This is a genomic window from Zoogloea sp. (assembly GCF_023150065.1).
Classification (GTDB): Bacteria; Pseudomonadota; Gammaproteobacteria; order Burkholderiales; family Rhodocyclaceae; genus Zoogloea.
Genome location: NZ_JAKLLN010000001.1, coordinates 274,734 through 316,534 on the forward strand (window position 1 = coordinate 274,734; position 41,801 = coordinate 316,534).

General features: G+C 64.5%; 41 protein-coding genes (1 of these 41 only partly in view). 17 read left to right on the top strand and 24 right to left on the bottom strand.

Features of this window, described 5'->3' with window-relative positions; all coding sequences use genetic code 11:
• Positions 1-368, top strand: the 3' portion of a protein-coding gene (locus tag L6Q67_RS01385; RefSeq protein ID WP_296564091.1) for a M48 family metallopeptidase. It extends 1,072 nt beyond the left edge of the window; the window shows 368 of its 1,440 coding nt (coding positions 1,073-1,440); its start codon lies off the left edge, out of view; the stop codon is at positions 366-368.
• 18 nt (positions 369-386) lie between these two features.
• Here the strand turns inward: L6Q67_RS01385 and L6Q67_RS01390 are convergent, their stop codons facing one another.
• The 7 genes from L6Q67_RS01390 to L6Q67_RS01420 are packed head-to-tail and all read right to left on the bottom strand — an operon-like array spanning position 387 to position 4,782.
• Positions 387-1,019, bottom strand: a complete 633-nt coding sequence (locus L6Q67_RS01390; protein WP_296564095.1) for a hypothetical protein — start codon at positions 1,017-1,019, stop codon at positions 387-389.
• Entirely contained in the window at positions 1,012-1,572 is a 561-nt protein-coding gene (locus L6Q67_RS01395; RefSeq protein WP_296564098.1) for an ATP/GTP-binding protein, read from the bottom strand. The genes L6Q67_RS01390 and L6Q67_RS01395 overlap by 8 nt, the downstream gene beginning before the upstream one ends.
• On the bottom strand, positions 1,562-2,731 hold the full coding sequence (locus L6Q67_RS01400) for a hypothetical protein (RefSeq protein WP_296564100.1): 1,170 nt from the start codon (positions 2,729-2,731) through the stop codon (positions 1,562-1,564). Before L6Q67_RS01400 ends, L6Q67_RS01395 begins: the two co-directional genes overlap by 11 nt.
• Positions 2,728-3,201, bottom strand: a complete 474-nt coding sequence (locus L6Q67_RS01405; protein ID WP_296564103.1) for a hypothetical protein — start codon at positions 3,199-3,201, stop codon at positions 2,728-2,730. The genes L6Q67_RS01400 and L6Q67_RS01405 overlap by 4 nt, the downstream gene beginning before the upstream one ends.
• Positions 3,198-3,944 (bottom strand): phosphate/phosphite/phosphonate ABC transporter substrate-binding protein, encoded by a 747-nt coding sequence (locus L6Q67_RS01410; protein ID WP_296564107.1) that lies wholly within the window; start codon positions 3,942-3,944, stop codon positions 3,198-3,200. The genes L6Q67_RS01405 and L6Q67_RS01410 overlap by 4 nt, the downstream gene beginning before the upstream one ends.
• A 2-nt stretch (positions 3,945-3,946) precedes the next feature.
• Positions 3,947-4,411, bottom strand: a complete 465-nt coding sequence (locus tag L6Q67_RS01415; RefSeq protein WP_296564110.1) for a PAS domain-containing protein — start codon at positions 4,409-4,411, stop codon at positions 3,947-3,949.
• 17 nt (positions 4,412-4,428) lie between these two features.
• Positions 4,429-4,782, bottom strand: coding sequence for a roadblock/LC7 domain-containing protein (locus L6Q67_RS01420; RefSeq protein WP_296564112.1), 354 nt, complete (start codon positions 4,780-4,782; stop codon positions 4,429-4,431).
• Positions 4,783-5,000: 218 nt separating this feature from the next.
• Here L6Q67_RS01420 and L6Q67_RS01425 point away from each other — a divergent pair, with 218 nt between their 5' ends.
• Positions 5,001-5,231, top strand: coding sequence for a sulfurtransferase TusA family protein (locus L6Q67_RS01425; protein WP_296403850.1), 231 nt, complete (start codon positions 5,001-5,003; stop codon positions 5,229-5,231).
• Between the two features lie 66 nt (positions 5,232-5,297).
• On the opposite strand, the gene L6Q67_RS01430 is transcribed toward L6Q67_RS01425, so the two are convergent.
• The 4 genes from L6Q67_RS01430 to L6Q67_RS01445 all read right to left on the bottom strand — a co-directional run bounded on the left by L6Q67_RS01430 (position 5,298) and on the right by L6Q67_RS01445 (position 10,648).
• Positions 5,298-8,174: a valine--tRNA ligase gene (locus L6Q67_RS01430; protein ID WP_296564114.1), complete on the bottom strand. Its 2,877-nt coding sequence runs from the start codon at positions 8,172-8,174 to the stop codon at positions 5,298-5,300.
• A 95-nt stretch (positions 8,175-8,269) separates the two neighbouring features.
• Complete coding sequence (locus tag L6Q67_RS01435) at positions 8,270-8,719, bottom strand: hypothetical protein (RefSeq protein ID WP_296564116.1); 450 nt, start codon at positions 8,717-8,719, stop codon at positions 8,270-8,272.
• Complete coding sequence (locus L6Q67_RS01440) at positions 8,716-9,150, bottom strand: DNA polymerase III subunit chi (protein WP_296564118.1); 435 nt, start codon at positions 9,148-9,150, stop codon at positions 8,716-8,718. The genes L6Q67_RS01435 and L6Q67_RS01440 overlap by 4 nt, the downstream gene beginning before the upstream one ends.
• 10 nt (positions 9,151-9,160) lie before the next feature.
• Complete coding sequence (locus tag L6Q67_RS01445) at positions 9,161-10,648, bottom strand: leucyl aminopeptidase (protein WP_296564119.1); 1,488 nt, start codon at positions 10,646-10,648, stop codon at positions 9,161-9,163.
• A gap of 107 nt (positions 10,649-10,755) precedes the next feature.
• Between L6Q67_RS01445 and lptF the strand changes: the two genes are divergently transcribed.
• Positions 10,756-11,832 (top strand): LPS export ABC transporter permease LptF, encoded by a 1,077-nt coding sequence (gene lptF / locus L6Q67_RS01450; RefSeq protein ID WP_296564121.1) that lies wholly within the window; start codon positions 10,756-10,758, stop codon positions 11,830-11,832.
• On the top strand, positions 11,832-12,908 hold the full coding sequence (gene lptG, locus L6Q67_RS01455) for an LPS export ABC transporter permease LptG (protein WP_296564123.1): 1,077 nt from the start codon (positions 11,832-11,834) through the stop codon (positions 12,906-12,908). Before lptF ends, lptG begins: the two co-directional genes overlap by 1 nt.
• A 7-nt stretch (positions 12,909-12,915) precedes the next feature.
• Here the strand turns inward: lptG and L6Q67_RS01460 are convergent, their stop codons facing one another.
• Genes L6Q67_RS01460 through L6Q67_RS01475 form a run of 4 tightly spaced genes read right to left on the bottom strand, consistent with a single transcriptional unit; the run spans position 12,916 to position 15,000 of the window.
• Positions 12,916-13,392, bottom strand: coding sequence for an RDD family protein (locus tag L6Q67_RS01460; protein WP_296564125.1), 477 nt, complete (start codon positions 13,390-13,392; stop codon positions 12,916-12,918).
• A gap of 8 nt (positions 13,393-13,400) precedes the next feature.
• Positions 13,401-14,042 carry a DUF3106 domain-containing protein gene (locus tag L6Q67_RS01465; protein WP_296564127.1) on the bottom strand — a complete coding sequence of 214 codons (642 nt, stop codon included), beginning with the start codon at positions 14,040-14,042 and terminating at the stop codon, positions 13,401-13,403.
• Entirely contained in the window at positions 14,015-14,389 is a 375-nt protein-coding gene (locus tag L6Q67_RS01470) for a DUF3619 family protein (RefSeq protein WP_296564128.1), read from the bottom strand. Before L6Q67_RS01470 ends, L6Q67_RS01465 begins: the two co-directional genes overlap by 28 nt.
• A complete protein-coding gene (locus tag L6Q67_RS01475; RefSeq protein ID WP_367171623.1) occupies positions 14,386-15,000 on the bottom strand; it encodes an RNA polymerase sigma factor in 615 nt (204 codons plus the stop codon). The genes L6Q67_RS01470 and L6Q67_RS01475 overlap by 4 nt, the downstream gene beginning before the upstream one ends.
• Before the next feature lie 106 nt (positions 15,001-15,106).
• Here L6Q67_RS01475 and L6Q67_RS01480 point away from each other — a divergent pair, with 106 nt between their 5' ends.
• The 5 genes from L6Q67_RS01480 (at position 15,107) to L6Q67_RS01500 (ending at position 21,086) form a co-directional block, all read left to right on the top strand.
• Complete coding sequence (locus tag L6Q67_RS01480; protein ID WP_296564130.1) at positions 15,107-16,816, top strand: acetolactate synthase 3 catalytic subunit; 1,710 nt, start codon at positions 15,107-15,109, stop codon at positions 16,814-16,816.
• A gap of 111 nt (positions 16,817-16,927) precedes the next feature.
• Entirely contained in the window at positions 16,928-17,419 is a 492-nt protein-coding gene (gene ilvN / locus L6Q67_RS01485) for an acetolactate synthase small subunit (protein WP_296565190.1), read from the top strand.
• Between the two features lie 73 nt (positions 17,420-17,492).
• Complete coding sequence (ilvC, locus tag L6Q67_RS01490; protein WP_296564131.1) at positions 17,493-18,509, top strand: ketol-acid reductoisomerase; 1,017 nt, start codon at positions 17,493-17,495, stop codon at positions 18,507-18,509.
• 111 nt (positions 18,510-18,620) lie between these two features.
• Positions 18,621-19,409 (top strand): CDP-diacylglycerol--serine O-phosphatidyltransferase, encoded by a 789-nt coding sequence (gene pssA / locus L6Q67_RS01495; protein ID WP_296564133.1) that lies wholly within the window; start codon positions 18,621-18,623, stop codon positions 19,407-19,409.
• 144 nt (positions 19,410-19,553) lie between these two features.
• Complete coding sequence (locus tag L6Q67_RS01500; protein WP_296564136.1) at positions 19,554-21,086, top strand: 2-isopropylmalate synthase; 1,533 nt, start codon at positions 19,554-19,556, stop codon at positions 21,084-21,086.
• A gap of 10 nt (positions 21,087-21,096) precedes the next feature.
• Here L6Q67_RS01500 and L6Q67_RS01505 read toward each other — a convergent pair whose 3' ends face one another.
• Both L6Q67_RS01505 and wrbA read right to left on the bottom strand, forming a co-directional pair.
• Positions 21,097-21,462 carry a DUF2069 domain-containing protein gene (locus L6Q67_RS01505; protein ID WP_296564139.1) on the bottom strand — a complete coding sequence of 122 codons (366 nt, stop codon included), beginning with the start codon at positions 21,460-21,462 and terminating at the stop codon, positions 21,097-21,099.
• Entirely contained in the window at positions 21,459-22,055 is a 597-nt protein-coding gene (gene wrbA / locus L6Q67_RS01510; protein ID WP_296564141.1) for an NAD(P)H:quinone oxidoreductase, read from the bottom strand. Before wrbA ends, L6Q67_RS01505 begins: the two co-directional genes overlap by 4 nt.
• 37 nt (positions 22,056-22,092) lie before the next feature.
• Here wrbA and L6Q67_RS01515 point away from each other — a divergent pair, with 37 nt between their 5' ends.
• The gene (locus L6Q67_RS01515; protein ID WP_296564143.1) at positions 22,093-23,352 is read left to right on the top strand and encodes a YihY family inner membrane protein; all 1,260 of its coding nucleotides are present in this window, start codon (positions 22,093-22,095) and stop codon (positions 23,350-23,352) included.
• On the opposite strand, the gene L6Q67_RS01520 is transcribed toward L6Q67_RS01515, so the two are convergent.
• Positions 23,349-24,839, bottom strand: a complete 1,491-nt coding sequence (locus L6Q67_RS01520; protein WP_296564145.1) for a hypothetical protein — start codon at positions 24,837-24,839, stop codon at positions 23,349-23,351. The two genes, L6Q67_RS01515 and L6Q67_RS01520, sit on opposite strands and share 4 nt — an antisense overlap.
• Positions 24,840-25,037: 198 nt before the next feature.
• Here L6Q67_RS01520 and rpsP point away from each other — a divergent pair, with 198 nt between their 5' ends.
• The 4 genes from rpsP (at position 25,038) to rplS (ending at position 27,092) form a co-directional block, all read left to right on the top strand.
• Positions 25,038-25,289, top strand: a complete 252-nt coding sequence (gene rpsP, locus L6Q67_RS01525; protein WP_296403811.1) for a 30S ribosomal protein S16 — start codon at positions 25,038-25,040, stop codon at positions 25,287-25,289.
• Between the two features lie 37 nt (positions 25,290-25,326).
• The gene (rimM, locus tag L6Q67_RS01530) at positions 25,327-25,830 is read left to right on the top strand and encodes a ribosome maturation factor RimM (protein WP_296564147.1); all 504 of its coding nucleotides are present in this window, start codon (positions 25,327-25,329) and stop codon (positions 25,828-25,830) included.
• Complete coding sequence (gene trmD / locus L6Q67_RS01535) at positions 25,827-26,609, top strand: tRNA (guanosine(37)-N1)-methyltransferase TrmD (RefSeq protein WP_296564149.1); 783 nt, start codon at positions 25,827-25,829, stop codon at positions 26,607-26,609. Before rimM ends, trmD begins: the two co-directional genes overlap by 4 nt.
• Positions 26,610-26,696: 87 nt before the next feature.
• On the top strand, positions 26,697-27,092 hold the full coding sequence (gene rplS / locus L6Q67_RS01540; protein WP_296564151.1) for a 50S ribosomal protein L19: 396 nt from the start codon (positions 26,697-26,699) through the stop codon (positions 27,090-27,092).
• Between the two features lie 95 nt (positions 27,093-27,187).
• Here the strand turns inward: rplS and folE2 are convergent, their stop codons facing one another.
• The 4 genes from folE2 to xseB all read right to left on the bottom strand — a co-directional run bounded on the left by folE2 (position 27,188) and on the right by xseB (position 31,139).
• A complete protein-coding gene (gene folE2 / locus L6Q67_RS01545) occupies positions 27,188-27,997 on the bottom strand; it encodes a GTP cyclohydrolase FolE2 (protein ID WP_296564152.1) in 810 nt (269 codons plus the stop codon).
• 82 nt (positions 27,998-28,079) lie between these two features.
• On the bottom strand, positions 28,080-29,978 hold the full coding sequence (gene dxs, locus L6Q67_RS01550; RefSeq protein ID WP_296564155.1) for a 1-deoxy-D-xylulose-5-phosphate synthase: 1,899 nt from the start codon (positions 29,976-29,978) through the stop codon (positions 28,080-28,082).
• A 49-nt stretch (positions 29,979-30,027) separates the two neighbouring features.
• Positions 30,028-30,924, bottom strand: coding sequence for a polyprenyl synthetase family protein (locus tag L6Q67_RS01555; RefSeq protein ID WP_296564158.1), 897 nt, complete (start codon positions 30,922-30,924; stop codon positions 30,028-30,030).
• Entirely contained in the window at positions 30,921-31,139 is a 219-nt protein-coding gene (gene xseB / locus L6Q67_RS01560; protein WP_296564161.1) for an exodeoxyribonuclease VII small subunit, read from the bottom strand. Before xseB ends, L6Q67_RS01555 begins: the two co-directional genes overlap by 4 nt.
• Positions 31,140-31,267: 128 nt before the next feature.
• Between xseB and L6Q67_RS01565 the strand changes: the two genes are divergently transcribed.
• Entirely contained in the window at positions 31,268-32,371 is a 1,104-nt protein-coding gene (locus L6Q67_RS01565) for an aromatic ring-hydroxylating dioxygenase subunit alpha (protein ID WP_296564164.1), read from the top strand.
• 92 nt (positions 32,372-32,463) lie between these two features.
• Here the strand turns inward: L6Q67_RS01565 and L6Q67_RS01570 are convergent, their stop codons facing one another.
• Complete coding sequence (locus L6Q67_RS01570) at positions 32,464-34,281, bottom strand: TolC family outer membrane protein (RefSeq protein WP_296564174.1); 1,818 nt, start codon at positions 34,279-34,281, stop codon at positions 32,464-32,466.
• A 300-nt stretch (positions 34,282-34,581) separates the two neighbouring features.
• Between L6Q67_RS01570 and L6Q67_RS01575 the strand changes: the two genes are divergently transcribed.
• Positions 34,582-35,304 (top strand): transglutaminase-like cysteine peptidase, encoded by a 723-nt coding sequence (locus L6Q67_RS01575; RefSeq protein ID WP_296564177.1) that lies wholly within the window; start codon positions 34,582-34,584, stop codon positions 35,302-35,304.
• 10 nt (positions 35,305-35,314) lie between these two features.
• Entirely contained in the window at positions 35,315-37,240 is a 1,926-nt protein-coding gene (locus tag L6Q67_RS01580; protein WP_296564180.1) for a LapD/MoxY N-terminal periplasmic domain-containing protein, read from the top strand.
• Between the two features lie 90 nt (positions 37,241-37,330).
• Here the strand turns inward: L6Q67_RS01580 and L6Q67_RS01585 are convergent.
• A partial coding sequence (locus L6Q67_RS01585; RefSeq protein WP_296564183.1) for a VCBS domain-containing protein occupies positions 37,331-41,801 on the bottom strand: 4,471 nt, incomplete at its 5' end.

Genomic DNA, 41,801 nt, shown 5'->3' on the forward strand with positions numbered 1-41,801 from the left:
GGCGCGTGCGCTTTCCCCAGTCCCGGCGGCTGTTGTACGGCGAGGCCGGGGCCCTGATCGACGCGGGCCGTGCGGCCGAGTCGCTCACCCTGCTGAAGGCGGAGATCCTGACCACGCCCGGCAATGGGGTGCTGTGGGAGCTGCGTTCCCGGGCCGAATCGGTGCTCGGCATGCGTCTGGCCCAGCATCGCTCCCTTGGCGAGCTGTATGCGATCCAGGGCAACTACGCGGCGGCGGCAGAGCAGCTCACCCTGGCCCAGGCCGCCAAGGACGGGGATTTCTTCGAGCATTCGGCGGTGGATTCGCGCCTGCGGGAAGTGCGCGCCCTGCTGGCCGAGCAGATGCGGGAGCGCCGCGAGCAGCGCTGATCCGGCTTCGTCCTGGCCTCAGACCTTGCCGTAGCGTACGCACAGGGCCCATACCAGCTCGGCAAAGGCGCGCTGGTTGAAGCGCGGCCGCCCGCTTACGGCGAGGGCCAGGCGGGTCCGGCCCACGTGCATGGGCCAGAAGCTCAGGCCGCTGATGCCGGCCGCGTCTACGTTGCCCCAGCCATCCAGCAGGTGTTCACCCAAGTGGGACAGGGCGGCGGACTGCCTTTCGGCGACAGACAGGATGTCGGCACCGACGGCGGCGAGGGCTTCACCGGTGTCGCCCGGATAGCCGGCAATGGCCAGACAGAAGCCCATGTGGTCGGCCAGCACGGCCTGACCGCTGTCGCTGAGGGCGCCCAGGAGGCCCGGCAAGGTGGACTCGAGGGTGCCGATGGGGGCCACCCTGGGGTTGCTCCAGGCCTCCAGGCAGGCCTCTTCCTGGAGCTTGAGGAGCACCTCGAGGGCATGCTCCGGCGTGCTGCCCGGGGTCCAGGCCTGGAGGGCGTCGAGGCTCAGGAGTGGGCTCATGGCTTCCTGGAGGACGCCCAGCAGGATGTTTCTTTCGGTGGTGGGCTCGGCTCGGGCCACGGCGCGCCAGGCGCCGTAGGGGGTGACGGTGAGGTAGGAGCCGGGAACAATCTCAAGCATCGTTCAATCCGGGGTTGAGGGTGTAGAGGAGCGCCTTGACCAGCGTCGCCACGTCGTCGCGGCTGCGGGCGTCGGCCCGGAAGATGGCGGGCATGGGGTCGAGGCCGAGCTTGATGAGGCGTGATCGGTAGGCGTCCAGCCCGGGCTCGGGGGCGCTGTCCATGTGGGTGACGCCGATGGTCACGGCCGTGCTGGCGATGAACTGCCGGAACGCGCCGAGGTAGCCTTCGAGATCCTGGAGCGGGTCGGGGTTGGCGTTGTTGATCAGCAGCACGAGGCCGATCCCACCTTCGGAGAGGATGTCCCACATGAAGCTGAAGCGCTCCTGGCCCGGGGTGCCGTAGAGCATCACCTTCTCGCCACCGGGCAGGTTGAGGACGCCATAGTCCATGGCCACGGTGGTGGTTGGCTTGAGTCTGGCGGTGGCATCGCTGGCGACGGCCTCGGTGCTGACCGTGGCGATGTCGCTGAGGGCGTTGATCGCGGTGCTCTTTCCGGCGCCGACGGTGCCGGAGAAGATGATCTTGTTGTGACGGGCGCGTTCAGACCGCATCGCGGAGCTTTCGGAGGATTCGGGACAGGATGGAGGGGCGTGCCGGCCTGTCGGTCTGGGCCGGAGGGGCGGGCAGCGCGGCAGGCGTGTTTGCATCCCCCGTCGTGGTGTCGAGCAGCCCGGCGAAGCTGGCGGCGGAATACACCGAAAACACATAGCGATGGGGAATGCCCAGGCGCGCAGCGATTTCCACCGGGCTGGCCTGCGTGCGTGTCCAGAGGGCAGCGATGCGCATGGCGTGGGGCGACGCGAAGGCGTAGGTGAAATTGGGCCAGGCGCGCAGGCGCACCGGGCGGTAGGGGTTGCTGCCGGCGGGCAGGCGCCCACGGGCCGCCCAGGCGGCGGCGTTCCAGAGAAAATCCTCGGCCGCCAGTTGAAGCGGCTGGCTGTCGGCCTCCCCGATGAGAGGGGTGCTGACGATGCGCCCGGTGGATTCGGGCAGTTGGGTCATGGCCAGCGGGCGGAGCTGATTTTCCCGGAAGGCGGTGATGCAGACGGGGATAGGGCGTGGTTCGATGCCGATCAGCCTTGGCAGGCCGGAGATCAGGTGGGGGCGGCCACTTGCGCTGGCCAGGGCCAGGGCCTGCTGCAGACGGCCGATGAGGTAGTCGTCCGGATTGAAGAACAGCTTGTCGGGCAGGGGGCTGCCCGGTGCAGCGGGAATGTCGTCCATGCCGCCGCAGAGATCCCGCTCATCGTCCGCCATCAGGCTGTTCCCGAGGGGGGCCGGGGCGCTTGCGGCGGCGGGCGCGCTGGGGGCCGGAGGCGGGGCGATGGGGCGGGGTGGGGCTGCCGCGATCACGTGGGCGGCATCGGCTCTGGCCCGGGCCAGGGTGACGGGCAGGGACTCGAGATTGAGGGGCTTGCCGAGCACCGGGCGCGGCTGAAAGCGGGGGGCGTGGTCCTTGGGGTGGAATGCGTAGTAGACGATGCCGATGCGCGGATGGCCGGCGAGCTGATCCAGGACGGCCTCGATGCCCGGGCGGTCGCAGTCGATCAGCACCACCTGCGCCTCTTCAAGGGTTTCCACCAGGCGCACCGAGCGCGTCCAGTGCCGTTCGATGGAGAGACCGATGAGCCGGGCATCCATGCTGCCCACGTGGAGGAGATGGAGTGCGCTGGGGGGCTCGGACGGGGAACTGGATTGAGCCCGTTTCATGGCGTGCTGCCCTCCCGGGTGGTGGTCTTCAGGAAGCATTGGCTGCCCTCCACGGGCCTGGCCAGAACCACACCGGGGAGCGCGGCGCGGGGGGCATGCCTGTCGATGCCGGTGTCGAGGTGCTCACCCAGGTAATCCGCCAGCCCGCCGTCGGCCAGGGCCGGGCCGTGCTGGCGCAGCAGGCGTTGGCGCAGATCCCGGCCAAAGGGGCCGAGGACGATCCAGAAATCCACCAGCGCGGCGCCCAGGGCGGCTGAGTTGCCCAGGCTGGCCCACAGGGCGATGCGCTGCAGGTGGGTGTGCAGGTTGCGTGGCTGGCGCCCGATCTCGGCCGCCAGCAGTGCCCCTGTGGCCGGGCTGTGCCAGTGGGTGGCGATGCCCAGGGTGCGTACGGGCAGCCCGAAGACCGCGGGCGGGGCGGGCGGGCGGATGCGTCCGGGGTCGTCCGGGTCGGTAAGGAAGGGGGTCACGAGGTGAGCGTGGAGAGGATGTCGATCATGAACTCCACGTCTTCCTGCCTCAGTGCCTGCCAGCGGCTGGCGCCGAGGGCCGTGAGCATGGCACGTTCCTTCTCGGTCTGGTGCATGGACAGGAACAGCCGGGTGATGGCCTCGGCGTGGGGTAGCAGGGCGGGGCCGATCAGGAAGACATGATGGATGACCTGGATCTGGCTGGTGACCAGCACCCGCAGGTCACGGCGTACCAGGGGCGACAGGCCGTTGAAGGCCTCGACCGGCAGGAAGCCGACGTCGGCGTCGCCCCGGAGCAGGGCCTTGGTCACCTGGATGTAGGTCTCCCGGCCGAGTTCCTGGATGTTGCCGGTGTCCAGATTGGCGGGTTCGAGCAGGATGCGCCCCAGGGTGTTGACGCAGGGGTCGTCGGTGCAGGCGAGTCGTATGCCCGCAGGCAGCTCGGGAATGCGCTGGGCCGGGTTGTCGGCGGCCACCACGATGACCATCTCGTCCGGGCTGCCCTCGGGGCGGGCGATGGCCCGGAAACCCTTTTCGCGGACCAGCAGGGAGGCGTCGAAGGGATTGGCGTGGATCATGTCCACCCTCCCCTCGGCGATGGCCTGACGCTGCGTGCCGAAGTCGTCGTGGAGTTCGAGGTGGATGGGGAGCCCGAGCTGACGTTGCAGCCAGGTGTTGAAGATGTACCAGTCGGAGATGCGCTCGTTGGGGAAGCTTGGGCTGACGGTGAAGTTGAAGGTCATGATCAGCGCATTTCCCGGTATTGGGCCTCGGCGGCAGCGACCCTGTCCCGGGAAGGCTCGCGCCGGACGGAGGTGTAGCCGACGATGCGTCCATCGCGGATGTTGGGGACGACCGTGGCATAGACCCAGTAGTGCCCGCCGTCCTTGCGCAGGTTCTTGACGTAGCCGTTCCACTGGCGTCCAGCCTGCACGCTGTTCCACAGATCCCGGAAGGCCGCCGCGGGCATGTCGGGGTGGCGCAGGATGTAGTGGGGCTGACCGATGAGTTCATCGGCCGTGTAGCCGGACATGTCGACGAAGGATGGGTTGCACTGGGTGATGATGCCCCGGGTGTCCGTGCGCGAGACGATCAGTTTGCCGAGGGGGTAGGGGGTTTCGATGTCGGTGACGCGGACCTGACGGGTGGTCCCGTCGGCATGGGTGAGGACATGGGTGGCGCCGGCCGGGGCACCGGGGGAAGGGGGCATGTCCTCCATGATCGTGCTCAGCCGAGGATGCGGCCGATGGCGTCGGCGGCCCGCCGTACGTCGAGAAACACCAGGCCGAGCTTGGCATTGGGCTTGGCCATGACCGTCAGCACGGCGTCGGCGCCGGCCTGGACCATCAGTACGTAACCCTTTTCACCCTTGATCAGGACCTGGTCGAGGGCGCCCCGGGACAGCTCCCGGGCGGTGCGGTCACCGAGGGATAGCATGGCTGCGCTCATCGCGCCAACCCGGTCCTCGTCCACCGTGTTGGGGAGCAGGGCCGCCATCATCAGACCGTCGGACGAGATGATGGCTGAGGCCTCGATATCCGCTGACGTGCCGTTGAGGTCGTTGAGGACGGTTTGAAGCATGTTTGCGCGCATCGTGCTGTACCTTGCTGGAGAGGGGGGCGGAGCCGTAGGAGCCGCCTTGCGGCGTGTCGGCCCGGGTATGACAAGGGTGTCGGGTCGTCATTATTTCACAGAAGGCCCGGGGTTTATCAGGGGGCGGGTGCTGCGCGGGCAGTATCGGGGTGGGATGGCTGCAGGTAGAATCCGGCGCTGATTGCCTTCGAGGATGGAGTTGTAAGATGGATTTCGACAAGGAAGTGGATGCCCGCGGCCTGAACTGCCCGCTGCCCATTTTGCGCGCCAAGAAGGCGCTGGCCGAGATGCAGCCGGGTCAGGTGTTGCATGTGCTGGCGACGGACCCGGGCTCGTCCAAGGATTTTGCCGCCTTCGCCCGGCAGACCGGCAATGAGCTGGTATCCCAGGCCGACCTGCCGGACAACGCCTTCGAGTTCTTCCTGCGCCGCAAGTAGGCGTCGGCGCGGCAGCATGAAAAAAGGGAGCCATTTGGCTCCCTTTTTTACAGGCTTGCGCCAGGTTCAGCGTTCGGCGAGCTTGGCTAGCTGGGGCTTGAGCTTGTCGAGGGTGGCACTGAAGTTGGCCAGGCGCTCCTTCTCCTGAGCCACCACGGCGGCAGGCGCGCGGGCCACGAAGCTTTCGTTGGAGAGCTTGGCATTGGCCTTGACGATCTCGCCCTCGATACGGGCGATCTCCTTGGCGATGCGCTCCCGCTCGGCGGCGATGTCGATCTCCACCTTGAGCATCAGGCGCTGCTCGCCCACGATGGCGACCGGGGCCAGCTCTTCGGTGCTGATCTCGTCCACCACCTGCACTTCCGACAGCTTGGCGAGGCCGGCGATGTAGGGGGCGAACTTGCTCAGGCGTTCGGCGTTTCCGCTGGCCACCAGGGGCATGCGCTGGGCCGGGGAGATGTTCATCTCGCCCCGCAGGTTGCGGCAGGCGTAGACCAGGCCCTTGAGCTCGGCCACGTCGGCTTCGCTCTTTTCGTCGATGCGGCCCAGGTCGGCTTCGGGGTAGCGGGCCAGACACAGGCTGTCCACGTCCTTGCGGCCGGCCAGCGGAGCCACGGTCTGCCACAGCTCTTCGGTGACGAAGGGGATCAGCGGGTGGGCCAGGCGCAGGATGGTTTCCAGCACGCGGATCAGGGTGCGGCGGGTGCCGCGCTGCTGGGCTTCGTTGCCGGTGTTGATCTGGACCTTGGCGAGTTCGAGGTACCAGTCGCAGTACTCGTCCCAGATGAACTCATAGACCGTCTTGGAGACCAGGTCGAAGCGGTACTCGGTGAAGTGCTGGGCGATCTCGGCTTCGACGCGCTGCAGTCGGCTGACGATCCAGCGGTCGGCGAAGGAGAAGTCCAGCGGGCCGTTGCCGCCGCAGCTGGGGCCGTCCTGCTTGTGCTCCAGGCCCAGGTCGTGGCCCTGGACGTTCATCAGCACGAAGCGGGTGGCGTTCCACAGCTTGTTGCAGAAGTTGCGGTAGCCCTCGCAGCGGCTCATGTCGAACTTGATGTCGCGACCGGGGCTGGCCAGGCTGGCGAAGGTGAAGCGCAGGGCGTCGGTGCCGAAGGCGGGGATGCCCTCGGGGAATTCCTTGCGGGTCTTCTTCTCGATGCTGGCAGCCTGCTTGGGGTTCATCAGGCCGGTGGTGCGCTTGGCCACCAGGGCGTCGATGCCGATGCCGTCGATCAGGTCGATGGGGTCGAGCACGTTGCCCTTCGACTTGGACATCTTGGCGCCTTCGGCGTCGCGGATCAGGCCGTGCACATACACGTGCTTGAACGGGATCTTGCCGGTGATGTGCTTGGTCATCATGACCATGCGCGCCACCCAGAAGAAGATGATGTCGAAGCCGGTGACCAGCACGGTGGACGGCAGGTAGAGGTCCAGTGCGTCATTCGACTTGGCCGGGTATTCCGGGGTCCAGTCGAGGGTCGAGAAGGGCCACAGGGCGGACGAATACCAGGTGTCGAGCACGTCCGGGTCGCGGCTGAGGGCGCCGCTGTAGCCGGCCTTGTCGGCCAGGCTGCGGGCTTCTTCCTCGCTGTGGGCGACGAAGGTTTCACCCTTCTCGCCATACCAGGCCGGGATCTGGTGGCCCCACCACAGCTGGCGGGAGATGCACCAGTCCTGGATGTTGTTGAGCCACTGGTTGTAGGTGTTGACCCAGTTGCCAGGCACGAACTCGATCTCGCCCGAGGAGACGACCTCGAGGGCTTTTTCGGTGATGGACTTGCCGTCCTCGCCGGGCTTGGACATGGCCACGAACCACTGGTCGGTGAGCATGGGCTCGATGACCACGCCGGTGCGGTCGCCGCGGGGCACCTGCAGCTTGTGGGGCTTGACCTCGCCGAGCAGGCCGAGGGCCTCGAACTGGGCAACCACCTGCTTGCGTGCCTCGAAGCGGTCGAGGCCGGCCAGGCTGGCGGGCAACGCCACGCTGCCACTGACTTGACCCTGGGTGACCACGCTGCCCTGGGCGGGCACGGTGCCTTCGAGGGTCAGCACGATGATCATCGGCAGGCCGTGGCGCAGGCCGACGGCGTAGTCGTTGAAGTCGTGGGCGGGGGTGACCTTGACGACGCCGGTGCCGAATTCACGGTCGACGTATTCGTCGGCGATGATGGGAATCTCCCGGTCGACCAGCGGCAAGCGCACGGTCTTGCCGATCAGGTGGGCGTAGCGCTCGTCCTCGGGGTGCACCATCACGGCGGTGTCGCCGAGCATGGTTTCCGGGCGGGTGGTGGCCACGGTGAGGCTGCCGCTGCCGTCGGCCAGCGGGTAGCTCAGGTGCCACATGAAGCCGTCTTCTTCTTCCTGAACCACTTCCAGGTCGGACACGGCGGTGTGCAGCTTCGGGTCCCAGTTGACCAGGCGCTTGCCGCGATAGATCAGGCCCTCGTTGTAGAGACGGACGAAGGTCTCGGTGACGATCTTGTTGAGACCGGCATCCATGGTGAAGCGCTCGCGGCTCCAGTCGGGGCTGGTGCCCATGCGGCGCATCTGCTGGGTGATGGTGCCGCCGGAGTATTCCTTCCACTCCCAGACCTTTTCGAGGAACTTCTCGCGGCCGAGGTCGTGGCGGGAGATGCCCTGGGCGTCCAGCTGGCGTTCGACGACGATCTGGGTGGCGATGCCGGCGTGGTCGGTGCCGGGCTGCCACAGGGTGTTCCAGCCGCGCATCCGGTGGTAGCGGGTGAGCGCGTCCATGATGGTCTGGTTGAAACCGTGACCCATGTGCAGGGTGCCGGTGACGTTGGGCGGCGGCAGCAGGATGCAGAAGGATTGGTCGGCAGGCTTGCTGCGGTCGAGACCGGCGGCGAAATAGCCGCTCGATTCCCAGTGCTCATACCAGCGGCGCTCAATCTCCGCCGGCTCGAAACTCTTGGCCAGTTCCATGGGGTCTGTCTTTGAAGGCAAAACGCGGATTATAACGGATGCACCCGCCCCGCCCGCCGGGAAGACTTGGCGGGGAAGGAGGGTAAAGGGTGAATTCAGGCCTCGGGGTCGTCGTCGAGGCGGCGGGCGATCTCGGCGGAGATGAGCGGCTGCAGGCTGTGCTGCAGCTGGGTGACCGCCTTGACCCGGAGGCGCTCGGCCAGGGCGTCGAGCTCCCGCGAGACGAGCTGGGGCAGCTCGGTGGTGACCCAATCCTCAATCAGGCGGTTGATGGCGATGTCGAGTTCGACGATCCGTCCGGCCAGATCGGGGGTGGCGGTGAGCACCGGCAGATCGTCGTCGAGCTCGGGCTCGGGGCCGACAGGCTCGAGGATGATCGGTTCGTTGTCGCCGATGAAGGGCTCGATCCGTTCGTCCACCACATCGGTCAATACGGGCAGATCGTCGCCGTCTCCGGCTTCCGGTGCCTCCGGCCGGTGCGGTAGGCCCTCGGCCTCCTCATCTTCAAGGGGGATCTCGAACTCGGGTTTGTGTGAGGTGTTCATTCGCCGCTCCGTTGGGCGAGGTCATGGGCGCTGAGCGGCAGGCCCTGGTCCTTGTAGCGCCGGTAGCGGCCCCGGGCGGCCTGGCGCTCCTCGTCGCTGGGGCCGACGATCTCGATGACCAGGTCGAAGCGGTCAAAGCCGTCCGGCAGCTCGTCACCCAGGTTGATCAGCACGTCCTGGTGGGGCAGGGCGTCGAGCCGGCTGCCAATGACCACCGGGGTCTCGGCGGCCAGCGGCGACCCTGCTGCCACATGGGGCACGAAGGCCAGGGGCTGAAAGGCCCAGAGCATCTGGTCGAAATGCCGGGCGACGTGGTTCTCCGGGGCAAAGACCGAGACCCGCCGCCCGCTGGCCTCGGCCTTGGCGGTGAGCACGCAGGCCACCCGGAGGCGGTCTGGCGCGTTGTGGTAGAAGCGGATCTCGGTGCTCACGGTCGGGGTGTCAGCGTCCGGCCCGGTCCATCAGGAAGCGGGTCAGCAGTGGCACCGGGCGGCCGGTGGCGCCCTTGTCGCCGCCCGACTTCCAGGCCGTGCCGGCGATGTCCAGGTGCGCCCACTTGTAGGCCTTGGTGAAGCGGGCCAGGAAGCAGGCGGCGGTGATGGTGCCGGCGCCCTTGGTGCCGATATTGGGGATGTCGGCGAAGTTGCTCTTGAGCATGTCCTGGTATTCGTCCCACAGGGGCAGCTGCCAGGCCTTGTCACCGGCAGCCTGACCCGAGGCAAGCAGTTCGGCCGCCAGGGAGTCGTCGTTGGCCAGGAGGCCTGAGGTGAGGTTGCCCAGGGCGATGATGCAGGCGCCGGTGAGGGTGGCGATGTCCACAACCGCCACCGGATCGAAGCGTTCGGCGTAGGTGAGGGCGTCACACAGAATCAGGCGGCCTTCGGCATCGGTGTTGAGGATCTCGATGGTCTGGCCCGACATGGAGGTGACGATGTCGCCAGGCTTGATGGCCGAGCCGCCGGGCATGTTCTCGGTGGTGGGGATCAGGCCGACCACGTTGATGGGCAGCTCCATGCGGGCGATGGCCTTGAAGGTGCCCAGAACGCTGGCGGCGCCGCACATGTCGTACTTCATCTCGTCCATGCCCTCGCCGGGCTTGAGGGAGATGCCGCCGGTGTCGAAGGTAATGCCCTTGCCCACCAGCACGACGGGCTTGTCCTTGGGCTTGCCGCCCTTGTAGTTGAGGATGATGAACTTGGGCGGCTCGTGGGAGCCCTGGGCCACGGACAGCAGGGAGCCCATGCCGAGCTTTTCCATGTCGGCGCGCTCAAGGATGTCGACCTTGATCTTGTGTTCCTTGGCGAGCTTCTTTGCGGTAGTGGCCAGGTAGCCGGGGGTGCACACATTGCCGGGGAGGTTGCCTAGGGTCTTGGCCAGGGCCATCCCTTCGGCGATGGCTTCACCGTCGCGCAGGGCGGCGTCCAGGTCGGCAGCGGGCTTGCTGCGGGTGATGAAGACGAGCTTCTTCACGCCTTTCTTCGACTCGTCCTTCTTTGACTTCAGCTCGTCGCAGCGGTAAGTGCTGTCCTTGAGGATCTGGGCGGCCTGGGCGATGCGCCAGGCTGCGTCGCGACCGGTGAGGTCCACGTCGGCGAGGCAGAAGGCCGCGTCGTCGGCGGCGGAGCCGGCCAGCTGGCGGGCGGCGGCGGACACGGCGTCGCGGTAGGACTTGTCGCTGAGCTCGCCGGCCTTGCCCAGGCTGACCAGCAGCACGCGCGGCGTGAGCAGGCCGGGGAGGGCGTGAAGGGTGAGGGTGGCGCCGGCCTTGTCGTCCAGATCACCCCGGGCGAGGATGGCCGCGATGGCGCCGTCCGATGCCTTGTCGAGGGCCTTGGCGGCTGCGCTTAGCTCACCGCCGGCAAACACGCCTGCCACCACGCAGCCGTTCTTGAGTTTTTCCGGCGACCCGGCCTTTATGGTAAATTCCACCCGCTTCTCCTTGGAAACACGCGTCAATTGGGACTTTGCGGCACATTATGGCCGGCACCCCGGCAGACGTCAAAAAGGCCCTTCCCCGGCGCGATCACTCCCCTCGCATGATTTTTCTCCGAGCCGCCCAGCGCGAATTCACCCAGAACGCCGTGGCGGTCTTTGTGGCCTTGTTCGCCATCCTGATTTCCACCGTTCTCATCCGCTTGCTCGGGCAGGCCGCTGGCGGACGCGTGCCCGCCGATGCGGTGCTGGCCCTGATCGGCTTTGGTGCCATCGCGCAGATGCCGGTGGTGCTGTCGCTCACCGTCTTCATTGCGATCCTCATGTCCCTGTCCCGCAGCTACCGGGATTCCGAGATGGTGGTGTGGTTTTCCAGCGGCCTCCCGCTGACCGCCTGGATGCGGCCGGTGTTGCGTTTTTCTGTGCCGGTGGTGTTGCTCATCGCGGCCATGTCGCTTTTCGTGGCGCCCTGGGCCCAGAAGAAGAGTGTCGAATACAAGGAGCAACTGAACAACCGGGATGACGTCTCCCGGGTCGCGCCCGGCATGTTCCGCGAGTCCTCCGGCGGCGAGCGGGTGTTTTTTGTCGAGGCCCTGTCGGGAGACGAGGGGCGAGTCCGTAATGTGTTTGCCAGCAGCATGCAGAACGGCCGCCTCGGGGTGATGGTGGCGGCCCAGGGGCACATGGAGGTGGATGCCTCGGGCAATCGTTTCGTGGTGTTGGAGCATGGCCGGCGATACGAGGGAACGCCCGGTACGCCCAGCTACCGGGTGATGGAGTTCGAGCGTTACCAGATCCGCATGGAGTCCAAGGAGGTCAGCGGCGGGCCACGCCAGCCCAAGACCCTGACCTTGCCGGCGCTGCTCAAGAACCCTGACAAGCGCAACCAGGGCGAACTGCTCGGCCGTATCAGCACGCCCGTGCTGGCGATCATGCTGGCTCTGCTGGCCATTCCCCTGTCTTTCGTGAATCCCCGCGCAGGCCGCACCAACAACCTGATCCTGGCGGTGCTCGTGTATCTCATCTACAGCAACGCCCTCAGCGTCTGCCAGGCCTGGGTTGGCCAGGGGCGACTGCGTTTTGAGGTGGGCCTGCTGGCGCCTCATCTGATCATGCTGGGGGTGCTGGCCATGTTGTTCTACAAGCGCCTGAGCGTGTTTGCCCGGTGGCGGAGGGGTTGATGATTCCTGTCTATATCCGCTACATCAGCCGCGAGATCTATGCCGCAGTGGCCTTGGTGCTGCTGGCGTTCCTGGGGCTCTTTGCCTTCTTCGATCTGGTCAATGAGCTCGATGAGGTCGGCAAGAACGGCTACGCCCTGCACCATGCGGCAATCTATGTCGCGATGATCATGCCGGGCCGGGTGTACGAACTCATGCCCATCGCCGTGCTGATCGGCAGCCTGTACGCGCTGACAACCCTGGCCCGGCATTCCGAAATCACCGTGCTGCGGGCCTCAGGCTTGTCCACCCGGCGTTTCCTGCTGGCGCTGCTGTCGGTGGGCAGTGTTTTTGTGTTGCTGACCTTCGTGTTCGGAGAGTATCTGGCGCCCCCCGCCGAGCGTGCCGCCCAGCAGTGGCGTCTGGCGGCGACCCGCTCGATGGTGTCCCAGGAGTTGCGTACCGGCCTGTGGGTTCGGGATGGCAATCTGTTTGTGAACGTCCGGAGCATTCTTCCGGATACCTCGCTGCAGGGCGTCCGCATCTACGAGTTCGACGATCGTGCAACCCTGGTGTCGATCAGTGAGGCGGAGTCCGGTGCCTATCAGGAAGGGGCCGGATGGCGTTTGAAGGGGGTGGGGAAGACCGTCTTCCTGGGGGAACGAACCGAGATCCTCAAACTGCCGGAGCTGGTGTGGCGTTCCGAGCTGACGCCGGACGTGCTGTCGGTGTTGATGGTCGTGCCTGAACGGATGTCCGTGACAACCCTGTATTCCTACATCCGTCACCTTGAAGAGAACAAGCAGCGCACCACCCGCTACGAGATCGCTCTGTGGAAGAAGCTGGCCTATCCGTTTGCCGCGCTCGTCATGATGGGGCTGGCGTTGCCCTTCGGCTACATGCAGACCCGCATGGGTGGGGTCAGCCTGAAGGTGTTCTCAGGAATCATGATCGGGGTGGGGTTCCACCTGCTCAATGGTCTCTTTTCCAACCTCGGCGTCATCAATGGCTGGGTGCCGGCCGTGGCTGCACTCACGCCCAGCATTGCCTTTTTGCTGGCGGCGATGGGCATGATGTGGTGGGTGGAGCGCCGTTAGCCAGCGTTCAAATCAGGGTGGATGCGGGCAGCAGCACGATACGGGTGCCCGCCAGTCGGTCATGAAGAAACTGTCTGTCCTTGTCGATCAGGGCCCAGACCAGCCCCACGCCAAAAAGCAGTACTGAAGGCCATGCCAGTGCATACCTGATCCAGCCCTGGCGCAGGGATACGGGTTTGCCGTCGCTATTCACGATGCGCAGTTTCCATGTCTGCATGGCCAACGTCTGCCCGCCGCGGCGCCAGTACCAGAGAAAGTACATCCCGAGCACGGCGAATATGTAGATCCAGAGCACGCCGCCGCCAGGCGTGTAATCAGTGCCGATGCCAAGGATTAGCAGGGGCACCATGAAGGTCAGGGCGAGGACACCCAGCAGCAGCAGGGATTCGTAGAGCATGCTGGCGAGCCGGCGGCGCAGTCCAGCGAGTTCGACAGTCTGCGGGCGAGCGGACGGCCCTCCGCTTGCAGTGGCTTGTGAGGACATGGGTGAAATCAGGGTTTGACGCCTGCGGTGACGGTCTGGCCAGCAGGTGTGACTGCCTCAGCAGTGGAGGTATGAAGGGGGGGGGCAGGGATGGGGGGCGAGACGGGCTCCGGCGCAGGCGGCGGAGCCACGACAACAGGCTTGCGTGGCACGATGACGCGGGGCGGCGGCGGTTCCGTCAGGGGTTTGAGGGGGGCGGCGGCAGTTTTTGTGCGCGCTGCCTTGACCGGCGGTTTGGCTGCGGCTTCCTTGAAGCGGGTCTTCTCCTCGTTGGGAAGCTCCTGGTAGGCGTTCCACTTTTCCCGGAGAACTTCCCGCTTTTCAGGGGGAATGCGCTGAAGATTGCGGTATTGATCCCGTGCCGTGGTGCGCTGTTCGGGCGTGAGGGAAAACCATGTTTCCATCCGCCGTTGCAGGCGCGACTGCTCCTCGGGGGTGTAACCCGGGAAGCGATCAGCAATGCCGACCCATTTGCGCCGTCTGTCGTCAGGAAGATCCTTCCACTCGCTCGCCAGGGGGGCAAGCGTGCGCTGCTGGTCGGGTGACAGATCCTTCCAGGCCGGTGCCGTGATCGGGGGCGTGGCGACGGCCTGGGTCGAGCAGGCGACGACGAAAACCGCGATCAGTCGGGCGAGTCGTTTTGAACCCATGCGTCGAATCCGCGATCCAGGTAAGCGTCAATCGGGAGGTCGTCGGCGAGCAGTGCGCTGTCGACTTCTTCAAGGTCGGCGGCGTGCTGCCATTCACCCAGGAAACCGCTGCCCAGGGCCGCAAGGACAACCACGATCATGGCCAGCGCCGTACGCCCCTGGGGCAGGACGTGCTCGGAGAAGGTCTGACCGAGCCCGGCCAGGCTGAGCTTTCTCACCGTTTTCTTCTGCCGGGAAAGGGCGCGCTGACGGGCCTGGAGCAGGCGGTCGGCAACCGGGGTGGAAACGTTGCGCGCCGACACGTTGAGGTGCTGGCGGAGCCGTAGCTGGAAGTCGTGTTCGTTCATGGTTTGATACCTTTTGCAGCAAGTGCGGCGGCAAGGGTGTGCGTGGCGCGCGAACAATGTGTCTTCACGCTGCCTTCAGAGCATCCCATTGCCGCTGCCGTTTCAGCGATGTCCATTTCTTCCCAGTAACGCATCAGGAAGGCTTCGCGTTGACGGGCCGGAAGCTTTTCGATTTCCCTTTCTATGACGCCGAGAGTCTGGCGTTGTTCCAGCTGGGTCTGCGGGGACTCGCTCTTGTGATCGCTGTCGGCGGACTCCAGGGTGTCGAGGGGGTCGTGCTCGTCGTCCTCGGGACCGGAGAAGGCGGACAGCAGCGTGGTCCACATGTTGCGGACCTTCTGGCGACGGTAGTGATCCCGGATGGCGTTCTGCAGGATGCGCTGGAACAGCATGGGGAGTTCGGCGAGCGGCTTGTCGCCGTACTTCTCGGCGAGCCGCATCATCGAGTCCTGCACGATGTCGAGTGCAGACTCTTCGTTGCGGACCGCGAACAAGGCTTGCTTGAAGGCCCTTTTTTCGACGCTGGCGAGGAAGTCCGATAGTTCGAGACGGGATGGCAGGGGGTGATCCTCGGTGATCCGGGCCGGGTGCTCCCGGGGTCGTCGGTTGATGCTGCAGTGTCAGGGAGAGTGGCACCGATACGGTGCGCCTTGACCAATCGCCGGGTCGGCGGTATGGTTCAACGTTTTACATCGCCGATATAGCTCGGGTGCAGTGATGGTCATTACCGGTGCAGAAATTGTAATCAGGTGCCTCCAGGAAGAAAAGGTCGATTATCTTTTCGGCTATCCCGGCGGCGCCGTCCTGTACATCTACGACGAGCTCTTCAAGCAGGACAAGGTCCGTCACGTCCTCGTCCGTCATGAGCAGGCTGCCATTCACGCGGCGGATGCTTATGCGCGTTCCACCGAAAAGGTGGGGGTTGCGCTGGTGACCTCCGGCCCCGGCGCGACCAATGCGGTCACGGGCATCGCAACGGCGTTCTGTGACTCCATTCCGATGGTGGTCATCTCGGGTCAGGTGCCCTCGGCGGCTATCGGCCAGGACGCATTCCAGGAAGTCGATACGGTCGGCATCACCCGTCCGTGCGTCAAGCACAACTTCCTCGTGCGTGATGTGCGTGATATCGCCGAGACGATCAAGAAAGCCTTCTATCTGGCGAAGACCGGCCGGCCCGGCCCGGTGCTGGTGGATATCCCCAAGGACATCACCGCCCAGAAGTGCGAGTTCGTCTACCCGCAGACGGTGTCGATGCGCTCCTACAACCCGACGGTCAAGGGGCATCACGGCCAGATCAAGAAAGCGCTGCAGCTGCTTCTCGAGGCCAAGCGCCCCATGGTGTATGCCGGTGGTGGCGTGGTTCTGGGTGATGCTGCCGACAAGCTGACGGCGCTGGTGCGCAAGCTCGGTTTTCCCTGTACCAATACGCTCATGGGCCTGGGTGGCTACCCGGCGACGGACCGGCAGTCTCTCGGCATGCTCGGCATGCATGGCAACTACGAAGCCAACATGGGCATGCACTATTGCGACGTTCTGCTCGCCGTGGGTGCGCGCTTCGATGACCGGGTGATCGGCAGTCCGGCGCACTTTGCGTCCGAGCCGCGCAAGATCATCCATATCGACATCGACCCTTCCTCCATCTCCAAGCGCGTCAAGGTCGACGTGCCCATCGTCGGCGACGTGGGCGAGGTGCTTGGCGAGTTGCTGGCGCTCCTCGACAGCACTGCCGAGAAGCCCGATCAGGAGTCCCTCGGGGGGTGGTGGAAACAGATCGATGAGTGGCGCCGTCGTGACTGCCTGAAATTTACCCAGGGCGAAGGGCTGATCAAGCCCCAGTACGTTATCCAGAAGCTCTGGGAGGTCACCGGTGGCGATGCCTTCGTGACCTCCGATGTGGGCCAGCACCAGATGTGGGCGGCCCAGTACTACAAGTTCGACAAGCCGCGCCGCTGGGTGAATTCCGGTGGGCTTGGCACGATGGGGTTTGGTCTGCCTGCAGCCATGGGGGTTCAGCTGGCACATCCGGGTTCGCCAGTCGCCTGTGTTACCGGCGAGGGCTCGATCCAGATGAACATCCAGGAACTGTCCACCTGCAAGCAGTTCCGCCTGCCCATCAAGGTGATCCTGCTCAACAACGGCTACCTTGGCATGGTGCGTCAGTGGCAGGAGCTGTTCCACGGCAATCGCTACTCCGAATCCTACATGGACGCCTTGCCCGATTTCCCCAAGCTTGCTGCGGCCTATGGCCATGTCGGTCTGCGCGTCGACAAGCCGGGTGATGTGGAGGGTGCCCTGCGGGAAGCTTTCAAGCAGAAGAACGATCTGGTCTTCCTTGATTTCCAGGTTGATGCCACCGAGAACGTTTATCCCATGGTTCAGGGCGGCAAGGGCCTGACGGACATGATCCTGTCTGCCGAGGACCTCTGACCCTCAGGAAAGCTTGCTGTGGGAAATGGCTTGCAGCGGCTTCCCGAATCATCACAGAGGCTCGACGCCGCATGGTTGCGCGGGCTGATGGTCATCCAGAACACAACGCCTATGAGACACGTCATCTCCCTTCTCATCGAGAATGAATCCGGGGCGCTCTCGCGCGTCTCCGGCCTGTTTTCCGCCCGTGGTTACAATATCGAGTCGCTCACCGTGGCTCCGACCGAAGACGCGTCGCTGTCCCGCATGACGATCGTCACGACCGGGTCGGACGATGTCGTCGAGCAGATCACCAAGCACCTCAACAAGCTGGTCGAGGTGGTCAAGGTGGTCGATCTGTCCGAATCCGCCCACATCGAGCGCGAGCTGATGCTCGTCAAGGTGCGGGCTACGGGCAAGGATCGGGAGGAAGTGAAGCGTATGGCCGACATCTTCCGGGGGCGCATCATCGATGTGACCGATACCAGCTACGTGATCGAGCTGACTGGAAATCAGGCCAAGCTTGATTCCTTTGTCGGTGCGATCGATGCGGGCCTGATTCTCGAAACCGTTCGTTCCGGGATCTGCGGCGTTGGCCGCGGTGACCGGGTCCTGAAAGTTTGATGCGGGGCAAGGCCCGGACTCCGATGTCCGTGCCGTCCCGTGACTTGCTCCTCTTTTGTCAGAAAGGCATGAAATGAAGGTTTATTACGATAAGGATGCGGATCTCTCCCTGATCAAGGGCAAGCAGGTCACCATCGTTGGTTACGGCTCCCAGGGCCACGCCCACGCCCAGAACCTGCGCGACTCCGGCGTCAATGTGACGGTCGGTCTGCGCAAGAGCGGCGCTTCCTGGGCCAAGGCCGAAGGCGCTGGCCTGAAGGTTGCCGAAGTGGCTGAAGCCGTTCGTGCCGCCGATGTGGTCATGATTCTCCTGCCGGACGAGAACATTCCCGACGTCTACAAGAACGACATCGAGCCGAACATCAAGCAGGGTGGCGTGCTGGCCTTTGCTCACGGCTTCAATGTGCACTACAACCAGGTCGTGCCCCGTGCCGATCTGGATGTGATCATGGTTGCTCCGAAGGGCCCCGGCCACACCGTGCGCTCCGAGTACCTGAAGGGTGGCGGCGTGCCGTCCCTGATCGCTGTGTACCAGGACAAGTCCGGCAAGGCCCGCGACATCGCCCTGTCCTACGCTGCTGCCAACGGCGGCACCAAGGGTGGCGTGATCGAGACCAACTTCCGTGAAGAAACCGAAACCGACCTGTTCGGCGAGCAGGCTGTTCTCTGTGGTGGTGCGGTCGAGCTGGTCAAGATGGGCTTCGAGACCCTGACCGAAGCCGGCTACGCCCCCGAAATGGCCTACTTCGAGTGCCTGCACGAGCTGAAGCTGATCGTCGACCTGATGTACGAAGGCGGCATCGCCAACATGAACTACTCCATCTCCAACAACGCGGAGTATGGCGAGTACCTGACTGGCCCGGAAGTCATCAACGAAGAGTCCCGCTATGCCATGCGTGAAGCCCTGAAGCGCATCCAGACTGGCGAATACGCCAAGATGTTCATTCAGGAAGGCAAGACCAACTACCCGTCCATGACCGCCCGTCGTCGTCTCAACGCCGTGCACCCGATCGAGACCGTCGGTGCCCAGCTGCGTGACATGATGCCGTGGATCAAGGCCAACAAGCTGGTTGACCAGTCCAAGAACTGATCGCACCTGACTTGAAGCGCGCACGGGGGACGAAAGTCCCCCGTGTCGTTTTCGGGTCCGGGGCGGTGTCCTGCGTTACAATCGCGTTCGACTTCACCCATCGTCCCCTCCATGGCCGATCAGCAATCCCGCAAGCCCCTGCTCAACCCGGAACGGCGTCGCAAGGGTATCTACATACTCCCCAACCTGTTCACCACGGCGGCACTCTTCGCCGGCTTCTATGCCATTGTGCAGGCCATGAACGGTCTGTTCGAGCAGGCGGCGGTGGCCATCTTCATCGCCATGGTGCTGGATGGTCTGGATGGTCGGGTGGCGCGCCTGACACGTACCCAGAGTGCCTTCGGTGCCGAGTACGACTCCCTGTCCGACATGGTGTCCTTTGGTGCGGCACCGGCCCTGATCATGTACGAATGGGCCCTCAAGGGCATGGGCAAGCTCGGCTGGATGGCAGCCTTCATCTACTGCGCCGGTGCGGCCCTGCGGCTGGCACGGTTCAATACCAACATCGATGTCATCGACAAGCGTTACTTCCAGGGCCTGCCCAGCCCGGCGGCGGCGGCGCTGGTTGCCGGGCTGGTCTGGGTCATGATCGACAACGGCATTGCGGGGCCCGATGTGCGCTGGTATGGATGCGCGCTTACCATCTTTGCCGGCATCTCCATGGTCAGCAACGTGCTGTTTTATAGCGGCAAGGAGATCAACCTGCGTCGCAGCGTGCCCTTCATCGTCATCATCGCCTTCGTTCTCGGCTTTCTGCTGGTGTCCAGCTATCCGCCGGGCGTGCTTTTCGGCCTGTTCCTCTGCTACGCGGTCTCCGGCTATGTGCTCGGGGCGTGGGCCTGGCTGAAGGGGCGTCGACGCAGCGCTTCGGTTGCAGCGCCAGAAAAGTCTGATTTATAGTCCAAGGCCCCGCGCCCGAAGACTGCTCTGTGCAGCCCGGGTGTGTCCGGAGCCCAGATCAACACCCGAACTCCTGCATTCCCCGGCGATTGAACGTCGGGAGTGCGCCTCAATCCAAATACAAAGAACCGGCGGGAGCCTATCATGAACGACCAGCTGATCATTTTCGACACGACCCTGCGCGACGGCGAGCAAAGTCCCGGAGCATCGATGACGCGGGATGAAAAGCTGCGTATTGCCCGGCAACTCGAACGGATGAAGGTCAATGTCATCGAGGCGGGCTTTGCGGCCGCTTCCAATGGCGATTTCGACGCGGTCAAGGCGGTGGCCGAAGCGATTCGGGAGTCCACTGTATGTTCCCTGGCGCGGGCCAACGAGAACGATATCCGCCGTGCCGGCGAGGCCATTCGTCCCGCTGCGTCCGGCCGCATCCACACCTTTATCGCCACCAGCCCCATCCACATGGAGAAGAAGCTGCGCATGACCCCCGATCAGGTGGTCGAGCAGGCCGTGCGGGCCATTGGCTGGGCGAAGGAGTACACCGACGACATCGAGTTCTCGGCGGAGGATGCTGGCCGTTCCGAGATCGACTTCCTGTGCCGCATTTTCGAGGCCGTGATCAAGGCCGGTGCCACGACGATCAATGTGCCGGATACCGTCGGCTACAACGTTCCGGAGCAGTTTGCCGACACTATCCGCAGCCTTATCGAGCGTGTGCCCGGGGCTGACAAGGTGGTCTGGTCGGTGCATTGCCATAACGACCTCGGGCTGGCCGTCGCCAACTCGCTGGCTGCCGTGCGGGCCGGTGCACGACAGGTGGAATGTACGGTCAATGGCCTTGGTGAGCGTGCCGGTAACGCATCACTCGAAGAGATCGTCATGGCAGTACGGACCCGCAAGGATGTCTTCCTGTGCGATACCCGTGTCGACACCACCCAGATCGTTCCGGCCTCCAAGCTGGTTTCGGGGATTACCGGCTTTCCGGTTCAGCCCAACAAGGCGATCGTTGGTGCCAACGCGTTTGCCCACGAATCCGGGATTCACCAGGATGGTGTGCTCAAGCATCGCGAAACCTATGAAATCATGCGTGCCGAAGATGTGGGCTGGACGACCAACAAGCTGGTGATGGGGAAGCACTCCGGGCGTAACGCGTTCCGCTCCCGTCTCCAGGAGTTGGGCGTGGAGATCACCTCCGAGGAGCAACTCAACCATGCTTTTGCCCGCTTCAAGGAACTCGCCGACAAGAAGCACGAGATCTTTGACGAGGATCTGCAGGCGCTGATGAGCGACGAGAGTTCGGAGCCGAAGGAGCATTTCCGTCTGTTGTCCTCGTCCTTTCACTCGGAAACCGGTGAAACGCCCTGCGCGCGGGTGACGCTTGCAGTGGGTGGCAGCGAGGCCAAGGCGGAGTCCTGCGGTTCAGGCCCTGTGGATGCGGCCTTCAAGGCAATCGAGGTGGTGGCCAACAGTGGAACGGAGTTGCTGCTGTATTCGGTGAATGCCATCACCACCGGTACGGACGCCCAGGGCGAAGTGACCGTACGCCTGTCCAAGGACGGGCGGGTGGTGAATGGTCAGGGCGCCGACACCGATATCATCGTGGCCTCTGCCAAGGCCTATCTCAATGCCCTAAACAAGATCCAGGCGGGTACGGAGAAGATGAACCCGCAGGTCTGAGTGTGCGGGCTCAGGTCTCCTTTGAGGCCTGGGCCAGCCGCGAGGGTGCGGTGTTGCGCGAGTAGAGCACCACGACCACAAAGAAGATCACGCTCAGAACGGCCTCCGCCAGCGCCAGTGCGTTGCCGGGGGCCGCGTCGTTGGTGCGTACGACGCCTTCGGTGAGATAAAGCAGGATCATCATCGAGCTCCACTGGTAGGTGTAGCGCGTGCCTCTCAGAATGCCAAAGAGGGCAGCCATCAGGGGCAGGACCTTGAGGGTCATCCAGGAGCCGCCTGGACGTAGTGGCGCCAGCATGGTTTCCCAGGCGAGGCACAAGGCAATCAGGCTGAGCAGGGTGATGCTGGCAATCAGGGACAGGGTCTTGGGTTTCATTGGGTGGCGAGCTTGAGGGCAGTTTCGGCCAGGCGCTTGCCCAGGGCCGTGGCGAGGCGTTTTTCCTCGTCGGTGAGTTGGGTGTTCTCGTCCTTCCCCGCCCAATGCGTTGCCCCGTAGGGGGACCCGCCGCTGCGGGTGCGGGTCAGATCGGGCTCGGAGAAGGGCAGTCCGACGATCAGCATGCCGTGGTGAAGAAGCGGTGTCATCATCGATAGCAGGGTGCTTTCCTGGCCGCCATGCTGGCTGGCGGTCGAGGTGAACACGCTGGCGGGCTTTCCCGCCAGGGCGCCGGAGAGCCAGGGGCCTGCAGTGCTGTCGAGGAAATACTTCATCGGTGCGGCCATGTTGCCGAAGCGCGTAGGGCTGCCGATGGCGAGGCCGATGCACTCTTCCAGGTCACGCATTTCGGCGTAGGGCGCGCCGCGGTCGGGGATGTCGGGTTCGGTGGCTTCGCAAACTGTGGACACGCGTGGTACGGTCCGCAGCCTTGCCGATGCGCCGGGCACGGAATCGATACCCCGGGCAATCATTTCTGCCAGGGCGCGGACCGAGCCCCGGTGGCTGTAATAGAGGACGAGGACTTCCTGCATGGGTGGGGTCTGTGAAGCGGAAAGGCATTATACGTAAATGAACTCAGAGCTCGATTCCGGGCATCGCTTCCGCGCGAACCTGCGGGCCTTGCGGCTGCTGTCCAGCGCGGTGTCCCGGCGTTTCAGCGAAGGGCGCTGCTCCCAGGTGGCGGCGAGCCTTGCCTTCACCACTTTGCTTTCCGTCGTGCCCTTCGTGACGCTCGTGGCGGTGGTGTTCAGCCAGTTTCCCCAGTCGCAGCGTTTCGCAGATGCCCTCAGAGGCTTCCTACTCGACAACCTCCTGCCCGAAAAGGCCGGCAAGGTCATCGCCACCTATGCACTCCAGTTCAGCCAGAAGACCACCAATCTGACCATTGTTGGTGGGGTCGTGCTGATCCTGACCGCGATCATGCTGATGCGGACCATCGATCAGGTGATCAACCAGATCTGGCGTGTGCAGGTACATCGGGCCTGGGCGACGCGTCTGGTGGCTTACTGGGCGGTGCTGTCCCTGGGGCCGCTTCTGCTGGCCGGCGGCGTGTTTGCGGCGGGGGCCATGCTGAGTGTGTCCTTGGACTTCATGAACGAGCCTGCTTGGCTTGAGGTGGCGGGTCTGCGGCTGGTGTCCCTGGGGGTGCTGGCGGGGGTGTTTTCAACCCTTTATTTTGCCGTGCCCCATTGCAGCGTGAGGTTCGTCGATGCCGGTCTGGCGGGCTTGTTGGCCGCCGCCGGATTCCTCGTCATGCAACGCCTGTTCAGCCTCTATCTGGCGCACTTCCCGAGTTACACCCTGGTCTATGGCGCGTTTGCGGTTGTTCCGATCTTTCTGCTGTGGCTCTACCTGTCGTGGATCATCATCTTGCTGGGGGCGGTCGTCGCTGCAGTGCTTCCGGAGCGCAGCCTGCGACGCCGGCCGCTGCCGGTGTTTCCGGGGCGAACCTTGTATGTGGCCTTGCTGATGCTCTGCGAACTGGCAGAGGCGCAATCGAGCGGGGATTGCCGTGGGGTTGAGGAGTTGGCGGGTGTCGCGCGGGTCGGTCACGACGAGGTCAGGGACGTGCTCGCCGTGTTGGCGTCGTCGAGAATCGTGGTGCGGCGGGATTCCGGCGGCTGGTTGCTGGCCCGCTCGGCGGAAAGTGTGCGGGTGGCGGAGCTGGTGAGCCTTTTCGGGCTGGCCTCGCCTCCGGATGCGGGGACGGTATCCGGAGGTCCCGAAGCCTGTGTGCAGGCCCCTTGGCAGAGGCTGCTGGCAGCAACCGATGCTGCAATGGATGTGTCCCTCGGGCAATTGCTCGAGGAGGGTAAGGGAGCTGCCTAGAGGGGGTAGGGGTCAATCTCGTATTGGAAGAGCTCTACCGCGGCGGTCTGCATGTCCAGGCTGAGCAGCCGCCCCTGGGCAACGTAGAGGCGATTGGTGTCGGATACCAGCATGAAGCGCCGGGCCGAGTAAGTGCCGGCGGGGGCCAGGATGGCCTGCTGGCGGCCGAGGGCCTGAACGGGGGGGAGCACCAGCGCCGGACTCATCGGGCGGGTCCGGGTGGCGTTGCGGAAGCCGACCGTAACGGGCTTGGCCGAGTTGGCAAGGACTTGCAGGCCGAGTTCGATCTGCTCAGGGGTTTCAGTACGGATCCAGCGCACCACGCAGAGCGTCCATGGCTCGTCGTCACTTCGGCGCAGGGCCAGCGCCATGCCGGCATTGAGCTCGTTGGCGTTGCCGGTGACCTGCATGATCGCGTAGCCGGTGGGGCTTTCATTCACCACCATCCACTCGGAGAAGTAGCGCGCCTGATGGGGCAGGCCCGGGTCCCGGAGCATCTTCCAGATGGTATCAAGGCCGCAGCACACCCTGACCGCGTACTGACTGCGCCGCCGGGAGTGTTCCCGGCGGGGAGGGCAGGCCCAGTATTCCCGTACGCGACGCAACAGTGTTGCTGCCTCGCTCCGCTCCAGCCCCGCATGGAAGCCGGCGGGGAGGGAGGCTTCACCCTCGAGGATCTCGATCAGGGAGGTGGCCCGGCGGGCGAGCTCTTCACCCGAGAAATAAATGAGTCCGTCCACGTGGGGCGGATTGCGTCGGTGAATCGACATGGGTTGGGTGTCCTGGTCGGGATCGAGCCAGAACCACCCCATTTCGTCCTCGCCCGGTACTGATTGGCGGATCGAGGTGCTGCTTGCGTTGCTGGTGAGAAAGTCGGAAAGCCAGCAGATCTCCCTGCCGGTCAGGCCCTCCGGGTGGGCCGCAGAAAACGCCAGCAGGTATTTGTAGGCGGCTTTGGCGCTCTCGGGGGTCTCATTGCCGTTCCCGACCTCTGCCTCTGAAGTGCTGCCGACATAGAGGGAGTGAGCCTTGAGCCAGAATTCATAGGGAGCACTGTTGCCTGCCAGATGGGCGATGGTTAGCTGTTCGCCCAGGAGCTCGAGCGCTTTGGCGCTGATGGTGGCCGGGTTGCGACGTAGGGTTCTGACCAGACGGTGGCGGACTTCCTCGAGAACCTCTGCGTGACCGTCGGCCAGTTTGCCAAGGGCCGACACGAGCCGTGTGGCGGAGCGATGGAGCCCGAGTGTGAGTGGCAGAGAGGCGCCGGCCAGACGCTCCCGGAACTGCCGGCTGATCGCCATGCTGCGGGAGTGCAGAAGATCCAGGCATCGGTGAAGCTGGCTGCGGCTGACATCCGAGCGACCGAGCTCTTCGAGATGGCGAACGAGGGTTGCCAGTTCCAGATCGGCGTCGGTGGATAGATTGGAAGCCAGCCAGTCGAGAACTGGCGCTGTACGATCGGAAAGATTGGGTTCGGCGGCGCTCATTGCCTGGAAAGTCTCGTGGCCAGGCCATCATTGTAATTAAATCGCCGTGATATGTGCCGCGTTTCGGCATTCATGGATCCCATTGCGGGTTGAGGCCAGAATCGCCCATGGATGCTTGATGCCGCATACGCCTTGATGTTTTTCTGCTCGTGATTTAGTATCCGACGTTTTTCCATTCCATCGGATCAGGAACAAGTCATGGTTGTTATTCGTCTCGCCCGCAGCGGTTCCAAGAAGCGTCCTTTCTACAACATCGTTGCCGCCGATTCCCGCAATCGTCGCGACGGTCGTTTCATCGAGCGCATCGGCTACTACAATCCCGTCGCTTCCGGCAATGCCGTCAGCCTGGTGGTCAACGCCGAGCGTCTGTCCCACTGGCAAGGTCACGGTGCCCAGCTGTCCGACACCGTTTCCCGTCTCGTGAAGCAGGCTGCCAAGGCGGCTGCCTGAGTTGTCAGGGTCTTCTGATCTGTCTCAAGACCCATCCATGATCGTCCTGGGGCGCATTGTTGCGCCTTTTGGCGTCGGGGGTTGGGTCAAGGTTCATCCCTTCGGCGATGATCCGCTGTCGTGGAGGCAGATGCCTCAGTGGTGGCTGTCCACCGACCCGGACGGGAAGGAATGGGCGCCCTACACGCTGAAAGCCTGCAGGGAACATGGCAAGGGTGGCATCGTTGCCAGCTTTGCCGAAGTGCCCGACCGCAACGGTGCCGAGGCTGTAACCGGATACTTTGTGGCTGCACCCCGTGGGGCCTTGCCCAAACCTGAAAAGGATGAATATTACTGGGCCGATCTGATCGGGCTGGAAGTGTTCAATGCGGCAGGGCTCTCTTACGGCAAGGTGTCGGGCCTGCTCTCCACCGGAGCGCATGATGTGCTGCAGATCCAGGATGGGGATACCGAACGGCTGATTCCGTTTGTCGCCGCGTATGTGACAGCGGTGGACACGGCCGCAGGGAAGATTGTTGTGGAGTGGGACGCGGATTGGTGACGTCTGCCGAGGGCCGGAAGGCCTATGATGTCCTGACCCTGTTTCCCGAAATGTTTTCTGCCTTGTCGCAGTTCGGCATTACCGGACGCGCCAGGGACAGGGCGCTTTACGAGATTCACTGCTGGAATCCCAGGGATTTCACCGAAGATCGCCATCGCACCGTAGACGACCGTCCTTATGGCGGTGGCCCGGGGATGGTGATGTTGCCGGGGCCGCTGGAAAAAGCCATTGCTGGTGCGAAGGCCCGGCAGATTGAGTCCATAGGTGCCGCAGGGCGGGTGATTTATCTCTCGCCCCAGGGCCAGCCGCTGAACCACCGCAAGGTGTGTCAGCTGATGGCCGAGCCGTCACTGATCCTGCTGTGCGGTCGTTATGAGGGCGTTGATCAGCGCCTGATCGATCGCTGTGTGGATGAAGAGATTTCCCTCGGTGATTTCGTCCTTTCGGGGGGGGAATTGCCGGCGATGGTCCTGCTCGATGCGCTGATCAGGCAGTTGCCTGGCGCGTTGAACGACGAAGACTCCGCGGTGGAGGATTCGTTTGTGGATGGCTTGCTGGATTGTCCGCATTACACCCGCCCGGTGGAGTATCACGGGGTGAGTGTTCCGGACGTGCTGCTGTCGGGCAATCACGCCGAAATCCGGCGCTGGAGACTGCAGCAGTCTCTGGGGCGTACCGAACAGCGGCGCCCTGATCTGCTTGCCGGACGCGCGTTGAGCAAGGAAGAGTTCCGACTGCTGGAAGCATTCCGGCAGTCAGAAAAGAAGCCGGAGACCTAGTCTTCCGGTTTCATAACAAAGCCGTGCATCAGGTGGCGACCTGCTCTGCACGAAAGGCCACAGGCCTCATTTTTTCAGGAGTTACGCATGAACCTCATTCAGCAGCTGGAACAAGAAGAAATCGCCCGCCTGACCCAGGGCAAGGCCATCCCCGAGTTCGCCCCCGGCGACACCGTGGTTGTCCAGGTGAAGGTCAAGGAAGGTAACCGCGAGCGTCTGCAGGCTTACGAAGGCGTCGTCATCGCCAAGCGTAACCGTGGCCTCAACTCCGGCTTCATCGTTCGCAAGATCTCTTCCGGCGAAGGCGTGGAGCGTACGTTCCAGACCTACTCCCCGCTGGTGGCCAGCATCGAAGTGAAGCGTCGCGGCGATGTCCGTCGTGCCAAGCTCTACTATCTGCGCAGCCGCTCCGGCAAGTCCGCACGTATCAAGGAAAAGCTGGACTACAAGTCCTTCGCTGCCAAGGCTGCTGCCAAGGCCTGAGTTTTTCCAGGACGAAAAAAAACGGAACTTCGGTTCCGTTTTTTTTCGTCCTGGATTTCTGCTGCCCCCTCGTTCTGGTGGGGGCGTAGCTGCGCTCAGTGCATGCGCTTGTCGTGCTCTATCAGCGCGTAGGCCGAGTGATTGTGAATGGATTCGAAGTTCTCCGACTCGACGATGTAGGCATCGATGCGGCTTTCCCGGTTGAGACTGCCGGCAACGTCACGAACCATGTCTTCGACGAACTTCGGATTGTCGTAGGCGCGCTCGGTGACGAACTTTTCGTCGGGCCGCTTGAGCAGGCCAAAAAGCTCGCAGGAGGCCTGGCTTTCGACAAGCTGCACCAGCTCTTCGATCCACAGGTGATCGTTGGTGGTGGTGGTGACTGTGACGTGGGAGCGCTGGTTATGGGCGCCGTAGGCGGAGATCTTCTTTGAGCAGGGGCACAGGCTCGTGACGGGCACGACGATGCGCATGGTGAATTCGTAGGTGCCGCCTTCACGGATTTCACCAATGAAAGTGACCTCGTAATCCATCAGGCTCTGGACGCCGGAGACGGGGGCTGCCTTGTTGATGAAGTACGGAAAAGTCATTTCCACATGGCCGGTCTCGGCTTCGAGCTTCCGGACCATCTCGCGCAGCATGGGCTCGAATGACTCGACAGAGATCTCGCGCTCGTGGCTGTTCAGGATCTCCACGAAGCGGGACATGTGGGTGCCCTTGAAGTTGTGGGGCAGGCCGACGTACATGTTGAAGACGGCAATGGTGTGCTGAACGCCGCCGTTCTTGTCCTGGACCCGGATCGGATGGCGGATGGACTTGATGCCAACCTTGTTGATGGCGAGCTGACGGGAATCCGCGGAGTTCTGGACGTCCGGAATCGGGGTGGGGGCTTCACACGTGGTCATGACTGTTCTCGTTAAATCTCGTTGGGGAATGGGGATCTACGGCCCCTGATTGGATCGATCCTATCATTCCCGACAAAAGCACTCAACTATTCGGCCGATAGGCCTCTTCAATCCGCTGCCGGATGGCTTGGGCATTGAGGCCGATTTCGGCCATCAGCTGAGTCTGATCGCCATGATCGATGAAGCGGTCAGGCAGGCCGAGTTGCAGCAGCCGGGTCGGTTTGCCGGCCTCATGAAGCACTCGGGCGATCTCGGTGCCTGCACCGCCGATGGTGGCATTCTCCTCAAGGCTGACCAGCAGATCATGGGTGTCGGCCAGTTGAAGGATCAGGTCCCGGTCGATGGGCTTGGCAAAACGCATGTTGGCGACCGTTGCATCGAGCTCCTCACCGACCTGCAAGGCGGCGCCCAGCAGGCTGCCGAAGGCCAGCAGCGCGGTACGGCTGCCAGTGCGGCGGATCTCACCCTTGCCGATGGGCAGGGTCTGCATCGTGGCCTGGGGGACGACACCCAGGCCGCTGCCGCGGGGGTAGCGGACCGCGGTGGGGCCATGGTGCTGATAGGCCGTGTACAGCATCTGCCTGCACTCGTTTTCGTCCGCCGGGCAGAAGATCGTCAGGTTGGGGACGCACAGCAGGTAGGAGATGTCGAAGGCGCCGTGGTGGGTGGCGCCGTCGGCGCCCACCAGGCCCGCCCGGTCGATGGCCATCATGACCGGGAGGTTCTGCAGGGCGATGTCGTGGATGAGCTGATCGTAGGCCCGCTGCAGGAAGGTCGAGTAAATGGCGACCACCGGCTTGAAGCCTTCACAGGCCAGTCCGGCCCCGAAGGTCAGGGCATGTTGCTCGGCGATGCCCACATCGTAATAGCGGTTCGGGTGCTCCTGGGCAAAGCGCACCATGCCGGAGCCTTCACGCATCGCCGGGGTGATGGCGACAAGCCGTTCGTCGGCGGCCGCCATGTCGCACAGCCAGTCACCGAACACCTGGGTGTAGGTGAGCTTGCCGCCGCCCTTGGCGTCCTTGCCCGTGGCAATGCCGGCGGTGTGGTCGAAGCGCGAGACGCCGTGGTAGAGGATGGGATCGGCTTCGGCCAGCTTGTAGCCCTGGCCTTTGCGGGTGATCACGTGCAGGAACTGGGGGCCCTTCAGGGTGCGCAGGTTCTGCAGCGTCGGGAGCAGGGATTCAAGGTCGTGACCGTCGATGGGGCCGATGTAGTTGAAACCGAACTCTTCGAACATGGTGCCGGGCATGACCATGCCCTTGACGTGCTCCTCGGTGCGGCGGGCCAGCTCGAAGACCGGCGGAGGCAGGTTCTCGAGGAAGCGCTTGCCGATCTTGCGGGCGCCGTTGTAGAGCTTGCCGGACAGCAGGCGCGACAGGTGCTTGTTGAGGGCACCCACCGGCGGCGAGATGGACATCTCGTTGTCGTTGAGGATCACCAGCAGGTTGGTGTCGTGGATGTCTCCGGCGTTGTTGAGGGCCTCGAAGGCCATGCCGGCGGACATGGCGCCGTCACCGATCACGGCGATGGCGCGGCGGTCCTCGCCGCGCATGCGTGCGGCCTCCGCCATGCCGAGGGCGGCGGAGATGGAGGTGGACGAGTGAGCGGTTCCGAAGGTGTCGTAGTCGCTTTCGCAGCGCCGCGGAAAGCCCGAGATGCCCTGGTACTGGCGCAGACCGGCCATGGCCTCGCGGCGGCCGGTGAGTACCTTGTGAGCGTAGGTCTGGTGGCCCACGTCCCAGACGATGCGGTCTTCGGGCGTGTTGAAAACGTAGTGCAGGGCGACGGTGAGCTCGATGGTGCCCAGGTTGGACGAGAGATGTCCGCCTGTGCGGGATACGGAGCTGATCAGGAAATTGCGCAGCTCGTCGGCCAGCTGGGGGAGTTCGCTGGGGTCGAGCTGGCGCAGATCCGCGGGCGAGGCGATGCTTTCCAGCAGGCTGCTGCGGGGAGTGGCGGGCTGCGTTCCGAGGGGCATTCCGGGTTACCGGGTCGTTAATGAGTATTCTTGGTTGTTCGGGCGGCGCTTAAAACTGTCGGTGGACAATGAAGCGTGTCAGCTCCGAGAGGCGGCGTGCCGGTTCGCCGAAGGCGGCGAGACGGTCAAGTGCGTCCTGGCACATCTCTTCGGCCAGCGCCCGGGCCCGTGTCACGCCCAGCAGGCTGACGTAGGTCGGCTTGTCGTTGGCCGCGTCCTTGCCGGCAGTCTTGCCCAGCGTGGCGGTGTCGGCTTCGGCGTCGAGGATGTCATCGACGATCTGGAAAAGCAGGCCAATCACCTTGCCCACATGATCCAGCGAGGCCATTTGATCTTCGTTGAGATCGCGGCCGCATTGTACGCCAAGCCCGATGGATGCCCGGATCAGGGCGCCGGTCTTGTGGATGTGCATGAACTCCAGCTCGGCCAGGTCCAGCTGCAGCCCCACGGAGGCCAGGTCGATGGCCTGTCCGCCCGCCATGCCGCGGGAACCCGAGGCGATGGCCAGCTGCCGGAGCATGCCCAGCTGGCGTTGGGGGTCATCGCTGACCGGAGCCTCGGCGAGATGCTGGAAGGCCAGGGTCTGCAAGGCATCCCCGACGAGGAGGGCGGTGGCGTCGTCGAACTGGACGTGAACGGTGGGCTTGCCGCGGCGCAGGGTGTCATCGTCCATGCACGGCATGTCGTCGTGCACGAGCGAATAGGCGTGGATCATCTCGAGGGCGCAGCCCACCCGGTCAAGGCGCTCGGGGGCTGCGCCGCTGATGTCGCCGGCGGCGTGCACAAGCAGCGGACGCACGCGTTTGCCGCCACCCAGGACGGCATAACGCATGGCTTCATGGAGGCGGGCAGGGGTGATCTCCGGTGCGGGAAGGGCGCGGTCGAGCGCTGATTCCATGCGCTCCTGGATGCTTGCCATCCACTGGCTGAAAGTCGGCGTGCTCATGCGGAGGGGGCTTCCGTGTCGGAGGTTTCGAGGATGCGGATACTCTGCTCGGCCTTGCTCAGGACGTCCTGGCACTGACGCAACAGCGTCGTGCCGCGCTGGTAGGCGGCCAGCGCCTGGTCAAGGGGGAGCTGGCTGTTTTCCATCTCCTGGACGATGGATTCCAGCTCGGAGACGGCAGATTCGAAACTGGGAGACTTGGAGGGCTTGACCATGCGTGGCCGGATCCGACGTGGGGGAAACCGTAAAAATAGCCTATGGCCGGGCTTCAGGTCAAACGCGTAATAATATATAATCTTGGGTTTTACGTTTCGGGCTTTCGCTTTGAATCAGGGGGTTCGGGATGTCTGACATCGCTTCTCAGGCACTTCTTTCGCCGGCAGTTTCCCAGTTGCCGGTCTCGTGGTATTTCGACGACAAGGTTTTCGAGCTGGAGAAGCGTCTCCTCTTCGATGCCGGTCCTGGCTACGTCGGCCACGAACTCATGGTGCCGGAAGTCGATCAGTACCGCTCTCTCGAATGGCTGGACCACTCGAAGCTGCTGATCAACCGGGATGATGGTCACTACCAGATGTCCAACATCTGCCGCCATCGTCAGGCCATCATGCTGCAGGGGTCCGGCCAGGCCGACCGGAACATCGTCTGCCCGATCCACCGCTGGACGTACAATCCCGATGGCCTGCTCATCGGTGCCCCCCATTTCGCCGAGAATCCCTGCCTCAACCTGCAGCGTCAGAAGCTCGAGAACTGGCAGGGGCTGCTGTTCAAGGGTCCCCGTTCCGCCAACGCGGATCTGGCAGGCATGCAGGTGGGTGGCGAGCTCAACTTTGCGGGCTACAAGCTCGACAAGGTCGAGATCCACGAGTGCAACTACAACTGGAAGACCTTCATCGAGGTATACCTCGAGGACTACCACGTGGTGCCTTTTCACCCGGGGCTTGGTCAGTTTGTCACCTGCGACGATCTGACCTGGCAGTTCGGTGAGTGGTATTCGGTGCAGCGGGTTGGCATCACTTCCCTCCAGAAGCCCGGCTCACCCACCTACAAGCGTTGGCATGAGGCCGTGATGGCCTACCACGGTGGCGAGATGCCGAAGCACGGGGCGATCTGGCTCACCTACTTCCCCAACATCATGGTCGAGTGGTACCCCCATGTGCTGGTGGTCAGCACCCTGATCCCGACGGACGTCAACAAGACCACCAACGTGGTCGAGTTCTACTACCCGGAAGAGATCCTCGAGTTCGAGCGCGATCTTGTCGAGGCCGAGCAGGCTGCCTACATGGAAACCGCCATTGAGGACGACGATATCGGCGAGCGCATGGATCGTGGCCGCCTGGCCCTGCTCAAGGAAGGCCGCAACGAAGTGGGGCCGTACCAGTCGCCCTATGAAGACGGGATGCAGCATTTTCACGAGTTCTACCGGCGCATCATCCAGCCGCATCTCTGAGATACAGCCAGACCAAATAAAAAACGGGAGCCACCAGGCTCCCGTTTTTATTGCCTGCTCCCCGTTCCGCAAGGGCGGGGAGCAGGGCAGGGTCAGCGATTCGATTCGCGGACGATCTTCCATTGCCCGTTTTCGAGCTCGTAATGGAGCGTCTTGGGGATGGAGTCCTTGAAGTCGGCAGAGCGGTAGTTCTGGGTAAAGCTGGCCTCGGCGGCGGTGGCGGAGATGCTATGCACCTTCACGTTTTCAACGGCCACGTTGATCTCACCCGGTTTGGCGAGGCGCTTCTCGCGCAGGGCCATCCAGGCGTCGAGCTTGCCCTGCTCGGGCTGGAAGCGGCTTGAATAGAACGCCTTGTAGCCCTTGAAGTCTTTCGCCGACCAGGCGGCAGCCCAGGATCTGACCAGCGGTTCGATGGCAGGTGTGGTGGCAGGTGCGGCAGCAGCAGGAATGGCCGCCGCAGCCACAGCACTGGCAACCGGGAGGGGCACCGGGGCAGGCTCGGGACGGCCGCGCATGGCACCCACCGTGTCCAGGGGGGCGACGACAGGCAGCTCGGTGCTGCATTGCAGGTTCTCGTCCTGAGACGGGTCGGCAGCGGTGCCGGCTTCTTCGGGTGCCGTCCGGGCAGCCGGGGTGAGCTGCACGCTGGGCAGGATGCGGTGGGTCTGGGTGAGCACACGCAGCTCGGCCTGGGTCAGGTCGTAGCGGGCACGCACGGTCGCCCGCTTGGCGTCGAACAGTTCGTTTTCGGTGTTGAGCACATCGAGCAGGCTGCGCTGGCCGATGTCGAACTGTTGCCGGTAGGCGTCACGGGCCTTCTCGGTGGAGAGCTGATGCTGCTCAAGGTAGATCAGCTGCTCCTTGAGTTTCTTGACGTCGTTCCAGGCAATCGCGGTCTGCTGGCGAACGTCGCGGCAGGCCTTGTCACGCAGATCGGTGGCGTTGTAGAGCTGCTCGTGGGACTGACGGATGCGGGCCTCGTCGGAACCGCCCTTGTAGAGGTTCCAGTTGAGCAGCACCTGCAGGGCGGTGGAATTGGTTTCACCGCTCACGCCGAGCAGGTTCTTGTCCATGCCGGTGCTGGCCCGCAGCTCGACGGTGGGCAGGTTGCTGGCGCGCTGGACATCGATGTTGGCGCGGGATGAGCGGATGTTGGCGACGGCCGCCCGGAACGTGGGGTTGTCGACGATGGCCTGGCGCAGCACATCCTTCTCGAGGGGCAGCTGCTGGCCCAGGGCGGGGGCGGCTTCCAGCGTGTCGGGCGGTGCCTCGCCAACTACCCGCTGGTAGCGCTGGCCGACATCGTGGAGGTTGGAGCTTTCGGTGAGCCAGTTGGACTGGGCCAGGGCCAGGCGGCCGAAGGCCTGTTCGAGGTCGACGCGGCGGCCTACGCCGGCTTTCACCCGTCGTTCGATCTGATCGACGGTTTCCTTGTGGATGGCCCAGTTCTCCTGGGCCAGCTTGCTGAGCTCACGGTAGCGCTGGACATCCAGATAGGCCCGCCCGGCTTCGAAGGCGGTCTCGTCGGTGGTGCCGAGGAGCTCGTAGTAGCGCACGGCCCGGGCAAAGCCCAGGCGCTTGACGTCGTTGCCCGTGGCGAAGCCGTCAAAGATCAGCTGGCGCAGCTGCAGCTGGTAGCCGGGGCGGGTGTAGGTGTCGGATGGCGTGGTAGGGGTCTCGCGGCGCTCGCGGCCGGTGTAGCCCTGCAGGTCGATACGCGGAAACAGGCCGCCGCGGGCCACGTCGCGCTCGGCATCCGAGGCCTGGTAGTTGTGCAGGCGGGCAAGCACTTCAGGGTTGCGGAGAACGGCTTTCTCGATGGCGTCCGGCAGGGTGCCGGCCTGGGCGGAGGAGAGTGCCACGAAGCACAGAGCGAGGCTGGCGGAGAGCTTTGTTGCTTTGAACATTGTCATCTCGTTCATGGGAGGTCAGGGGACGGCATACGCATCGTCATGGGGGGCACGGACTCGGGTCCGGAACAAGGCCAGATTCTAGGCGTCGTTCAGCGCTTGCTTTGAGCATTATTTCTTTTCCGAGGCTGTTGCACTGACTGGATGAATGCCTTGAACAAATATTTCACAGTTGACGGCTGCGGAACCCGAAGCTTAACTTTTTCGGCGCCCCGCCGTTGATTCAGGCTGGTTCGGCCCGAATATCCACTCATCCAGAAGGCATGTCTGCTGCAGGGCGCTCCGCAAGGCGCGTCCATGGTTTCCACCCTTTCAATGCCATCCACGTCTCCCATTACCGGCCCATCCTTCCTTGCGGCAGTTCGTCGCCAGGGCGGCGTGTTGGGGGCTGTCTGCCTGCTGGGCATCGGGTTGGCCCTGGGGGGCTTCGAGGTGGAGCGCATGCGCCAGGTTGCGCAGCAGCGCTTCGGCCAGGCGGGCAGCGATGCGATCGAGGCGTGGCGCAGTGCCGTGGGTGGATGGCGTGGCTTGAGCGAAGACGAGCAGCTGCGCCGGATCAATGAGTATTTCAATCGGCGCATCCGCTTTGCCGAGGATAGCGTGGTGTGGTCCCAGGCCGACTACTGGGCCACCCCCCTTGAAACCCTGGCTCGGGGGGCGGGGGATTGTGAGGACTTCGTCTTTGCCAAGTACTTTACCCTGCGTGAGCTGGGGGTGCCGGAAGACCGCCTGCGCATGACCTACGTGCGGGCCCAGGTGGGCGGGGCCGGCAGCAGCGTGAGTCAGGCGCATATGGTGCTGGGCTACTACCCTTCGCCCGATGCGGTGCCTCTGGTGCTCGACAACCTCATCACCGAGATCCGGCCGGCCAGTGGGCGCCCCGACCTCGTGCCGGTGTTCAGTTTCAATATGCAGGGCGTCTTTGTCGGCGGTGCCGCCCAGGCCACCAGCCCGGTGGATCGGGTGTCCCGCTGGCGGGAGCTGCTCCTGCGCATGCGTTCGGAAGGCTATACGCCTTGAAGGAATCGATATGTCCCTGTTGAGAAGATTGTGGGTCAGTGTGGTGGTGGCCATGGCGGTGGTGCTCGTCGGCGCCTTTGCGGTCAGCCTGATTACCGCTCGCAGCTACTTCGAGCAGCAATTGACGGCCCAGGCCGGTGATGGTGCGGTGTCCCTGGCCTTGTCCATGTCCCAGCAGAGCAAGGACGTGGCCACCATGGAGCTGCTGGTGACGGCCCTGTTCGACGGGGGGCATTACAGCCAGATCCGCTTCACCGATCCTGCGGGGCGGGTGCTGGTGGAGCGTACCCAGGATGATGCGGCCGAGGGGGTGCCTGGCTGGCTGGTGGCCCTGGTGCCCATGGAGGCTCGGCCGGGGCAGGCGCTGGTCAGCGACGGCTGGCGGCAGGTCGGCAAGGTGAGTGTCGTCGCGGCCCGCAGCTACGCTTACCGCTCCCTGTGGCGTGGTGCCCTGCAATTGGGCAGCGTGATGCTGGCCATTGGTCTGTTCTGGGCCATGGCCGTGTCGATGCTGCTGCGCTGGGTGCGCCGGCCCCTGGACGAGATGGCCGAACAGGCCGAGGCCATTGGGGCCGGGCAGTTCCGGGTTATCGACGAGCCGAAGGTCGTCGAGCTGCAGAGCATGGCCCGGGCGCTGAACCGCATGTCCGAACGCATTCGCGCCCTGTTCTCCGAGCAGGCCGGGCGGATTGCCCGCCTGCGTGACGAGGGCAGCCACGATGATGGTACCGGGCTGCTCAACCGGGCGGCCTTCAACGGGGAATTGCGTCGTGTGCTGTCCGACCCGGATGTGGCGCCGGGTGGCTGCCTGGCCGTGCTGCGCATTGCCGATCTGGTGGTGCTCAACCAGAAGCTGGGGCGGGCCCGTACGGACGAGTGGTTGAGCGCCGTGGCCGATGCGTTGAAAGACGGCCTCGAGGCCGGTGATGACGTGGCGCTGGGGCGGCTCGGTGGTGCCGAATTCGGCGTGCTGGTCCCCGGCATGGGGCTGGCCGACGGGCGGGCCATGCTGGAGCGTCTGTGCAGTGCCGTCACGGCCCTGGATCTTGAGGTGGATGCGGCCCATCGCCTGCATCTGGATGCCGCTGCGGTGGCTTATCGGCGCGACGACACCCCGGGTGAGCTCATGGCGCGGGTGGATTCCGCCCTGATGCGCGCCGAGGCCGAGGGCGGCATCGTGGCCGAGCCCGGCGGGTCGCCCTTGCCGATCCCGGTGCCTGGTGCGGCGGGCTGGCGGGAGATGCTTGAGGGCGCCCTGGCTCGCCATGAGTTCACCCTCACCAGCTATCCGGTGTTGACCACCGATGGCGGCCTGGTCCACCGGGAGTACATGTTGCGCCTGCCCGCAGCGGGCGCCGTGCTGACGGCAGGGCAGTTCATGCCGGCGGCGGTGCGGGTTGGCCTGGCGGCGGCCTGCGACCTGGAGGCCCTGCGCCTTGGTATTGCCCGTCTGGGTGAGTCTTCCGAGCCCATTGCCATCAACGTGGCCCCCCGTTCGCTGATCGAGGCCGGCTTTCTCGATGGGCTGGACATCCTGTTGGCAACGGCCGGGGCCGGGGCCTCGCGGATTGCCGTGGAGGTCAGCGAGCGCGGGCTGGATGCGAGTCTGGCCGGCCTTGAAGCCCTCGCCGAGGTGCTGGCGCGGCATGGCGCACACCTGGGTATCGAGCATTTCGGACGCCAGCTGGCGGCCCTGCCGCGCCTGTATGCGCTGCGCCTGGCCTATCTCAAGCTGGACGGCAGCTTTGTTGCCAGCCTGCATGAAAACCCCGGCCATCAACGCCTCGTCAAGGCCATCGTCGATGTGGCCCACGGCCTCGAGGTGGCGGTCTATGCCGAGCAGGTCCATACAGCCGAGGAATGGGCGGCGGCCCGCGATCTGGGCGTCAGCGGCATGACTGGCCCGGAGGCTTCACGCCGTCTCGCGGCAGGCTGAGTCTGCCGGCTCTGCGGAGCCGGCGCCCACATGAAGATAGGGAGGCCCCTTGCGGGGCCTCTCTTTTTTGATGCCGATGTGGTGCTTCGCTCAGTCGGCGCTCAGCTTGCCCTTGGTCAGCAGGTCCTGAATGATCTGGGCATCGGTGCTCAGGGCACCGCTGTTGGTCAGATCCACGCCCTGCAGCACGATCTTCTGGTCGGTGGCGCCGGCGCTGAAGGTGCCGCCGGTGTAGCCGCCGGTGCTGCTGATGTGTACCACGGTGTCGGTACCGGACTTCTCAAAGTGCAGGTAGCTGCCCAGGTTGCCCGGGTTGGTGCCCGTGTGGCTCTCGCCCTGCAGCAGATCGCCCAGGTCCAGCACGTCGCCGCCGCTGATGGCCGCCGCCTTGTTGAAGTCGGTGATGGCATCAAGGGCGGGTGCACCGGCACTGCCTGCATCCCCCAGGGACCACTTGAAGGTGTCGGAACCGAGGCCACCGGTGAGAGTGTCGTTGCCGGCCCCCCCGGAGATCAGGCTGGCACCGCTGCCGCCGATGATGGTGTCGTTGCCGGCGCCACCGTAGATCATGTCCTGGCCATCGCTGCCAGTGATGTGGTCGTTGCCCGCGGTGCCGTCCAGGCGCTCGCCGGTGCGTACCAGCCAGGTGCCGTTGGTGGTGCTCTCGACGATGTCCTGCATGTCGTTGAGCACCGGGGCGCTGGTGGGTGTGAAGAGCGCGAACTCGTCGGTACCCAGGGTCTTGTAGGCCGTGTCGGCTTCGCTGCTGAGTTTGACCTCAATGCGCAGACGGGCATTGCCACCTTGTTCCCAGTACAGGATTTCGATGGGCTGCAGGCCGCTCTCCATGCTGATGCCGGTGTAGGTACGGGCGGTGGGGGACTGGATGTTGTCGAACATGGCCACAGTCTGGCCGCCGACATTGATGCGGAAGCCATCATCGGCGGTGACCCGGATGTCGTAGATACCCCCGGCCACGTTCATCAGGCCTACAAAACGCAGGCCCGAATCGGTGGTGTTGCCAAGGCCGGTGGTGGTGGTCAGAGTCGAGGCGTCCGACCCGGTGGTGCCGCCGCGCAGGAAGTTGTACAGCGCACCGGAATTGACTGCCATGTTGGCGCCGACGGTGGGGTTATTACCCAGGTTGCCGTTGACCGCGCCCACCGTGGTGCTGCCGGTGGTGTAGCCAAAACCGTAGTCGATCTTGTCGGCGCTGAAGGTGGCGTCGGAGCCCGTTGCCGGGGCGGCGTTGTAGGTGCCCACCACGGTCTGGCCGCTACGGCCGTCGACGATGGTGGTCATGTCGGAGACATGGTCCAGGTTGCCCAGGGTGGTGTCGTCCGCGTGGGTGCGGGTGACGCCCGAGGTGGTTTCGTTGTAGCCGTAGTATTCGCCGGTCAGGCCGAGGCGGCTGGATTCGATGACGGTGGAAGTGCTGGTGAGGGTGACCACCTGCTCGGCCTGGCGGCTGACGTTGAAGGTCACGCTGGCCGAAGCGGTGTCGCCGTCCTTGTCGGCAAGGACGAAGTCGAAGCCATCGACGACGGGGGCAGTGACGGTGGCGCGCGGCGTGTAGTTGTAGCTGCCGGTGCTCATGTTCACCACCAGGGTGCCACCGTCGTCGGTGCGCACGGTGAGGAGGTGGGTGGTGGCGTTGTAGGTGCCGTTGCCGGTTCCACCGCTCTGGGTGACGCTGGTGGCGCCCGTCGGGTTGTAGGTGTAGGTCACGCCCTCGATGGTGATCGAGCTGATGTGGCCACCGTCGCCCCCAAAGCCCGAGGTGCCGCCCAGCAGGCCGCCGGACAGGATGTCACCACTGGCGGACTGGGGAATGGTGGCCTGCAGGGCGCTGGAGAGCTGGGCGAAATCGGTGATGACCGACGCGTTGAGGTCGGTCTTGGTGAGGCCGTCGTAGGCGATGGGGTTGAGCGGCCCCTGGGATGCGCCGGCACCCATGCCCAGCGCGTAGCTGGTGATGCCGTTGCTGGTCAGGAAGGCCTTCCAGGCGGTCTCGTCGGCGGTGCCGATTTCCGTGCCCGAGTTGGGAACGCCGTCAGACAGGAAGTAGGCCACATTCTGACCGGATGCCAGCTTGCCGGTTGATCCGTAGGCACTCTGCGCCGCGGCGATGGCCGAGTCGAAGTTGGTTGTACCGCCCAGGGTGACGTTCCCGAGCTGGGTCTTGCCGAGATCGACCGTGGTCCAGGCGGTGCCGACTGAGGTGGCTGAGCTGTTGAAGGTGACAATCCGGATGCGCACTTCACCCAGTGCGTCGTAGGTGTCGATGAGCTGGGTAAGGGCGGTGATGGCAGATTTGATGCGTGTGGTTCCGCCCACCCCGTCGGCGGTGTTCATGCTGCCGGAGTTGTCGAGCACGATCAGCAGGTTGGTGTCCTGAGGCGCAACCACCACGCTCTGATTGACGTTGGAGGCCTTGGGCGCATCATCTTCCACACGCACGACCAGGGTGCTGGTGGTGGTGGTCACACCGTCGCTCACGTTGACCCCGAGGTTGAGTGTGAGCACGTCTTCCTGGGTGGTGTTGGGGTGGTCGACGGGGCCGGAGAGCTTCACCGACTGGGTGCCGTCGTTGGCGATGGTGGCGCGGATGATCTCCTGGCCTCCGGCGCTGCCGACCAGGGTCTGGGTGCCGCTGCCGGTCCAGGTGATGGCCACGCCGTTGGAGGTCAGGGCGGTGCTTGGTGCGGTGAGGGTGACGCTGAGGGCGTTGCCATCCACGTCGGAGACGCTGATGGTGCCGCCGGCGGTGGTCTGGTTGGTGGTGTCGGTGGCACCGGTGGTGTCGGCGATGCCGCCCGCCAGGCCCTCTTCGGAGACGCTCACGGTGGCCGTGCCGACCACCGGCGCGTCATTGGTGCCGGTGACGTTGATGGTCACCGTCTTGGCGGTGCCGTCGGCGGTATGGACGCTGAAGTTGTCCTGTACCACCTCGCCCTGCTTGAGGGACTGGACGTTGGTGGCGGCGTTGTTGAGGCTGTAGCTCCAGCTTCCGCCGGACTGCAGGGTCAGGGTGCCGTAGGTGCCCGTGAGGGTCTGGGGCACGAAGGACGACTGACCCGCATCCGCGTCGCTGATGGTGAGGCTGCCGCCGGCGGTGAGGGTGCCGTCTTCGGTGACATTGCCGGTGGCCACGCCGCCGATCACCGGGGCGTCATTGAGGCCGCTGACCTGGATGGTGAGGGTCGTGGTGGCGGTGCCGCCGTTGCCGTCGGATACGGTGTAGGTGAACACGTCGCTGGCCGACTGGCCCAGGGTTAGGGCCTTGGCACCTGCGCCCGGGGTGTAGGTGTAGCCACCATCCTGGGCGATCAGCAGGGTGCCGAAGGCGCCACCGACGCTGGTGCCACCTGCCGTGACCGGCACACTGGCGCCGCTGCCGGCGGCAATGCCGGTGACACCGAGGGCGGCGCCGTCGATATCCGAATCATTGGTCAGCACGCCGCTGGCGGCGTTGCGGACCAGGGCCGTGTCCTGGTTGGTGCTGCCGGTATCGGCAATCGCCACAGGGGGGTCGTTGACCGGGGTGACGTTGATGCTGGCGGTGGCCTGGCTGGAGCTGCCGCCGTTGTTGTCGGTGGCGGTGAAGTGGAAGCTGGTGCTGCCGTTCCAGTTGGCGCTAGGTTGGAAGTACAGGGTGACGGCACCACCAGTGGCGGCCAGCGGCGTACCGGCGCTGACCGGCTGGGTCATGGCGGCATCCCGGTAGAGGGTGCCGTTGGTGGGCAGATCGGCCAGGGTGAGGCTGGTGACGGTGCCGTCCACATCACTGCCGGCGAGGATCACGGGGATCGGCGCGGCCGGATCTTCTGCACCGCTGGCCGTCACATTGGCGACGGTGGGGATCTCGTTGGTGCCAAGCACGGTGACGACCACGTTGCGGGTGGTGCCATCCGCCGTGGTGACCGTGAAGGTCTCGGTGCGGGTGTCACCTTCCTTGAGTGCCTGCACATTGGCGGCGGCGTTGTTGAGGGCGTAGGTCCAGGTGCCGTTGGCGGCGATGCTGAAGCTGCCGTAGGTGCCAGTGGCGTTGGCGGGGCTGAAGGACGTGGAGCTGTCCACATCCGTCGCCGTCAGGGTGCCGGTGACGGTGAGCTGGCCGGCCGTGTCTTCCTTGACGGTGCCCGCCGCCGTGCCGGTGATCACGGCAGGGTCGTTGGTGCCGATGACGGTGATGGACAGGTTGGCGGTGGCGGTGAGGCTGCCATCGCTGAGCTGGTAGGAGAAGACGTCCTGGACGGAGTCGCCTGTGTTGAGGGCCTGGGCGGCGGCGCCCGGGGTGTAGGTGTAGCTGCCGTCGGCGTGGATCAGCAGGCTGCCGTAGGTGCCGGTGAGGGTGATGCCGGCGGCACCCGGTGCGGCGAAGGCGCCGGCGGTGCCGACGCGTACGCCGGAGACGGTGAGGCTGGCACTGTCGATGTCGGAATCGTTGGCGAGCACGCCCAGGGCGGCGGTGCGGCTGACCGGGCTGTCTTCGCTGGTGCTGGCCGTGTCATTGACGGCTACAGGCGCGTCATTGACCGCCGTGACGTTGATGGTGACG

Coding starts and splice junctions, on each gene's coding strand:
- L6Q67_RS01390 (WP_296564095.1), bottom strand. CDS start 1,019: ATGCTTGAGATTGTTCCCGGCTCCTACCTCACCGTCACCCCCTACGGC.
- L6Q67_RS01395 (WP_296564098.1), bottom strand. CDS start 1,572: ATGCGGTCTGAACGCGCCCGTCACAACAAGATCATCTTCTCCGGCACC.
- L6Q67_RS01400 (WP_296564100.1), bottom strand. CDS start 2,731: ATGAAACGGGCTCAATCCAGTTCCCCGTCCGAGCCCCCCAGCGCACTC.
- L6Q67_RS01410 (WP_296564107.1), bottom strand. CDS start 3,944: ATGACCTTCAACTTCACCGTCAGCCCAAGCTTCCCCAACGAGCGCATC.
- L6Q67_RS01415 (WP_296564110.1), bottom strand. CDS start 4,411: ATGCCCCCTTCCCCCGGTGCCCCGGCCGGCGCCACCCATGTCCTCACC.
- L6Q67_RS01420 (WP_296564112.1), bottom strand. CDS start 4,782: ATGCTTCAAACCGTCCTCAACGACCTCAACGGCACGTCAGCGGATATC.
- L6Q67_RS01425 (WP_296403850.1), top strand. CDS start 5,001: ATGGATTTCGACAAGGAAGTGGATGCCCGCGGCCTGAACTGCCCGCTG.
- L6Q67_RS01430 (WP_296564114.1), bottom strand. CDS start 8,174: ATGGAACTGGCCAAGAGTTTCGAGCCGGCGGAGATTGAGCGCCGCTGG.
- L6Q67_RS01435 (WP_296564116.1), bottom strand. CDS start 8,719: ATGAACACCTCACACAAACCCGAGTTCGAGATCCCCCTTGAAGATGAG.
- lptF (WP_296564121.1), top strand. CDS start 10,756: ATGATTTTTCTCCGAGCCGCCCAGCGCGAATTCACCCAGAACGCCGTG.
- lptG (WP_296564123.1), top strand. CDS start 11,832: ATGATTCCTGTCTATATCCGCTACATCAGCCGCGAGATCTATGCCGCA.
- L6Q67_RS01460 (WP_296564125.1), bottom strand. CDS start 13,392: ATGTCCTCACAAGCCACTGCAAGCGGAGGGCCGTCCGCTCGCCCGCAG.
- L6Q67_RS01465 (WP_296564127.1), bottom strand. CDS start 14,042: ATGGGTTCAAAACGACTCGCCCGACTGATCGCGGTTTTCGTCGTCGCC.
- L6Q67_RS01470 (WP_296564128.1), bottom strand. CDS start 14,389: ATGAACGAACACGACTTCCAGCTACGGCTCCGCCAGCACCTCAACGTG.
- L6Q67_RS01480 (WP_296564130.1), top strand. CDS start 15,107: ATGGTCATTACCGGTGCAGAAATTGTAATCAGGTGCCTCCAGGAAGAA.
- ilvN (WP_296565190.1), top strand. CDS start 16,928: ATGAGACACGTCATCTCCCTTCTCATCGAGAATGAATCCGGGGCGCTC.
- ilvC (WP_296564131.1), top strand. CDS start 17,493: ATGAAGGTTTATTACGATAAGGATGCGGATCTCTCCCTGATCAAGGGC.
- pssA (WP_296564133.1), top strand. CDS start 18,621: ATGGCCGATCAGCAATCCCGCAAGCCCCTGCTCAACCCGGAACGGCGT.
- L6Q67_RS01500 (WP_296564136.1), top strand. CDS start 19,554: ATGAACGACCAGCTGATCATTTTCGACACGACCCTGCGCGACGGCGAG.
- L6Q67_RS01505 (WP_296564139.1), bottom strand. CDS start 21,462: ATGAAACCCAAGACCCTGTCCCTGATTGCCAGCATCACCCTGCTCAGC.
- wrbA (WP_296564141.1), bottom strand. CDS start 22,055: ATGCAGGAAGTCCTCGTCCTCTATTACAGCCACCGGGGCTCGGTCCGC.
- L6Q67_RS01515 (WP_296564143.1), top strand. CDS start 22,093: ATGAACTCAGAGCTCGATTCCGGGCATCGCTTCCGCGCGAACCTGCGG.
- L6Q67_RS01520 (WP_296564145.1), bottom strand. CDS start 24,839: ATGAGCGCCGCCGAACCCAATCTTTCCGATCGTACAGCGCCAGTTCTC.
- rpsP (WP_296403811.1), top strand. CDS start 25,038: ATGGTTGTTATTCGTCTCGCCCGCAGCGGTTCCAAGAAGCGTCCTTTC.
- rimM (WP_296564147.1), top strand. CDS start 25,327: ATGATCGTCCTGGGGCGCATTGTTGCGCCTTTTGGCGTCGGGGGTTGG.
- rplS (WP_296564151.1), top strand. CDS start 26,697: ATGAACCTCATTCAGCAGCTGGAACAAGAAGAAATCGCCCGCCTGACC.
- folE2 (WP_296564152.1), bottom strand. CDS start 27,997: ATGACCACGTGTGAAGCCCCCACCCCGATTCCGGACGTCCAGAACTCC.
- dxs (WP_296564155.1), bottom strand. CDS start 29,978: ATGCCCCTCGGAACGCAGCCCGCCACTCCCCGCAGCAGCCTGCTGGAA.
- L6Q67_RS01555 (WP_296564158.1), bottom strand. CDS start 30,924: ATGAGCACGCCGACTTTCAGCCAGTGGATGGCAAGCATCCAGGAGCGC.
- xseB (WP_296564161.1), bottom strand. CDS start 31,139: ATGGTCAAGCCCTCCAAGTCTCCCAGTTTCGAATCTGCCGTCTCCGAG.
- L6Q67_RS01565 (WP_296564164.1), top strand. CDS start 31,268: ATGTCTGACATCGCTTCTCAGGCACTTCTTTCGCCGGCAGTTTCCCAG.
- L6Q67_RS01570 (WP_296564174.1), bottom strand. CDS start 34,281: ATGTTCAAAGCAACAAAGCTCTCCGCCAGCCTCGCTCTGTGCTTCGTG.
- L6Q67_RS01575 (WP_296564177.1), top strand. CDS start 34,582: ATGGTTTCCACCCTTTCAATGCCATCCACGTCTCCCATTACCGGCCCA.
- L6Q67_RS01580 (WP_296564180.1), top strand. CDS start 35,315: ATGTCCCTGTTGAGAAGATTGTGGGTCAGTGTGGTGGTGGCCATGGCG.